Origin of the sequence: Nocardia pseudovaccinii NBRC 100343 (genome assembly GCF_001613225.1) — a bacterium.
GTDB lineage: Bacteria > Actinomycetota > Actinomycetes > Mycobacteriales > Mycobacteriaceae > Nocardia > Nocardia pseudovaccinii.
The window spans coordinates 1-51,110 of the sequence record NZ_BDBY01000029.1; the positions used below are offsets into that span (position 1 = coordinate 1).

General features: G+C 65.7%; 46 protein-coding genes. 25 read left to right on the forward strand and 21 right to left on the reverse strand.

Annotated features, from left to right (window positions below):
• The coding region (locus tag NP3_RS03345; RefSeq protein WP_245720790.1) for a 2-isopropylmalate synthase at positions 1–1,213 on the reverse strand (1,213 nt) is incomplete at its 3' end.
• 241 nt (positions 1,214–1,454) lie between these two features.
• Here NP3_RS03345 and NP3_RS03350 point away from each other — a divergent pair.
• The 4 genes from NP3_RS03350 (at position 1,455) to NP3_RS03365 (ending at position 4,674) form a co-directional block, all read left to right on the forward strand.
• Positions 1,455–2,126, forward strand: coding sequence for a FadR/GntR family transcriptional regulator (locus NP3_RS03350; protein ID WP_063037633.1), 672 nt, complete (start codon positions 1,455–1,457; stop codon positions 2,124–2,126).
• Complete coding sequence (locus NP3_RS03355; RefSeq protein ID WP_063037709.1) at positions 2,126–2,950, forward strand: ABC transporter ATP-binding protein; 825 nt, start codon at positions 2,126–2,128, stop codon at positions 2,948–2,950. The genes NP3_RS03350 and NP3_RS03355 overlap by 1 nt, the downstream gene beginning before the upstream one ends.
• A 111-nt stretch (positions 2,951–3,061) precedes the next feature.
• On the forward strand, positions 3,062–3,409 hold the full coding sequence (locus NP3_RS03360; protein WP_063037711.1) for a YciI family protein: 348 nt from the start codon (positions 3,062–3,064) through the stop codon (positions 3,407–3,409).
• An 8-nt stretch (positions 3,410–3,417) separates the two neighbouring features.
• A complete protein-coding gene (locus tag NP3_RS03365) occupies positions 3,418–4,674 on the forward strand; it encodes an RNA polymerase sigma factor (protein ID WP_063037634.1) in 1,257 nt (418 codons plus the stop codon).
• 62 nt (positions 4,675–4,736) lie between these two features.
• On the opposite strand, the gene NP3_RS03370 is transcribed toward NP3_RS03365, so the two are convergent.
• Both NP3_RS03370 and NP3_RS03375 read right to left on the reverse strand, forming a co-directional pair.
• On the reverse strand, positions 4,737–5,225 hold the full coding sequence (locus tag NP3_RS03370) for a hypothetical protein (RefSeq protein ID WP_063037635.1): 489 nt from the start codon (positions 5,223–5,225) through the stop codon (positions 4,737–4,739).
• On the reverse strand, positions 5,222–5,590 hold the full coding sequence (locus NP3_RS03375; RefSeq protein WP_063037636.1) for a hypothetical protein: 369 nt from the start codon (positions 5,588–5,590) through the stop codon (positions 5,222–5,224). The genes NP3_RS03370 and NP3_RS03375 overlap by 4 nt, the downstream gene beginning before the upstream one ends.
• Before the next feature lie 21 nt (positions 5,591–5,611).
• On the opposite strand from NP3_RS03375, the gene NP3_RS03380 reads away from it, so the two are divergent.
• On the forward strand, positions 5,612–6,205 hold the full coding sequence (locus tag NP3_RS03380) for a TetR/AcrR family transcriptional regulator (protein WP_063037637.1): 594 nt from the start codon (positions 5,612–5,614) through the stop codon (positions 6,203–6,205).
• A gap of 120 nt (positions 6,206–6,325) precedes the next feature.
• Here NP3_RS03380 and NP3_RS03385 read toward each other — a convergent pair whose 3' ends face one another.
• On the reverse strand, positions 6,326–6,979 hold the full coding sequence (locus NP3_RS03385; protein WP_063037638.1) for an HAD family hydrolase: 654 nt from the start codon (positions 6,977–6,979) through the stop codon (positions 6,326–6,328).
• Between the two features lie 246 nt (positions 6,980–7,225).
• Between NP3_RS03385 and NP3_RS03390 the strand changes: the two genes are divergently transcribed.
• The gene (locus NP3_RS03390; RefSeq protein WP_063037640.1) at positions 7,226–7,897 is read left to right on the forward strand and encodes a PaaI family thioesterase; all 672 of its coding nucleotides are present in this window, start codon (positions 7,226–7,228) and stop codon (positions 7,895–7,897) included.
• 38 nt (positions 7,898–7,935) lie between these two features.
• On the opposite strand, the gene NP3_RS03395 is transcribed toward NP3_RS03390, so the two are convergent.
• Genes NP3_RS03395 through NP3_RS03405 form a run of 3 tightly spaced genes read right to left on the reverse strand, consistent with a single transcriptional unit; the run spans position 7,936 to position 11,048 of the window.
• Positions 7,936–9,099 carry a sulfotransferase family protein gene (locus tag NP3_RS03395; protein ID WP_245720787.1) on the reverse strand — a complete coding sequence of 388 codons (1,164 nt, stop codon included), beginning with the start codon at positions 9,097–9,099 and terminating at the stop codon, positions 7,936–7,938.
• Between the two features lie 9 nt (positions 9,100–9,108).
• Positions 9,109–9,885 carry an SDR family oxidoreductase gene (locus NP3_RS03400; RefSeq protein ID WP_063037644.1) on the reverse strand — a complete coding sequence of 259 codons (777 nt, stop codon included), beginning with the start codon at positions 9,883–9,885 and terminating at the stop codon, positions 9,109–9,111.
• Complete coding sequence (locus tag NP3_RS03405; protein WP_063037713.1) at positions 9,885–11,048, reverse strand: hypothetical protein; 1,164 nt, start codon at positions 11,046–11,048, stop codon at positions 9,885–9,887. The genes NP3_RS03400 and NP3_RS03405 overlap by 1 nt, the downstream gene beginning before the upstream one ends.
• A gap of 89 nt (positions 11,049–11,137) precedes the next feature.
• Between NP3_RS03405 and NP3_RS03410 the strand changes: the two genes are divergently transcribed.
• Genes NP3_RS03410 through cysC form a run of 3 tightly spaced genes read left to right on the forward strand, consistent with a single transcriptional unit; the run spans position 11,138 to position 14,828 of the window.
• Positions 11,138–12,025, forward strand: coding sequence for a helix-turn-helix domain-containing protein (locus NP3_RS03410; RefSeq protein ID WP_063037715.1), 888 nt, complete (start codon positions 11,138–11,140; stop codon positions 12,023–12,025).
• A 32-nt stretch (positions 12,026–12,057) separates the two neighbouring features.
• The gene (cysD, locus tag NP3_RS03415) at positions 12,058–12,990 is read left to right on the forward strand and encodes a sulfate adenylyltransferase subunit CysD (RefSeq protein ID WP_063037646.1); all 933 of its coding nucleotides are present in this window, start codon (positions 12,058–12,060) and stop codon (positions 12,988–12,990) included.
• Positions 12,990–14,828 (forward strand): adenylyl-sulfate kinase, encoded by a 1,839-nt coding sequence (gene cysC / locus NP3_RS03420; RefSeq protein ID WP_063037648.1) that lies wholly within the window; start codon positions 12,990–12,992, stop codon positions 14,826–14,828. Before cysD ends, cysC begins: the two co-directional genes overlap by 1 nt.
• Here cysC and NP3_RS03425 read toward each other — a convergent pair.
• The 3 genes from NP3_RS03425 to NP3_RS03435 form a co-directional block, all read right to left on the reverse strand.
• Complete coding sequence (locus tag NP3_RS03425) at positions 14,825–15,754, reverse strand: MerR family transcriptional regulator (RefSeq protein ID WP_063037650.1); 930 nt, start codon at positions 15,752–15,754, stop codon at positions 14,825–14,827. The two genes, cysC and NP3_RS03425, sit on opposite strands and share 4 nt — an antisense overlap.
• Before the next feature lie 245 nt (positions 15,755–15,999).
• Positions 16,000–16,206 (reverse strand): DUF397 domain-containing protein, encoded by a 207-nt coding sequence (locus NP3_RS03430; RefSeq protein ID WP_063037652.1) that lies wholly within the window; start codon positions 16,204–16,206, stop codon positions 16,000–16,002.
• On the reverse strand, positions 16,203–17,081 hold the full coding sequence (locus tag NP3_RS03435; protein ID WP_063037654.1) for a helix-turn-helix domain-containing protein: 879 nt from the start codon (positions 17,079–17,081) through the stop codon (positions 16,203–16,205). The genes NP3_RS03430 and NP3_RS03435 overlap by 4 nt, the downstream gene beginning before the upstream one ends.
• 192 nt (positions 17,082–17,273) lie before the next feature.
• Here NP3_RS03435 and NP3_RS47585 point away from each other — a divergent pair, with 192 nt between their 5' ends.
• The 4 genes from NP3_RS47585 (at position 17,274) to NP3_RS03450 (ending at position 18,464) form a co-directional block, all read left to right on the forward strand.
• The gene (locus NP3_RS47585) at positions 17,274–17,432 is read left to right on the forward strand and encodes a hypothetical protein (RefSeq protein ID WP_157124046.1); all 159 of its coding nucleotides are present in this window, start codon (positions 17,274–17,276) and stop codon (positions 17,430–17,432) included.
• Between the two features lie 62 nt (positions 17,433–17,494).
• Positions 17,495–17,923 carry a DNA-directed RNA polymerase subunit beta gene (locus NP3_RS03440; RefSeq protein ID WP_245720788.1) on the forward strand — a complete coding sequence of 143 codons (429 nt, stop codon included), beginning with the start codon at positions 17,495–17,497 and terminating at the stop codon, positions 17,921–17,923.
• A gap of 74 nt (positions 17,924–17,997) precedes the next feature.
• Complete coding sequence (locus NP3_RS03445) at positions 17,998–18,249, forward strand: hypothetical protein (RefSeq protein WP_063037658.1); 252 nt, start codon at positions 17,998–18,000, stop codon at positions 18,247–18,249.
• 35 nt (positions 18,250–18,284) lie between these two features.
• Complete coding sequence (locus NP3_RS03450) at positions 18,285–18,464, forward strand: hypothetical protein (RefSeq protein WP_063037660.1); 180 nt, start codon at positions 18,285–18,287, stop codon at positions 18,462–18,464.
• Between the two features lie 140 nt (positions 18,465–18,604).
• Here the strand turns inward: NP3_RS03450 and NP3_RS03455 are convergent, their stop codons facing one another.
• Positions 18,605–19,129: a hypothetical protein gene (locus NP3_RS03455; protein ID WP_063037662.1), complete on the reverse strand. Its 525-nt coding sequence runs from the start codon at positions 19,127–19,129 to the stop codon at positions 18,605–18,607.
• Positions 19,130–19,706: 577 nt separating this feature from the next.
• Entirely contained in the window at positions 19,707–19,859 is a 153-nt protein-coding gene (locus NP3_RS47590; RefSeq protein ID WP_157124048.1) for a hypothetical protein, read from the reverse strand.
• Positions 19,860–20,286: 427 nt separating this feature from the next.
• Here NP3_RS47590 and NP3_RS46420 point away from each other — a divergent pair, with 427 nt between their 5' ends.
• On the forward strand, positions 20,287–20,412 hold the full coding sequence (locus tag NP3_RS46420) for a LuxR C-terminal-related transcriptional regulator (RefSeq protein WP_084508099.1): 126 nt from the start codon (positions 20,287–20,289) through the stop codon (positions 20,410–20,412).
• Positions 20,413–20,419: 7 nt separating this feature from the next.
• Here NP3_RS46420 and NP3_RS03465 read toward each other — a convergent pair whose 3' ends face one another.
• Entirely contained in the window at positions 20,420–21,019 is a 600-nt protein-coding gene (locus tag NP3_RS03465) for a TetR/AcrR family transcriptional regulator (protein ID WP_063037676.1), read from the reverse strand.
• A 92-nt stretch (positions 21,020–21,111) separates the two neighbouring features.
• On the opposite strand from NP3_RS03465, the gene NP3_RS03470 reads away from it, so the two are divergent.
• Genes NP3_RS03470 through NP3_RS03480 form a run of 3 tightly spaced genes read left to right on the forward strand, consistent with a single transcriptional unit; the run spans position 21,112 to position 24,279 of the window.
• Positions 21,112–22,227: an Rv3169 family protein gene (locus NP3_RS03470; RefSeq protein WP_063037678.1), complete on the forward strand. Its 1,116-nt coding sequence runs from the start codon at positions 21,112–21,114 to the stop codon at positions 22,225–22,227.
• A gap of 4 nt (positions 22,228–22,231) precedes the next feature.
• Entirely contained in the window at positions 22,232–23,266 is a 1,035-nt protein-coding gene (locus NP3_RS03475; RefSeq protein ID WP_063037681.1) for a phosphotransferase family protein, read from the forward strand.
• Positions 23,267–23,286: 20 nt separating this feature from the next.
• Positions 23,287–24,279, forward strand: coding sequence for a 1-aminocyclopropane-1-carboxylate deaminase/D-cysteine desulfhydrase (locus tag NP3_RS03480; RefSeq protein ID WP_063037683.1), 993 nt, complete (start codon positions 23,287–23,289; stop codon positions 24,277–24,279).
• On the opposite strand, the gene NP3_RS03485 is transcribed toward NP3_RS03480, so the two are convergent.
• Complete coding sequence (locus tag NP3_RS03485; RefSeq protein ID WP_063037685.1) at positions 24,264–24,872, reverse strand: TetR/AcrR family transcriptional regulator; 609 nt, start codon at positions 24,870–24,872, stop codon at positions 24,264–24,266. The genes NP3_RS03480 and NP3_RS03485 overlap by 16 nt on opposite strands.
• 110 nt (positions 24,873–24,982) lie before the next feature.
• Here NP3_RS03485 and NP3_RS03490 point away from each other — a divergent pair, with 110 nt between their 5' ends.
• A complete protein-coding gene (locus NP3_RS03490) occupies positions 24,983–26,779 on the forward strand; it encodes an acyl-CoA dehydrogenase (protein ID WP_063037687.1) in 1,797 nt (598 codons plus the stop codon).
• A 4-nt stretch (positions 26,780–26,783) separates the two neighbouring features.
• Here NP3_RS03490 and NP3_RS03495 read toward each other — a convergent pair whose 3' ends face one another.
• Genes NP3_RS03495 through NP3_RS03510 form a run of 4 tightly spaced genes read right to left on the reverse strand, consistent with a single transcriptional unit; the run spans position 26,784 to position 30,481 of the window.
• Positions 26,784–27,329 (reverse strand): hypothetical protein, encoded by a 546-nt coding sequence (locus tag NP3_RS03495; protein WP_063037689.1) that lies wholly within the window; start codon positions 27,327–27,329, stop codon positions 26,784–26,786.
• Entirely contained in the window at positions 27,329–28,447 is a 1,119-nt protein-coding gene (locus tag NP3_RS03500; protein ID WP_174566165.1) for a hypothetical protein, read from the reverse strand. Before NP3_RS03500 ends, NP3_RS03495 begins: the two co-directional genes overlap by 1 nt.
• 31 nt (positions 28,448–28,478) lie before the next feature.
• A complete protein-coding gene (locus tag NP3_RS03505; protein WP_063037693.1) occupies positions 28,479–28,892 on the reverse strand; it encodes a FixH family protein in 414 nt (137 codons plus the stop codon).
• Positions 28,889–30,481 carry a DUF8832 domain-containing protein gene (locus tag NP3_RS03510; RefSeq protein WP_245720789.1) on the reverse strand — a complete coding sequence of 531 codons (1,593 nt, stop codon included), beginning with the start codon at positions 30,479–30,481 and terminating at the stop codon, positions 28,889–28,891. The genes NP3_RS03505 and NP3_RS03510 overlap by 4 nt, the downstream gene beginning before the upstream one ends.
• A gap of 401 nt (positions 30,482–30,882) precedes the next feature.
• Between NP3_RS03510 and NP3_RS03515 the strand changes: the two genes are divergently transcribed.
• From NP3_RS03515 to NP3_RS03540, 6 genes are read left to right on the forward strand one after another with little or no spacing between them, the layout of a single operon-like run.
• A complete protein-coding gene (locus tag NP3_RS03515; protein WP_062985440.1) occupies positions 30,883–31,668 on the forward strand; it encodes a GntR family transcriptional regulator in 786 nt (261 codons plus the stop codon).
• Entirely contained in the window at positions 31,668–31,895 is a 228-nt protein-coding gene (locus NP3_RS03520; RefSeq protein WP_063037695.1) for a 4Fe-4S dicluster domain-containing protein, read from the forward strand. Before NP3_RS03515 ends, NP3_RS03520 begins: the two co-directional genes overlap by 1 nt.
• Before the next feature lie 16 nt (positions 31,896–31,911).
• Complete coding sequence (locus NP3_RS03525; RefSeq protein WP_063037697.1) at positions 31,912–33,339, forward strand: ABC transporter substrate-binding protein; 1,428 nt, start codon at positions 31,912–31,914, stop codon at positions 33,337–33,339.
• On the forward strand, positions 33,336–34,229 hold the full coding sequence (locus NP3_RS03530; RefSeq protein WP_084508101.1) for an ABC transporter permease: 894 nt from the start codon (positions 33,336–33,338) through the stop codon (positions 34,227–34,229). The genes NP3_RS03525 and NP3_RS03530 overlap by 4 nt, the downstream gene beginning before the upstream one ends.
• Positions 34,226–34,972, forward strand: coding sequence for an ABC transporter ATP-binding protein (locus tag NP3_RS03535; protein ID WP_063037700.1), 747 nt, complete (start codon positions 34,226–34,228; stop codon positions 34,970–34,972). Before NP3_RS03530 ends, NP3_RS03535 begins: the two co-directional genes overlap by 4 nt.
• A complete protein-coding gene (locus tag NP3_RS03540) occupies positions 34,969–37,650 on the forward strand; it encodes a fumarate reductase/succinate dehydrogenase flavoprotein subunit (protein ID WP_063037701.1) in 2,682 nt (893 codons plus the stop codon). The genes NP3_RS03535 and NP3_RS03540 overlap by 4 nt, the downstream gene beginning before the upstream one ends.
• Positions 37,651–37,731: 81 nt before the next feature.
• On the opposite strand, the gene NP3_RS03545 is transcribed toward NP3_RS03540, so the two are convergent.
• Both NP3_RS03545 and NP3_RS03550 read right to left on the reverse strand, forming a co-directional pair.
• Positions 37,732–38,097, reverse strand: coding sequence for a hypothetical protein (locus NP3_RS03545; RefSeq protein WP_157124050.1), 366 nt, complete (start codon positions 38,095–38,097; stop codon positions 37,732–37,734).
• A gap of 113 nt (positions 38,098–38,210) precedes the next feature.
• Positions 38,211–38,795: an NAD(P)H-binding protein gene (locus NP3_RS03550; RefSeq protein ID WP_063037703.1), complete on the reverse strand. Its 585-nt coding sequence runs from the start codon at positions 38,793–38,795 to the stop codon at positions 38,211–38,213.
• A gap of 97 nt (positions 38,796–38,892) precedes the next feature.
• Between NP3_RS03550 and NP3_RS03555 the strand changes: the two genes are divergently transcribed.
• On the forward strand, positions 38,893–39,387 hold the full coding sequence (locus NP3_RS03555) for a phosphoribosyltransferase (RefSeq protein WP_063037704.1): 495 nt from the start codon (positions 38,893–38,895) through the stop codon (positions 39,385–39,387).
• A 94-nt stretch (positions 39,388–39,481) separates the two neighbouring features.
• On the opposite strand, the gene NP3_RS03560 is transcribed toward NP3_RS03555, so the two are convergent.
• Complete coding sequence (locus tag NP3_RS03560; protein WP_063037705.1) at positions 39,482–51,058, reverse strand: helix-turn-helix domain-containing protein; 11,577 nt, start codon at positions 51,056–51,058, stop codon at positions 39,482–39,484.
• Between the last annotated feature and the right edge of the window lie 52 nt (positions 51,059–51,110).

Genomic DNA, 51,110 nt, shown 5'->3' on the forward strand with positions numbered 1-51,110 from the left:
GGCCGTATTCGGACTCCAGCAGGTACGCGATCCCGCCCTTGCCGGACTGGGAATTCACCCGGATGACCGCGTCATAGCTGCGCCCGATATCGGCCGGATCGATCGGCAGATACGGGACATGCCAATCGAGTTCGCGTTCGTCGATTCCGGTCGCGGCCGCTCGTTCGCGATGTTCGGCCATCCCCTTCTTGATCGCGTCCTGATGTGTGCCGGAGAACGCGGTGTGCACGAGATCGCCTACATACGGATGCCTTTCGTGGACCGGTATGCGCGTGCAGTATTCGACGGTCCTGCGGATCTCGTCGATATCGGAGAAGTCGATCATCGGATCGATGCCCTGCGCATGCAGGTTCAGCGCCAGGGTCGCGATGTCGACATTGCCGGTGCGTTCGCCATTGCCGAAGACGCAGCCCTCCACGCGTTGCGCTCCGGCGAGTACTGCCAGTTCCGCGCATGCGATACCGGTACCCCGGTCATTGTGCGGGTGCACGGACAGGATGACGCTGTCGCGGCGGGCCAGGTTCTTGTGCATGTATTCGATCTGGTCCGCGTACACATTCGGTGTCGCGACCTCCACCGTGGCAGGCAGATTCAGGATCACCGGCCGCTGCGTGGTGGCGTCCCACAGGGTCGTCATGCGGTCGCAGATATCGAGTACGAAATCCGGTTCGGTCAGGTTGAACACCTCGGGCGAGAATTCGAACCGCACATTCGGCAGCTCACCGGCGAATTCGAGGACGTCGCGGCCACCTGCCATGATCAGCTCGCGCAGTTCGTGCGTGTCCTTGCCCAGCACCACATTTCGCCATACCGGAGCGGTCGCGGTGTACATGTGGACGACGACCTCGTTACGGATGCCGCGCACCGATTCCACCGTGCGTTCGATGAGATCGCGGCGGGCCGGGGTGAATACCACGATCGTGACGTCCTCCGGCGCAATCTCTGTCCGCGCGATCATCCGGACGAAATCGAAATCGGTCTGCGATGCGGACGGGTAGCCGACCTCGATCTCCTTGTAGCCCATGGCAACCAGCAGTTCGAAGAACCGCTGCTTGCGCACGGGATCCATGGGTTCGGCCAGCGCCTGGTTGCCATCGCGCAGATCGACCGGCACCCACAGCGGCGCGTGGGTGAGCCGGGCATTCGGCCAACTGCGTTCGGCGAGTGGTACTTCCACGCGATCGTAGACACTGCGATAGCGATGCGACGGCATCTGTGAATGCCGCTGCCTGTTCCACGCCGAGACGGCACCGGCGGGCGTGGCAATGGTGGGGAACATGGTCATGATTGCTGCTTCCTGGCCTGCGCGGCCGTCACAGAGAACGGTGACCGGCCACGACGAAGCCCCACGGCGGGCGGCCGGTCGTCAGGCCCCGCCGTGGCGGCTAAGCAGAAGCATGGTGCGCATGATTGCTAGACTATACACAACTCCTCAGACAAGTAGAGAGGTTCGGATGATCTCGCAGGTGCGGCGGCATCCCCTCGCGGCGCAGGCGGCAGAACTGCTGCTCACCCGCATCCGCAACGGGGAATGGCCGCTGGGACATCGCCTTCCGGGTGAAACGACCCTGGCCGCGCAGCTCGGCGTCGGCCGCTCCACAGTGCGCGAGGCGATCCGCGAATTGGCGGGTAAGGGCGTGCTCGACAGCCGTCAGGGCGCGGGTGTCTTCGTGACCGCGCTGGATGTCACCGAGGACTGGGATGTGGTGCTGCGCCGCGCCACCATCGCCGCGGTCATCGAGGCCCGCATCGCGATCGAGGCCGAGGCCGCCGCTCTGGCCGCACAGCGCCGCACCCCGGCCGACCTGCGCGCGATCCGCCGCGCGCTGGCCGCGCGGGAGGCGCACGGCGAACCGATCGCCGACCATGTCGATGCCGATATGGCATTCCACCGCACAGTCATCGTCGCCGCCCACAACGACGTGCTCACCCAGCTCTTCGACAGCTTCCTGCCCCGGCTACGGGTGGCCATGATCGATATGCTCGAGATCCGCCCGGTCCTTTCCGAGCCCGCCGACCACGACGCGCATATTCGGCTCACGGATGCGATCGCACATCGAAATCCCAGTGCCGCAGCGGAATTCAGCCGAATGCATCTGACCGCTCTGAAAGACGCGTTCACGTGATGACCGAATGGAGATCTTCCGTGTCCGAAACCCCGGTGCTGCAACTGAGCGAGGTCACCTTCCGCCGCGAAGGCAAACAGATCATCGATGGCATCTCGCTGACCGTCCACGCGGGCGAACACTGGGCGCTGCTCGGACCCAACGGCGCGGGCAAGAGCACCCTGCTCGGCTTCTGCGCCGCGGTCACCTTCCCGACCTCGGGCACCGTCGATATCCTCGGCCAGCGAATGGGCCGGGTCGATCTGGCCCCACTGCGCCACTCGATCGGGCATGTGAATCCGCGCCATCCACTGCGTTATCCGCTGACCGTCCGCGAGGTCGTGCTCACCGGCATCACCGCCACCATCGACACCCCGATGCGCTGGACGCCTACACCGGAAGATCTGCGCCGGGCGGACGCCATGATCGACACCGTCGGCCTCGAGGGCAAGGCCGAGGAGATCTGGCCGACGCTGTCGCAGGGCGAACGTGGCCGCACCCTGATCGCACGTGCCCTCATCGCCGAGCCGCGCCTGCTGCTGTTCGACGAGCCCTCGACCGGACTCGATGTGGCGGCCCGCGAACAACTGCTCGAAACCATCGACGCACTCGGCGAAACCCATCCCGAGGTCGCCTCGATCTTGGTCACCCATCATCTGGAGGAGCTGCCGAGCACCACGACCCACGCGCTGCTCATCGCCGACGGCCAGACCGTTGCCGCTGGTCCCGCCGCCGAAACGGTCACGACGGATACCGTGAGCGCGGCCTTCGACCATCCGGTGGCGGTCCGCTACGACGACGGCCGCTGGACCGCGCGGGCCGCCGTGCGCGCATGGCCCGCGTAACAAATCCGGGTTTCCGGAAGAATCTTCCGGGAGAATGTCGATTCGAGCCGATGCCGTTCGATGCGTTGAGTGAGGGTCGGACAAGCCGATCACCGAACCGAGGATGGCCAGATGCGACACATGATGCTGATCCGAGTCGATCCGACGAATGCGCCGGTTCCCGACGAGGCGCTGATCGAGCAGGTCAACAAGGTGATCGAGGAGATGACCAAGGCCGGGGTGCTGTTGGATACCGCCGGTCTGCATTCGATCACCGAGGCCACGAAGATCACCCAGACCGGCGGCAAGCAGACCGTGCTCGATGGTCCGTTCACCGAGTCGAAGGAGGTCGTCGGCGGGTACTGCCTGCTGCAGACGAAGACGAAGCAGGAGGCGGTCGAATGGACCTCGCGCTTCCTGGGCGTGCACGGGCCGGAGTGGGATATCGAGATCGAGATTCGCCAGGTCGTCGAGGGCTGACCCGATAGATGAGCCGGTCGCCCGAGCAGATCCGCGATGCCGTCGAAACCGTGTGGCGAATGGAATGGCCGCGCCTGATAGCCGGGCTGACCCGGATCGTCGGCGATATCGACGCCGCCGAAGAACTCGCCCAGGACGCGCTGGTCGCCGCATTGGAGCAGTGGCCGCACGACGGTGTGCCACCGAATCCGGGCGGCTGGCTCATGCTCACCGCGAAACATCGAGCGATCGATCGGGTGCGCCGCAATCAGAACCTCGCGCGGAAGCTGACGCTGGTCGGTCATGAACTCCGGACCGGTCCGGAGCCCGAGGCGGCCGAGGACATCGAAGACGATCTGCTGCGCATGATCTTCACGGCCTGTCATCCGGTGCTGTCGCAACCGGCCCGGGTGGCCTTGACGCTGCGATTGCTCGGCGGATTGACCACCGAGGAGATCGCCCGGGCCTTCGTCGTACCGGAATCGACTGTCGCCCAACGCATTGTGCGAGCCAAACGCACCATCGCCGCCAGGCGCGTGCCCTACGCTGTGCCGCACGGCGACGAGCTGGCCAGGCGTCTGGATTCGGTACTGGAGGTCGTCTACCTGATCTTCAACGAAGGCTATTCGGCGACGGCGGGCGATGATTGGATCCGGGTCGAATTGTGCGAGGACGCCCTGCGCTTGGCGCGGATGCTGGCGAATCTGCTGCCCGACGAACCGGAAACACACGGCCTCGCCGCACTGCTGGAATTGCAGGCATCGCGCTCGGCCGCACGGACGAGTCCCACGAAAACCGTTGTCCTGCTGGCGGATCAGGAGCGTTCCCGGTGGGATCAGCTGCTGATCCGACGTGGTTTCGCCGCACTCGGCCGCTCCCACGCGACCAGCCGCAATCGTGGGATACGGCCGGGCCGCTATGCGCTGCAAGCCGCGATCGCCACCCTGCATGCCATGGCGCCGAGCACCGAGGAGACCGACTGGCGGCGCATCGCGGGACTGTATGCCGTTCTCGCCGAACGCTTTCCGTCACCGATCGTCGAATTGAATCGAGCGGTCGCGGTCAGCATGGTGCACGGCCCCGCCGCGGGTCTCGAACTCGTCGACGCGCTCGTCGCCACCGGCACATTGGACAACTATCACCTGCTTCCCGCTGTCCGCGGCGACCTGCTCGACCAGCTCGGCCGACCGGACGAAGCGCGCGCCGAATTCGCCCGCGCGGCCGAGTTGACCGGGAACAATGCTGAACAGGCGCTACTACTGGACCGCATGGCCGGGTGTGAATAGTCGCGTAGTCGCCTCGAGCCAGCGCTCACGCGCGGCGGATGGCACCTGCGCCGGGCCCGGGGCTATCGGGATACCTCGGCCTCGGCCAGTTCCTTCAGCGTCAACAACTGTTTGCGCATCATGAGCACATCGCCGAGTGCCAGCACGCGGGCGACGAACCATGGCGCGCCGCAATGCATTCGGACCGTCAGACGGGTGCCGCGTCCTTCGGGTCGTACCGCGTAGGTGACGCAGATCTTGCCGGAGGTCAGGGTGATATGGCGGCACAGCACGAAGGAGACGAGGGTGAACGCGGACATGAACCGCTGTCCCACTTCGAGTTCGGTGAGCGCCGGATCGCGGTGGCGCGGGCTGCGCCTGCCGAAGTTGTCGAGCAGGTCGTAGCTGTACGGCGCGACCCGCAGTTGGCACAGCCAGCCGTACACCACACTGGGCGGCGCGTCGATGCTGATGGCCCGATCCGCCTGCACTCCACCGGGTTGCACCTCGTCACAGGGCAGGGGGAGCTCGCATTCGGCTTCGGTGGCACCCCAGACCAACCCCGGAATCATGCCGCGGCCGCGATTCGGCGAAGCATATCGCGCACCACGATCTTGTGGCAGCCGGTGCCGATGACCAACGCGCGGTAGATCTTTCCGTGCAGACCGGGGAATTCGGCCCAGCTCTGCGCTCGGACCAATGTCCGGCTCGGCCCTTGCTCGTCGAGTTCGAAGACCAGCGCATAACGCGAGAACCAGTGCCGCCCCCGCAGTGCCAGCCGAGCGGGCTCTTCGGCGGTGTCGAGCACGAACCCGGTCGGCGCCTTCGACGGATCGTTCGGATCCTTGCAGACAACTTTCAGCAGGGCTTTCCACGCCCGATCGCGATTCGCGTCCACCGATCTGGCATGCTCATCTATGTAGGGCAATCGCTCCATATAGAAGGAACGTACTAGTACATGGCGCCTCCCCGCAAGCACGACACCGACGTGATCCTCGACGCAGCGCGCACCCTCGTGCTCACCGACGGTCCCCGCGCCGCCAGCGTCGCGGCGATCGCGGCGGCCAGTGGCGCACCCGTCGGCACGCTCTATCACCGCTTCGGCAACCGCAACGGTGTGCTGACCGCGGCCTGGCTGCGGGCACTCGAACGCTTCCAGGACCGGGTCGAGGCCGCCGCCGACGAACCGGACCCGGTCGAGTCCGGTGTCGCGATGGCCGTGGCGAGCATTCACTTCGCTCGCGAATTACCAGACGACGCAAAGCTTTTGCTGAACCTGCGCCCCAGCGATCTGCTCGACGGCGGACCGGACGCGGAATTCCGTGCCCGCCTCGACCAGATGAACGCACCGCTCATCGACCACCTGCGCCGCATCGCCGCCGCCCGCTTCGGCTGCGACGGCGACCGCGAAATCGACGCCGTCAGCCGCGCCGTCGTCGACCTCCCCTACGCCGCCCTGCGCCGCCATGCCCAGGCCCCCGCCCTTCCCGCCTGGCTAGAAGCCGACCTCACCGCCGCCGCCCGCGCCCTGCTCGAGTCATATCACCCCTGACCCCGCCCCGGGATCCGCGCATAGGAAGCGGCTTCATGCCGCAGATCTTGACGCCGCGTGATGGGGATGTGCCCATGAACTCGACACCAAGGCGTTCTGTACGCGGCTGTGGCGATGGGTTCATTCCCCGGCGACGATCTCAGGGGTGAGTTTGTCGAGGGTGTCGATCACCTCGGCGGCCAGGGCGAGGGCGTCCGGGGCGGGTGGATATTCCGGGCGCGGTGCGGCGATAACGCGCATACCCGCGGCATGTGCCGCCCGCAGTCCGTTGCTCGAATCCTCGACGGCAGCGCATTCGGTGGACTTGTGCCGCATGAAGGCGGCCGTCGCCACGTACACATCGGGTGCGGGCTTGCCCCGATCGACCTCCTCGGTCGAGAAGGTGACGCCGAAGAATTCGATCAGCCCGGTGCGGCCGAGCACCGTGTCGATCAGGCTTCGCGGCGACGAACTGGCCACGGCGAGCGGCCAGTGTTCACTGATGCGCTGCACCGCCTCGACCGCCCCCGGCAGCAGTGGCACCGATTGCTCGTACTGCCGCGCCATGCGATCGATCACATCGTTGGCCACGGTATCCGGCGGCGCACCGACTCCGAGTTCACCGCTGAGATAGTCCGACCACTCCCCCGTACTCATCCCCATCAGCCGCTGCTGCGTATCAGGTAGCCAGCGCCCGCCCCGCTCCGCCACATACGCGCGGCGCACCTGCTCCCACACCGGCTCCGAGTCGATCAGAACGCCGTCCATATCGAAGACAACAGCAGCAATGTGCATATGAGACAAAGCCTTTCGCCGGGCAGCACCATTCGGCGACGACCCGATGGCCGACCCATCGACCCGCCCCGCGGTGCGGGGTTTCGGAAGACCTGATGAGGAACGAGTACCCACACTAGGCGAGCTAACCCTGCCCTCGCATCCCACCACCAATTCGCCGCCCCCATTAGGCGGCTTCGCCCGATTCCAGCGCATCGCGCGGCCCCTCCGAACGAGCATTCGACCGGCAACCGATAACGTGTTCTTATGAACGAAGAGCAGGTCGGCAACTCGCTGCCGAGCGAGGAGCACCACGAGGGCGGGTTCCGGCCGATGTCGGAGCTGATCGCCGCCCAGCTGGACGACCTCGATATTTCGCGCGGTGGCCCGCACTACGGCGCATTCATCGAACAGGTGCGCAGCCTGATGGATCGGGCCCGGCTGGCATGTCCGACCGATGAGCTCGCGCTGGAGACGATCGGCGTCCTCAAACAGCTCAACGACAAGCTGGACGCCGCGATCGTCGACGAATGGTCCGCCCCCGCCTGGACCCGGGCCGACCTGCCGTCGCGCGGCAATATCACCCTCCCACCGTTCGTCGTCGACAAGGCGAGCCGGGACGGCGTCGATGCCCGCATCACCTTCCGCACCTTCCACCTGGGCGGCAATAAGGCCGCCCACGGCGGACAGGTCGCGGTCGCTTTCGACGATCTGCTCGGTATGGCCGCGGCAATGCACGCGGGCGAGGTGACCCGCACCGCATCCCTGACCGTCGACTACCGCTCCATCACCCCGCTCAACACCGAACTGCGGGTGCACGCCTGGACCGAACGGCAGGAGGGCCGCAAGGTCTACGTCCGGGCCACCCTGCACGACGGCGAACGCCTCTGCGCCGAGGCACAGGGGCTGTTCATCGTGCTCAGGCCCGGTCAGCAGTAATACCGAGACCAGGTGATCACACCTGGTCTCGGGCGCGCCTAGCTCGTCGGGAAGTGCATGTTGCGGTATTCGGCGAAGCGGTTATCGACCTGATCCGCAGTCAGGCCGAAGTCCGCGAGCGTGTAGCGATGCACGGGACGGGCCGCGCCCGAGGTGCTTTCCGCATGCAGTGCCGCCATCGCCGCTGCGGCCTCGGAGCTCAGCTCGATATCGAAGTGCCGATAGATCGAACCGACGGTGTCGATCGGGTCCGCGACGAAATCGTCGTAATACACATCGCAGAACTGAGCGGCATTGTGCCGCTTGCGATCCGCGAGGAACTTATCCGCTCCCCTGGCCCACAGATCCAACTGCGCGGCACCGACGACCGGACCGCGGAACTTCTCCGACCACCCCGCCGAGGCCTGCTCGTTCAGACTGCACACCGAGGCGATGATGGTGCGCGGGTCCCGGTGCATCTGGATCACCAGCGCATCCGGATACACCTCGAAGATCGCATCCAGCGCGAACAGATGGCTCGGGTTCTTCAATACCCACCGCCGGTCGGCATCGGGCATCCCGATCAACTGCAGGTTGCGCCGATGCCTGCGATAGGCAGCGGTCCAATCCTGTTCGCGCAACCACTCCGAATAGCCGGGCAGATAGCCGAGGCATTCGTAGGACACCGACATCAGCGACTGCCGTAGCAGCTGCCAGCACTCCTCCACCTGGTCCGCCGAAATATGGTGCACGCCCATGAATTCCGGATGCTCCACATGATGCTGTTCGAATGCCGCCTCGATCCGCTGATACACCGGATTGTCCGTCCAGGTCTCGCGCGGCGGCCGCGGCTGCGGCATCTCGGTGAGCCACATTTCCAGGCCCTGATGCGCCGGATCCGCATTGAGCAGCCGGTGCACCGCCGTGGTACCCGAACGCGGCAGGCCCGTCACGAAGATCGGGCGCTCGATCGCGACGTCGGCATGTTCCGGAAAGCGTTGCCACGCAGCCTCACTCAGCAACCGGGCAATCAGCGCACCGCGCAGGAAGGCCCGATTGACCTTGTTACCAAAGGGCGTCAGCTCGGCTTCCTCGGCATAGGACTCGAGCAGCACTGCCAGCCCCTCGCGGTAGCCGTCGTCGCCGAAATCGGTCAATCCGACGACCTTGGTCGCCGAGGCGTGCAGATCGTCGATGGTGCCGACGTCGTCTCTGCCGATCACAGTCATCTCCTAGTGGTGGTATTCGCCGCCGTTGACATCCAGGCACGCGCCGGTGATCGCCCGCGCCAGATGCGAGGCGAAGAAGACCACGGCGTCGGCGATCTCATCGGGTTCGGGCAGCTTGCGCAGATCGATGGTCTCGGCCGTTTCGGCGTACACCGCTTCGGGGGTGATGCCGCGCTGCTTGGCCTGATAGTTGAAGTACCACTTCAGGTTGTCGGCCCAGATATAGCCGGGCGCAACGGTATTCACCCGGATGCCCTTGGGCCCGAGTTCGGTGGCCAGGCTCTGCGCCAGCGCGAGCAGGCTCGCCTTGGCCATCTTGTACGGCCCGAAGGTGCGCCGCGAGTGCCGCAGCACCGCCGAATTGATCATGACCACCGAGCCCGTGGACTCGGTCAACGCGGGCACGAACAGACGCGTCAACCGCAGTGCGGCAAGCACATTCGTCTCGAACCCGGCGCGCACATCATCGAGGTCGACATCGGCCAGATCGGTGATCGGCGGAATCGCGAAGGCATTGTTCACCAGGGTGTCGACATGACCGAAGGCGCTCTGTGCCGTCTCGACCAGATTCGTCACGGCCGCTTCATCATTGATATCGGTAGGCACCACCACCGCGCGCCTGCCGAGTTCGGTGATCTCCTTGGCCACCTCGGTCAGCCGCGATTCGGTCCGCGAGGCCAGCACCACATCGGCGCCCGCGCGCGCACTCTGCACCGCGATGGCCCGGCCGAGCCCCGGACCGACTCCGGAGACGACAACTACTTTGTCCTGCAACAACATCAGCCGAGCATCCTTTCCGCCACGGCAACCTGACGCGCCGCGATCCGGGCCTTCCATTCTTCTGGCGTGACCCGAGCTTCCTGGTAGTACGGCAGCCGCTCAGGCAATTCGGCGACCGATACCACCTCCACCGTCGGGCCGTCCTCGGGCTTCAGCTCCCGCGACAGCTGTTGCCAGCGGAACTGCAAGTACCCGCGCGCATGGCCGGTGCGTTCGATCCAGTTGGTCAGCCCGGGGTCGCGCTCGCTGATGACCAGCCGGATCATCCCGTCCGGATCCACGCGCGCCTGGTCGGCGGTAAGGCTGGTCTGGTGGTTGATGTAGTCCAGCGACACGTACCACATGCTGCCGAGTTGGAAACCCTGGTACGGCGAATCCGATTTCGGCACGGTGAGGATCATCGCTTGATCGTCGTCGAGTTCGTAATGGCCGACGGAGGAGAACTGGGTGGTAAGCCCGCCCGGGGTGGAGCGCGGTTCGGTCATCGTGTTGACCGGCAGGTTGAGATAGAACCACTTCGGGAACGCCAGGAAGGTATTCAGCCGCGAAACCAGCATTTTCCCGGCGATGTCGTACCGCTTGCTCATCAGGTCCCTGGTCGGCGGCGGCGGTGCGTCGCCGCTCCGGTCCACCCGCTGGATGCGGATCGTGCCGGGCTTCTCGATGGCCCAGTCGCTGTGTACCTCACGGACCACGAGCATGGCGGAGTCGGGCGCGAGATGAACATAGCCGCGGCGCGCCTCGCCGGGTCCGAGACGGAGCTCGTAGGACCCGTCGGCCGCGATATCGAGGGCGCGGGCGTCGAAGGCGGTCTCGCTGTCGGGGACGTCCACCGGCGAGTAGTTGCCGTTGAGCACCTGGAAGCTGAGGTCACGAGTGGTACCGCGGGTTCCGGTCACCACGTACTCGGCGTCGGGGCGCAGATACGAATGGAAGTAGAGGGTGTCCGGGTTGTCCAGACCCATCTTCGTATACGGGCCGGTGGACATGACGAAGAACGGAAAGTCCCGCTCGAAGGCCCACGCCATCTGGATGGAGGCGCGAATACTGCCCGCGAGGTAGTCGTAGCCCTCGACGAGGTCCTGTTCGGTTCGAATATGCGGTGCGCCGGTGATGATTTCCTCGGCGGCGGCGATGGCTTCCGCGAACGGCTGTGTCAGCAAGAGGCTTCTCCGAAGTAGCTGTTCCAAATATGTACCGCTCTGGTACATTTCGATACAAGCAAGATTAGAACCTGTTCTAGGAGTTGTCTATGGTTGCCCGCAGATCCGCCCCGACCGCACGGGTGGTCCAAGTGCTGGATTTCTTCGTCGAGCGGCGCGGCAAACGCTTCGGACTCTCCGAACTGGCCCGGGAGCTCGACCTGGCCAAACCGACCTGCCTGGGCATCCTCACCGAACTGACCGCGGGCGGCTATCTCATGCGCGATCCGAACACCCGCACCTACGGGCTCGGACCTGCGCTGATCGCCGCGGGCCGGGTGGCTCAGGACAGCTTCGCCATCGCCTCCATCGCGCGCGCCGAGCTCGAGAAACTCACCGCGCTGTACCGCACGACCTGTACCGCATCGGCCGTGGTCGGCGAACAGATCATGGTGCTGGAGAGCACCGGTCCGGGCCTGGTCAAGGTGGGTGCGGCCTACCATTTCGCACCGCCGGTGGGTCTGATGTACGTGCTCTGGGATACCGACGCGGCCTTCGACGCGTGGTTGCGCAAGCCGCCGACGGTGCCGCTGCGCCAGGACGAGGCCCGGCTGCGCCGGATCGTCGCGGAGTGCCGCGAGCGCGGCTACCTGATCGAAAGCCTGACCGCGGCCGGGCGGCGGCTGTACGCTTTGCTGGCCGGGGTCGCGGCCAGCGACCTGCCCAATGAGGTGCGCGAACTCGTCGGCGAACTGGTGACCAGCCTCGGGGAGCGGGTCTATCTCGGCACCGATCTGCGCCCGCGCAAGGAACATCCGGTCAGCCTGCTCGCGGCGCCCACCTACGGCGGCGACGGCAGGCAGAACATGGTGCTGACGATGTACGTCGGAACCTCCATCACTGGTGCCGAGATCGACCGTCGCGGAACCGCACTCGTGGCGGCCGCGGATCGGGTGACCGCCGAATCCGGGGGTCACAAGCCGGATTCGAACCATTGACCAATGACCGAAACGTGTTCTAGTTTTGGGGCGTGAGCCAGTACGCGAAGTCGACGGCGAGCACCTACGAGCTGCCTCATCTGGACGCGCTCGAGGCCGAGTCGGCACATATATTCCGGGAAGTCGCCGCCACCTTCGAACGGCCGGTGCTGCTGTTCTCCGGCGGCAAGGATTCGGTGGTCATGCTGCACCTCGCGGCCAAGGCCTTCTGGCCCGCGCCGCTGCCGTTCCCGGTGCTGCATATCGATACCGGACACAATTTCGACGAGGTCATCGAATACCGCGACCGCACCGTCGAGCGGCTCGGCCTGCAACTCGTGGTCGGCAGCGTGCAGGACGATATCGACGCGGGACGGGTGAAGGAGGAGACCGGAGCGCGCGCCTCCCGAAACCGGTTGCAGACAGCCACTTTGCTTCGTTCGATCCGCGAGGGCGGATATGACGCGGTATTCGGCGGTGCGCGCCGGGACGAGGAGAAGGCGCGCGCCAAGGAGCGCGTATTCAGCTTCCGTGACGAATACGGGCAGTGGGATCCGCGCAATCAGCGACCGGAACTGTGGAATCTCTACAACGGTCGGCACAGCAAGGGCGAACACATCCGGGTGTTCCCGCTGTCCAACTGGACCGAGCTCGATATCTGGCATTACATCGCCGCCGAGGGCATCGAGCTGCCGCCGCTGTACTACGCCCATCGCCGAAAGGTGGTGCAGCGCGACGGAATGCTGTTGGCGCACACCAGATTTCTTACCCTGCTCGACGGCGAGCAGCCCTATGACAGCACGGTGCGATTCCGGACGGTCGGCGATGCCACCTGCACCGGCTGCGTCGAATCGACCGCGGCGAGCCCGGCGGACGTGGTCGCCGAAGTCGCCGCCACCCGGGTCACCGAGCGCGGCGCCACCCGCGCCGATGACCGCATCTCCGAGGCAGGCATGGAAGACCGCAAACGCGAAGGGTATTTCTGATGACGACCACCACCCTGTTGCGCCTGGCCACCGCGGGCAGCGTCGACGACGGTAAGTCGACGCTGATCGGCCGTCTGCTGTTCGACTCCAAGACGATCTTCACCGATCAGCTCGCCGCGGTGGAGCGGACCAGCAAGGCGCGCGGTGACGATTATCCGGATCTGGCACTGCTCACCGACGGCTTGCGCGCCGAACGCGAACAGGGCATCACCATCGATGTGGCGCATCGTTACTTCGCTACCCCCCGGCGCAAATTCATCATCGCCGACACCCCGGGCCATATCCAGTACACCCGCAATATGGTCACCGGCGCCTCCACCGCCGACCTCGCGCTGATCCTGGTGGACGCACGCAAGGGCATCGTGGAACAGACGCGGCGGCATGCCTTCCTGGCCAGCCTGCTCGGCATCCCGCACCTGGTGCTGTGTGTGAACAAGATGGATCTGGCCGGATGGTCGCAGGACCGGTTCGAGGAGATCCGGGAGGAATTCGTCGGCTTCGCCACGAAACTCGATGTCGCCGATCTGTCCTTCATCCCGATGTCGGCGCTGCACGGTGACAATATCGTGCACCGTGGTGCGAGCATGCCGTGGTACGAGGGCTCGCCCCTGCTGCATCACCTCGAGGAGGTGCATATCGCCTCCGACCGCAATCTCATCGATGCGCGATTCCCAGTGCAGTATGTGACCCGCAGGCACGCAGAGGATTTCCGCGGGTATGCGGGAACCATCTCCGGCGGCGTCTTCAAGCCGGGCGACGAAGTCGCCGTGCTGCCTTCGGGATTCACTACCACGGTCGAGGCGATCTGGGGTCCGGGCGGGACGCCGATCGCGGAAGCCTTTCCGCCGCAGGCCGTTACCATCCAGCTCGCCGACCAACTCGACGTTTCCCGTGGCGATCTGATCTGCCGCCCCGCGAACCGGCCGCATGTGGGACGCGATCTGGACGCGATGGTGTGCTGGTTCGCCGAGGATTCCGAACTCACCCCCGGCGCCACCTATACCATCCGGCACACCACCCGCACCGCGACCGCCGAGGTGCGCACCCTGGACTACCGGCTCGACGTGAATACCCTGCACCGCGACGAGAGCGCGAATTCGTTGTCGCTCAACGAGATCGGCCGCATCCAGCTGCACACCCGCCAGCCCCTGCTGTTCGATCCGTACCGCCGCAATCGCACCACCGGCAGCTTCATCCTCGTCGACGACACCACCAACAACACGGTCGCCGCGGGCATGATCACCGGACCGACCCTGCCCTCCTCTCGCGTCGTCTGGCATTCGACCGCCGTCGGCCGCGACGAGCGCCCGACCGCAGGCATGACCGTCTGGCTGACCGGGCTGTCCGGCTCCGGAAAGTCTTCTGTCGCAGTGGAACTGGAGCGTCGCCTGGTCGCGGCGGACCGCCCGGCCTTCCTGCTCGATGGTGACAATCTGCGCCACGGCCTCAATGCCGACCTCGGGTTCGGCGCCGCCGACCGCGTCGAGAATATCCGCCGCGTGGGCGAAGTCGCGCGGTTGTTCGCCGAAGCCGGTGTGGTCGCGGTGGTTTCCCTGATCAGTCCCTACGCCGCCGATCGCAACAAGGTCCGGGCCGTGCACGAGGCCGCTGGCATCCCCTTCGTCGAAATCTTCGTGGATACGCCACTCGAGATCTGCGAAGCCCGCGACCCCAAGGGCATGTACGCCAAGGCCCGCGCCGGTGAGATCCGCGGTTTCACCGGCATCGACGATCCCTACGAGGCACCCACCCGAGCCGAACTGGTGCTGCGTCCCGAGGACGGCGATCCGGCGGCCATGGCCGCGGCCATCCTCGCCAAGCTGGCGGATCTGGACTAATCGGCCCGCAACGCGGCACCGAACCAGTCGAACACCGGACCGAGGGTCGGCGGGACGGGCCATCCGTTGATGACCGAGAGGAGTCGCCAATAGCGTTCGGCGCGTGGGTCTCCCGCGACCTCCAGGCGGGTCAGCAGCCAGTGCCGTAACTCGGTGTCATCGGGACGGCCGAATGTCGTCGCGTATGCGGCGGTCAGCTCATCGACAATGGGTCGGGCCGCAGCCGACGACGGCGCTGTTCCAGCTGCGAGCGCCTGGCCGACTCGTTCGCGCACGAGTTCGGTCAGCTCGTGGTGCAGGCCGGTGGTATCGCCTTCGGCGCGCTGCGCGGCCTGGTATTCCGCCATGCGGCGCACCGATGCGCGGAAATCCGGATCCCGGGTGAGTTCGGCGAGTTCCACCCAGGCCTGCACCTGGGCGGGTTCGGGGTCGTCGGGCAGTTCCGGCATTGCCGAGCGGATGAGGTCGACGAATTCCGGGTCGGCATCGGTGCCACCGAAGGTGTCTTCGACGAATTCGGTGATGAGGCGGCGCTTTTCGGCGTCGGAGAGTTCGACGAGTTTGTGCATGAGTTCCATCTCCTCGGGGGTCGAGCCCCGCTCGGCTATCGCTCGTAACACCGTGCGCCGCACCCGCAGTGTGCTGATCTGGAACTCCAGCGCATCGGCATGTGCGGCCGCGACCTCGGGCACCGTCAGTGTGCGGTCGAGCACCTGTCGGATGGCGGCCAGATCTATGCCGAGTTCGCGCAGGGTTCGCACCAGTTGCAGGCGGGCGAGCGCATCGTCGTCGTAGAGCCGGTAACCGGCGGGGCTGTGAGTGGTCGGCGGCACGACACCGGTATCGGCGTAGAACCGGATGGTCTTGACCGAGAGACCGGTCCGTTCGGCCATTGTGCCGATCGGATGAAGCGTGACGCCGTCCATACCCCTACCCTCGTGTCTCCCCTTGGTGGAGACGCAAATCCCCGCGATGCTACGGGTCCGGCGGACTCAGCCGATGGTGCGGAAGAATTCGCGGAAATCGCCTGCATTCAGTCCCGGTGCCTCCGGTTCGGAGTTAGCACCACGTCTTCCTTCAGGGACTCGCACCCCAAAGCGATCACCTATGCCGGGCGTATCACGAAGACAGCCCCCAGCTTTGAGGCTGGGGGCTGTCTGCTAGCGACGTGTCATGGTCGGTCGAACTCGCCGTCGTGCACACCAGCGGTGAACGCGTTCCATTCGGCTGGGGTGAAGACGAGCGCTGGGCCGGTCGGATTCTTCGAGTCACGCACTCCGACCATGCCCCCGTCAAGGTGCGCGACCTCCACACAGTCCTGGCCGGTGTGGCTACGGCTGCTCTTGTACCACTTCGCAGCCGATAGGTCGATATTCACGCTCGGTACTCCTGTTCGATCTTCTGTAGCAGTGCCCTGGACTGCGGCTCATCCAGCGCTACCTCCTCGATAGCCGACAGCGCTGCTTGATACGACTCGATCTCCGTCGGTTTGTCCAGGTACAGAGCTCCAGCGTAGCTCTCGATGTATACGACCGGTGGCTGAGTTAGTGACGGGTTCAAATGTCTCGGGAACTCGAGCAGCACGAACGAGCCTGTTTCCAGTCCTAGATAGCCTTCGACCGTCAGGGGAACGATCCGGATCGACACGTTCGGCAGCGCGCTCAGCTCGTGGAGATGCTGTGCCTGGGCGGCCATTACCGACGCACCACCGATTCGGTGCCGTAGCGCCGCCTCGCTGAGCCATACCTCCAGCGTCAGTGGATTACTCGAATCTGTAAGGCGTGCTTGGCGTTTAGCTAGCAACTCGATGTGCCGTTCGATCTTCTCGGCACTCAATGCTGGCCTATAGTTCCGCGCCATTGCACGGCGGTAGTCGGCCGTTTGCACGAGTCCGGGCAACAGCGTCAGTTGAAACGACCTGATACGGTTCGCGGCCTGCTCCAGACTGAGGAACAGATCGGCATACCGGATCGCATCGCCGTAGGACTGCCACCAACCGTCCTTGCGGGACTCGTCTGCCAGCCACAGCAGCCCGAGCAGGTCATCCTCGCCGACCTTGTACACCCTGCACAGCGCTCGGATGATCGGCTTCTTCACCTCTGAGGTGCGCCCATTCTCCAAGCGCCACAGCGTTTGTCGGCCGATCTCGGCAAGCTTAGCCGCCTCGTCGCTCTTGAGTTGCGCGGCTTCGCGCAATTCGACCAGCCGTCGGGCCAGCAGCCTGCGCACAAGGGTCGTTGTCTCTGTCGCCATCAGAACTACCTCGCCCGTCGTTAGCTCCGCTACTTAATTCAGCTTGATTGGAACGTTTTTATCTTGCCACATATCACTGTGGATCGGTTCCAAACTGGCGCGGTTCGGTGTCTACTCAATGTGTGCAACGCGGTAAGGCAGTCAACCAGCAAGCCGCACGCACTTCAGTCGCCATCGCACCAGGGGGTCACGATGCTGAAACCACAACTACCTCAGCGGATGCCGCTCGTCGGCCCACCCGCCGCACTCGCGGTCGATGTCCCCGCCGATGTTCTCGAGCGGTACCTGAGCGCCCTATCCGAGTGGCAACCCGATCAAACCCGCGCTGAACAATCCGACAAAGAGGTCTGAAACCGATGGACCACACAGCTTTTGGCGATAGTCCGAGATCGCGCTGCCACTTCTATCGGCGAGTGTGCGATCTGCCCGCGAGCATCGATCCGCCGCACCTGGGCCGCATCATCATGAAGGCGGAACACGTATGGGCACTGATGCTTCCCGGTCACCTCGGCCAAGCCGTGAAAATACATATGCAGCACCAGGGTTCGGACATCGGTCCGATCCTGTCGCATCCACGCTCGGACCGCTGGACCTACTTGGTCAGACCGGACATCCCCGACGATGCGCGCCTGTTCGCCGAAATGTTCCGCCTGAACGTATCGGTGGTGCGAACCGGTGGCACTGTCGCGCTACCGTCGCCCGCCGACCAAGGTGAACAGTTCCGGCGCTGGATCGAACCACCCCGCTGCACCTTTCGGCCGTCCGGACTAGTGGTGGTCGACGCGATCCGCGCCTGTTCAGGGCAGTATCGGCCGGTGCGACGGAGGGCCGCTCATGCTTGAGCGGCCGTGGATCGGCGCGTGGGTCCTCGACGACCGCGCCGACTTCGCGCCCAGCGGTTTCGGAGCTGTGCGCCATGAATGAGGTTGAACGGCAGCGTAGGACCGAGATCGCGCCGTCGGTGGCGGCGTTGCTGAAGGTTTTTCATGAACACACGCCGGAGAAGTTGAAACTCGCGCCGGTCGATAGCGTCACGCTCCGCCACACCGCCGACGGGATTACCGAGGTAGACGAGGACGGTTGGTGCGTTGACCACGAGGACAACGGAAGCAACGACGACGTGATAGATGTCCTGCCGGTCAGCCTCACAGATCGCGAGAACCCATGAGCGCGAAAGCATCTCCGAAGCCGGGAGAGCCAGATGTGCATCTCAGCGTATTCCTGCACGGAGCACGGTTCGACTTCGTCGCCTGTCTCACCGCGGCACTGACTTTTATGCAGGAGCACCAAGCGCGGCACTACGCCGATGCGGTGACCATGGACCATGGCGACGCCAGCGGGTACCCACGTCTCCCGAATGAACGGTTATATCTCGAACCCTGATCGAACACGCTCTTGTTGATGATGTCGAGCGTCACCGGTGGCACCAACAGCGGACGGTCCGCAAGCGGTGCCACCTCAGTACGTCCGCAGCTCGGCGAACCAGCGAATATCCGGCCCCAGTCAGTACGGCGCGGCTAACACTACGGCTGGTACTGCTCCTCGATGGCGTCGATGTGATCGGTTGCATCAACGTGGAGTTGCAGCACGCCATGGTATTTGGGCAAGTCTGCGGTGAACTCGGCTTTCGAGCATGACTTTTCCGGCGTCAAAACCGGATCGTTCGGCGAACACAGACCGAATACGCTGGCGATCCTCACGCCTGCAGCCAGAGGCAGCCGGTATTGTTGCGGCCGGTCCGGATCTGCCTCGAAATGCCCATTGTTCGGGCCGCCCGCAACGTGCTTCCTGACATGGAATATCAGCATCTGCGTCGATGCATCGAAGCTGTCCGGAGCTGCGTAAAAGGTGGTATTGGGGAACATCAAGCGAGGCGCAGGCTCGGATGATGCAGTGACACTCGCACCCACCGGAGATGCGGTCGCGGCCGGAACGATCGCAGTCGCAGTGACAGATGCGGCTTGATGCGAATTGCCGCACGCCGCGAGCGCTGCGACGTAAATGCCCAACGAGCCGACCTCGCCGAGGCGGCCGAGTTGCCATGTCATTGCGCGAATGTAGCACGGGCGCTCGCCGCGAAACGCTAGCCCGACCAGCCACGAGACGCCGAATCATGCCCTGACACAAGAAGATATGGTGGCGCCACGAATGCGAATACAGGCTGTCCGCACCAGGGATACGGCTCTGGCACACATTCCATGATCGCCCGCCGTTGCCGTCCACCCGAGATGCACTACTGGACAAGTGATCACGTGGAACTGACGGCGGCGCTCTCTCGGCCGATGCCGCCACTAGTTCCACCTGATCGACCGACCAACAGCGCAGAATGTGGTCTGATGCGGAGGCGGACAACTGCTTGCGCGCGTCGATGAGATTGTCGTGGTGTATCCGAGTCTCGGAAGCGAGAGTCTTTGCGACAGTTCCGATCTGCTCTGCTTCGCCCCGCAGCGCGTCGATGCCTCCAAGATATCGGCCACCTCGGGCGCCTGCACCGCGCTGAAGGAATCGTGCACTCCCTTCAGCGTCGTCGGCGAAGTCGCCAACTCGTGGCTGTACGCGAAGGTGTCCCAGGCGGCGGACGCGGTGTCGAGTGCATCGGCGCGGCCGTTCGGCGCTCCTGTCCACCTACCACACGCCAGCACCGTTGTCGCCGTTCGGATCCGGGATTTCAGGGAAGCCCCTGGCGTCCAACGGATTCGTTGTCGCGCGCACGACGATATTGAGGACGCTGCCGAAGTGCCGCAGGGCGACGGCATAAGCCAGGACCGCTGTCCGCACATCGCCAGCGTGCTTGCGGTAAGCGGTATTTCAGCCCGTAACCGCTGGAAAGTTTCCACCCATTCCCGAGCTGGTGGTCAGACCGGGAACGAGGTCACGGGGTGACAGCGGTACCGATCTCATCGGCCAGTGTGGCGAGCTTCTTTCTCGCCTCGTAGTACACATTCAGGTCCACGACCAGCACAGACCCTCCAGGCGGGGCCATCAGCACCCATCATGTAAAACAGCGACCCCCATAACATCTCCCACCCGACCGAGTATCCATCCGCATTATGGTTATTGCGGGTCAGCCTCGGATTTCTTACCGTAGCACGCCGCACGGAAGCCCCCTTTCCGCTGCGCCACCTCGGCGCCGAACCGATGCGGGAACTCACCGCGCACCAACGGGTTCCGGTATTCTACGCCGAGCGCGACGAGCAATCGCCGGATGGCGGCCGAGCTGTTCATCAGCGGCAATACCGCGGGCATGCACGTATCGCGCATCCTCACCAAACTCGGTGCCGCGACGCGGACCGAAGCCGCCGCCGTGGCCCGCGAACACGGCCTCGTCTGAAGCGACCTCAGGTGGCCGTGCGGATCAGGCTCAGCAGCGCGTCCGCCGTTCGAGCGCAGAAGGTTTCGGCATCGTCCATACCGTAGGTGAGTCCGCGCATCAACGTTCTCGCGATCAAAATCTCGAAAACCAGGTCAGCCGTTGCGGTTCCGTCGCCGTCGGCCGGTATGGCCGAACGGATTCGAGCCGTGAACGCCTGACGGGCGGGGAGGTCGGCGCGCTCGTGCAGTGCTCGGTAGCGGTCAGGTTCGCGGTGGTAGGCCGAGATGAGGCCCGGAATCGCGGCGCGTGCGGACGGTTCCGCGATGCGGGCCAGGAAGACGCGCACCCACTCGATCAGGTCGGTGTGTAGATCCTCGGTTTCGGCGGGCAGCCAGAGACTTCCGGAACCGAAGACCGCGTCCTCGATCAGCGCCTCCTTACCGGGCCAGCGCCGATAGATGGGCGCGGTCCCGACACTGGCGCGGCGGGCCACCGCGGAGATCGAGGTGTCCTGGTATCCGACCTCGGCGAGCAATGCACGGGTCGCATCGAGTACGGCCCGATCGATCTGCGCGTCACGCGGCCGACCGGCCGACCTGGGGTTCGCGGAATCGGTCGACGTCATATCGCGCAGCGTACCCGGGCGATTTCGCCGAAACAATTACGTTGCGGTGTGCAACGTATTATATTCGCCGGTGTACCTACGAAGGAGCTCGGATGCTTGTACCCGAAGACGAAATGCTGTCCCACCAACTCGCGACGACGTTCGATCACGTCGGCCAGAGTGATCTGCGCTGGACCGAACGCGTGGTGATGTACGGCTTCGACAAATCCGGCGAGATCAGCGTGATGACCGGTCTCGCCCGATACCCCAACCGCAATGTCATGGACGCGTACGCCATGGTGACCGTCGGCGGCAAGCACGCGAAGGTGGTGCGGCTGTCGACCGAATACAACCACCGCGCGACGACGCTCGGCGCATGGGACGTCGGCCCGTATACCTACGAGGTGACCGAGCCGCTGCTCGGCACCCGGGCCACGCTGGCGGACAACGACCACGGCCTGCGCCTGCAACTCGACTTCCACGGCACCTTCCCCGCCTACGAACAGACACCGGCCTTCCACCGTTCCCGCGGCCGGATACGCGAGGACGCGCGCCGCTACTACCAGAACGGCACGGTCACCGGCTGGATCGAGATCGACGGCAGGCGCATCGCTATCGACCCCGACCAGTGGTGGTTCGGTCGCGATCACTCGTGGGGCGTGCGGCACGGTCCCGGCGGCGGCAGCCTCGACGAGGGTCCGGGCCTGCAGCCCACCGAGGTGCCCGACGGTGTCCTCTACTACATGGGCATCTTCCAATTCGATGACGAGCTGGTGCATTTCGCGCAGCGCGAGACCAGCACCGGCGCACGGTGGCAATTCGAAGGCGAGGTGCTGTACCCGATCGCCACCGGCCGTGATTCGACACCGATCATCGATGTCGAACACGAGCTGACCTTCGAACCGGACCTGCGCGTCGCCACCGGCGGCACCTTCACCGTGCACCGCGGCGACCACACCACATCGGTGCTCGAGGTGCGCCCGAACTGCCGCTTCTGGCCCGGATTCGCCGGATACAACGAATACCGCGGCTATGCGTCGGGCATGTGGCGTGGGACGGCGTTCAGCGATGGCTTCACCGTCGATATCACCGATCTCGATCAGGTCCGGCCGATCAGCCTGCTCAGCGAGACGCTGTGCGAAGTGCGAATGGGCGACAAGATCGGGCACGGCCTGTTGGAGATGGTGTGCATGGGCAGCTACCCGCGCTACGGCTACACCGGCTGGTGAGAATATGAGCGCCACCCGACTCACCCCGGACGACCTACCCGCCCACGTGGAACCCCTTGTGCACCAGCATCTTCCGGATGCCGAGCGGGCCACTATCGCGAACTGGAAGCGCGCCGACCAGGGATTCGCCTCCGACACCTATCTTTTCGATGTCGAGGGGCTGAATGCGGCACCCGGACACGCCGGTTTCGTATTCCGGCGACCGCCCGAGATCGCCCTGTTCCCCGACTACGACCTGCGCAGGCAGTTCCTCGTCATGAAACGCCTTGCCGGAACCGATATTCCGGTTCCGACGGTGCGTTGGATCGATATCGGGCCGAATCCGCTGGGCACCCCGTATTACGTCATGGACCGCATCGACGGCGGCCGCACACCCAGCGATGTCCCGACCTATCACGAGGCCGGGATGTATTTCGAGGCGACGCCCGAGGAGCGGGCGCGAATCTGGTGGTCCTGTGTGGACACCATGGTTCAGGTCCACCGGCTGGATCCGACCGCGCTGCGCATGGACTTCCTTGGCATGCCTCGTCTCGGCGCCGAACCGCTCGAACAGGCGGTGAACTATCTGGACTGGGCCGTGCACTGGGCGAATCCGACCCCCGAACCCATCTTCGAGCGGTCACTGGACTGGCTGCGTGGGCATCGCTACCGACCCGAGCACATCACGCTGTGCTGGGGCGACAGCCGCCTGTCGAATGTCCTCTACGCCGACGATCTTTCCGTGCTCGGCGTCCTCGATTGGGAGATCGCCTATCTCGGCGATCACGAGGCCGATCTGGCCTGGCTCCTGCTGACCGACTGGTTGTGCAGCGACTTCCAGGGCCGAGCGCGGCTGCCCGGCACACCGGCACGCGAGGAAACGATCGGCGGATACGAAGCCCGCACCGGCTGGCCGGTCCGCAACCTGCGCTTCAACGAAATCCTCTGCGCGATCCTGCTCTCCGTCCCGCTGCTGCGCATGTCCAGCCACCTCGGCATGGGTGATCTCTCCCTGGTCTGCGCGGCCCGCCTGGACCAACTGCTCACCGAAGGGAGCTGAACCCCGATAATGGTCGGACTATGACCGAATCCCTGCTCCACCAGCGCTTCCCCGAACTAGCCAGCACACTGCCGTTCGCCCGGCTCGGTATCGCGCCGACGCCGGTCCGCCCGCTGGACCTCGGCACCAACAGCACTGTGTGGTGCAAGGACGAAAGCGGGTACGGCTCCGGCGGCTGGGGTGGCAATAAGATCCGCAAGCTGGAGTGGCTATTGCCCGAGGCCCGACGGCGCGGTGCCCGCACCATTCTCACCTTTGGCGGCACCGGAACCAACTGGGGTCTGGCCACGGCGCTCTACGCCCGGGAATTCGGCATCGACACCGCGCTGGCGCTGGTCGACCAACCGGTGGACGACCACGTCCGCGCGCAGCTGCGACGACTGGAAAATTCCGGCGCCACCCTATATTTCACGCACAGCAAGTTGCGCACCGTCCTGGCCGTACCGTGGCTTGTGCTGCGGCATATGCACGGACGCACCCCACCGTATCTGCTGCCCGTCGGCGGATCGTCGCCGATCGGCGCGCTCGGCTATGTCGAGGTCGCATTGGAACTGGCGGCGCAGATCGCGGCGGGCGAACTACCGCAACCGACACATCTGGTGACCGCCGTCGGATCTGGTGGCACGGCAGCGGGTTTGGTCCTCGGCCTAAGGCTTGCCGGACTACACACCCGTGTCGTCGGTGTCGTCGTCAACGACTCGCTCCCCCTCGACGCGCGGCACATTGTCGGGCTGGCGAGCCGCGCCGCGATGGTGCTGCGCGCACGTGGCGCGGAATTCACCGCTCCCGAGCTGCGCCCGGACGACGTGACGATGGTGCGCGACTGGCTCGGCCCCGGCTACGGCCATGAAACCCCGGCCGCCGTTGCCGCGAAGAAGCTCTCCGCGACCAACGGGCTGGAATTGGAAACCGTCTACACCGCAAAGGCTTTGGCCGGACTCCTCGAGATGGATACCCGCGGCGACTTCGGCGACGGACCCGTTCTGTTCCTCGATACCTACGGGCCGCGCTGATCCGGATCCAGCCCCAGGATCACCGCCAGCACCGCGCGCAACCGCTCCACATCGCCGCGAAGGCCGGTCACCGCATCCTGATAGAGGAAGGCTTCGATGAGCCGGACCAGCGCATAGGCGAAGGTCTGGGTATCGACCCGGTTCTGGTAACCCTGCACCATCGCGGTATCCAGAATCTCGGCGACCACCCCGACCACCTTCGGCTGGACCGGCCCATCGCTGGTGGTGATGATGCGGCCCGCGGTGGCCTGTTCGGTCGCGATGAAATAGCGGTAGGCCTCGCTGCGCGTCATCCACTGCGCCACCCGGTCCAGCAGGGCGAGTACCCGCGGCGCGCCGGTGCCGTCCTCGCGCGTCTGCGCCGCGACGACCATCCGCTCGAATTCCGACACCATGACCGCGCCGAGCAGACCGTCGCGCGAACCGAACCAGCGGTAGATGGTCGCGCGCGACAATCCGAGTTCCGCCGCGATCGCCTGCACATCGACCCGCTCGCAGGCCAGGAACTGGGCGCTGGCCGCGGCGAGCACCTGGTCCTGGGAGGCGGCGGCGGGACGGCCGACAGGACGGGCGGCACCGGAGGTTGTGGTCATCCCAGCCCTGGGATCGATTCGCGACACATGCGTAGTAACGTACCAAATCGACCCGAGCGAGTACCGCGCCCGTCTGGGCCAGTGCTCCGTCACCGCGAGAGGATGTGCCCGTGCGCTCGACTCTGATCTCCCGTAGGGACCTGGACTTCCTGCTCTACGAATGGCTGGGGGTCGAGGAGCTCACGGCGCTGCCCCGGTTCACCGAACACTCCCGGGATACCTTCGACGGCTTTCTCGACCTCTGCGAGGATCTGGCCACCCGGCACTTCGCCACCCACAACAAGCGCAACGACAGCAATGAGCCGACCTTCGACGGTGAGAAGGTCACCATCATCCCGGAGGTGAAGGCCGCGATCGAGGCCTTCACCAAGGCCAATCTCATCGGCGCCGCGATGGATGAGGAGATCGGCGGGCTGCAGCTGCCCGCCACCGTGGAGGCCGCCGGATTCTGCTGGTTCCAGGCCGCCAATGTCGGCACCACCGGCTATCTATTCCTGACCGTCGGCAATGCCAATCTCCTCGCCGCGCACGGCACCCCGGAGCAGATCGACCGCTTCGTCAAGCCCATGGTCGAGGGCCGGTTCACCGGCACGATGTGCCTGTCCGAACCGCAGGCGGGCTCATCGCTGGCCGATATCGTCACCCGCGCGGAACCGCAGGCCGATGGCACCTACCGGCTGTTCGGCTCGAAAATGTGGATCTCCGGCGGTGATCACGAGCTGACCGACAATATCGTGCACCTCGTGCTGGCCAAGATTCCGGGCGGACCGGCCGGAACCAAGGGCATCTCGCTGTTCGTCGTGCCGAAATTCCTGGTGGCCGAGGACGGTTCGCTCGGCGCGCGCAACGATGTGGTGCTGGCCGGGTTGAACCACAAGATGGGATATCGGGGCACCACGAATACGGTGCTGAATTTCGGCGAGGGCAAGCACAATCCGGACGGCGCGCCCGGCGCGGTGGGTTACCTCGTCGGCGAACCGCATCGCGGCCTGTCCTACATGTTCCACATGATGAACGAGGCGCGCCTGGGCGTCGGTCTGGGCGCGACGGCGTTGGGCTACACCGGATATCTGAAGTCACTCGATTACGCCCGGGAACGCCGACAGGGCCGCGCGGTCACCGCCAAAGACCCGTCCGCACCGCAGGCGCCGATCATCGAGCATGCCGATGTGCGGCGAATGCTGTTGGCGCAGAAAGCTTATGTCGAGGGTGCGCTCGCTCTGCTGCTCTACTGCAACCGCCTCGTCGATCTGGAACGCACCACCACGGACCCGGCGGCCGAACGCGAGCACACGCTGCTGCTGGAAATCCTCACCGGCGTGGCGAAGAGCTGGCCCTCGCAATGGTGCCTGGAGGCCAACAGCCTCGCCATCCAGGTGCACGGCGGCTACGGATATACCCGCGAATACGACGTCGAACAGCACTACCGGGACAACCGCCTCAACCCCATCCACGAAGGCACGCACGGCATCCAGGGTCTGGATCTGTTGGGCCGCAAGGTGATCCAGCACGACGGCGCGAGCCTGCGGCTACTGGCCGCACAGATCGAGCGGACCGTACTCGCGGCCACCGAGGCGGGCGGCGAGTGGACCGAGTTCGGTGGCCAGCTCGACGCGGTCTGGCAGCGGCTGCTCACCGTCACCGGCTGGATGTTCGCCTCCGGCGATATCGCCGCCGCCATGGCCAATTCCAGCGTCTACCTCGAGGCCTTCGGGCACGTCGTGGTCGCGTGGATCTGGCTGGAGCAGGCTCTCGCCGCGCACGGCAAGGAAGGCGACTTCTACGACGGCAAGCGCGCGGCGGCCCGCTACTTCTTCCGCTACGAATTGCCCAAGACCACACCGCAATTGGATCTGCTGGAGCTGATGGACCGCACCACGCTGGAAATGCGCGACGCCTGGTTCTGACCCGTCAGACGACCAGTGGTCGCCGCCCCGGGCGGGTGCGGCGCCACGCCACCACCAGGAAGACCAGCAGGCCGATCAGCGGCAGCGTGCCGATCGTCCAGCTCAGCGGCAACGGCGGTCCGGGCTGGTCGAGCACGGTGACATCGCCGAGGGTCCCTTCGCCGTGTCCGAGCGGGCCGTCGATCGCGAAGGTGAAGGTGTAGGTGCCGGGTGCGTCGAAGGCCCTGACATCCAAGCCCCAGGAGTCGCGTTTGCGGGGATGGCGGACCAGGGGCGTGGCGCGGCGACCGGGCCTGATGGCTGGTCCGGTCAAGCGCAGCGTCCCGGATTTGTCGGCGATGCCGCCATCGGGCATGAAGGTGAAGTCCAGCGATTTCATCGCGCGGATGGGCCAAGTGGAGAAGCCGACGGTCACGCCGTACGGCCCCACCTGGACGCGCTCGGTGTGCACGATTTCGACCGGCGCATAGGCGGAGGCGGGGGCGACGGCGACGAGCGACAGGGTGATCACGGCCAGCACGGTCACGGCGAGCCTGCGGAGTACGGACATCACGCATCCTTCGTTGCGGGCAGCATGGTGGTGAACCGGCCGCCGAGGAATCCGGCGAACAGGCCGAGCGGAATGCCGAGCAGCGCGATCGTCACGATATCGGCGACGGCGATATGCGACGTGGCGCGGACGAGGTTCAATTGCAGCGGGAACGTCACGCCGATGATCACGCCGGTTACGGCACCGGCCACCAACACGATCTTGCGCGCATCGAGACCACGAGTACGGGAAAGCCAGAACAACCCCTCGACCGCGATCGCCGCGACAATCAGGAACATCGGCATCATGACGGGCAGGTCCGGCGGCCGTCCGGTGAGACCGTCACGCAACGGCAGCCCGATCGCCGACGCATAGACTTCCGCGGCCCAGGGCGAGAACCACCAGAGGAACGCCTGCATCGCACCGAGCGAAACCGCGATGGCAATGGCCGCGCCCGCACGAGCCAACAGTGCGGCCCCGAGGATGAGCAGCATCGGCCCGAACACGACGATACCCAGAATGGTCGGGTCCACGGGCAGATGCAGGTTGTTCAACGCATTGGTGGGAATCGGGGCGAAGGTGATCAGGATCGGAATCGCGACGGCGATGCCGATCCGGCCCCAGCGGTGATCGCGGTGGGCGGCGAAAACAATGATGCTGCCGATCATGGTGAGCGCGTTGGACAGGAACAGCGCCACATGCGACGGGGTATTGAGCACCGCGTCGAAGCCGTAGATCGAATGCCACTCCAGATCGAGCAGGCCGTAGAGCAGGAAGAGCGCCGCACCGGCTCCGGCGATCATATAGCCGAGCGGTGCGGTCAGGTTGCTGCCGAAGACACGAATGGGGGTGCCGCCGAGGCGAGGCACGGGCCTGCCAGCCCGTTGGGCGGAGGTCGCGATGAGAACCATGGCCAGGCTGGCGAATCCGGAGATCGCGCTGCCGGAGTACAGGAACAGATGCGGCAGGGTGAAGAAGGTGTCCGGACCGACTTCGTTGTGCCACTGGATATCCCAGCTCAGTCCGACCAATGTCACTGCGGTGCCGAGCAATACGCCCCAGGCGCCGACGCGGGCCGCGATAGTGTCATCGGAGATCTCGGGTCCGGTGTCGGCCTCGACCGGCGCTGTCGTGGTCATGGTGATCATTCCTCCTGATCTGTGCATGTTTTCAACCGCCGACCCAGATCGGCACCGCGAGTTCGTCGAGGCTGTCGTGTTCGTCGATCGATAGTCGGAGTTCCCACTGTCCGGTCATCATCAGTGGTACCGATGCGGCATGGAAGTGGCCCGCTCCGGTGGCCGTCGCCGTGATGGGCTGTCCCGCGTGGCCCATGAGCGGCTGATTGGCCTGAATACGCACTGCGGCATGGTCTTTCGTTGCGCCCATGCGATCGGTGACGGTGATATCGATAGCGGTGGTGCCGATTCGGAGGCTGTCGATGGAGACCGTTACCAGGTGCTGCGCGGTGCCGGTTCGCAGTACGAGGGGACCGGATGGGCGCGGCCAGACGAACCAGGCGAGGGCGGCAACGACGATCAGCGCTCCCCCGGTAAGGAGAATGCTTTTCCGTGTAGCGCTCATGGCCGCGCTCCCGCCGCGACATCGAGAACGACCGGCACCGTGAGCACGGTGTAGCGCCGTTCGACCTGGATCCAGAGGCGATATCGGCCCGCGAGCGGGAAGGTGTAGGTGAACGGCACGTCGGGTCCGTATGCGGCGACCGTCTCGTCGGGCGCGCTTTCGCCGTTGGCGGGTGGCATGAGCATGGTGCCGCGGCTCGCGGCGGGCTCGGTCATATCCATGCCGGGCATATCCATCCCCGGCATACCGGACATCCCCTGCATCGACGTCACACCCATCGAATGGCCGTGACCCCAGACGGGTGAGTTCTGCACGGCCGCCGCGATATCCGGGTCGCTCGGCAGTGGGCCCGCCATGATCAGGTGGCCGACCATGCCGAGCCACGGTTGCAGATCGGCGGCATCGCCGAATTCGGCGGTGATGGTGGTCGGTGCCCCTGCTACCGGAGTAGTCGTCCTGACGGTGACCGGGTTACCGTCGATGACAGTCGACGCGGCCTTATCCGTACCCCCGAGATGCACTGTGGTGCTGGAAGATTCCGCTGCGGCAGCACCGGTGACCGTGAAACCGGTTGGCACGCGTACCATTTGCACACCACCACCGCGCCGCGCCAACTCCGCGGACAGCGCATACCGCCCGGCCTCGGGCGCGGCAAGATGGACCTGAAACCGGCCGGGCCCGATCCGGATCGGATGCAGATGCGACAGGCGGCCGGTCGGGCCCACGATCAGCAAATGCATGAGCGCACTGTCGTGCACGACCAGATCGTCGACGGGTGCACCGGTGGCGGCATCGATCAGAACGAGGTCGAGATCGCCTGGCTGACCGGCGTTCACGGGCCCACCCGCGACCGTGAGCAGTACCGGCGGCCGCGAAAAGTCCGAAATCAACGGCTGATGCACCGCATAGGGATCGGTGACATTGTCGAGCGTGGGATCGAGCTGACCACCGGGTTGCGGCGGCAGCGGCAACGATGCCGAAAGTAGTGCGGCGGTCACCGAGACCGCCACCCCGGCCACCATCCCGGCGGCCGGAACCAGCGCCCATGCGCTGCGTCGAGCACGCATCGCGATCACCACCGCGACGGGCAAAAGTACGCCCGCCACCAAGAAACCGCCGTAGACCAGGCGCTCGGGCGGCGAGGTCACCTGCGCGGGCACGATGAACGGAATCCGCGCCACCCGCGTACCGTCGCCGACCGCCAGTTCCCATGGCCCGGCACGGTCCATTCGGACGGTCGCCGAGTACATCCCCGCAGTGCCGCCGAGTTCGACAACCGCCTCGGCGGTGGGCGCGCCCGGTCCGGGCCGCATCGGCGTAGTCGACACCCCTGTCGGCGCCGCCGCGAGCGTGAGTTGCCCGGGCGCGGTACCGGAATGGGTGACCACATCCACCCGCAACGGCCCCGGCACGCTGGTCACCCGGCGCAAGATGATCGTGAGCTCTCGATCACCGAGCGACTGCGCGACCGAAATATCCGACCCGGAGGAAGCCGAATCCGCCGATACCGAACCCACCCCGATCGACACCAACAACGCACACACCCCTGCGACCAGCAGAGCGCGACCAACACCGGCGACAACAGCCACGCCCGTCATGCTAGGGATGCGTGCCCGCCAGAACATCACCCCCAGTGGGGATTTCGCCTCCCCCGCCGGAGTGATGCCGCCCTGGATCGGCTTCCGGATAATCCCCCAGCTCACGGCGGCGTTGGCTCGCTCGGTCAGCGCAACCGTCGTGGCCGGATCACCGCGCGGAACCTGGTCTTGCGGGCCCGGCGGAGTGCGACATTGTTCCGAACCCCCACCCGCCCGGCATTCGAATCTGTGTGATCGAAACTGATCGGCCGTGAACAGGGTGGCGCAATGGCCACTCCGTGACTCATCCGCCCAGGTCAGAGCCGGTAGCAGGCGGCGCAATAACATCCGCTGATTTCTGGCGCTCGCTTGCGGGCATTCGAGCGTCTCCGCGGCAACTATCGTCGCTGTCCATGCAGGTCAGCGAGAGAAAGGTGGCGGAGGTGGGAGCCGAGGCGACGCCCGTGCGACGGTTGCGGGCCGACCAGGCGCGCCGGATAGCCGACGTGCTTCGCCATCAGATACATGCGGGCGCGTTCGACGACGTGCTGCCGAGCGAGCAGGAATTGGTCGCGGAATACGACGCGTCGCGCAATACCGTGCGCGACGCACTCGCGCTGCTCAAGGACGAAGGGCTGATCGATCGGGTGCCGAAGGTGGGCACCCGGGTCGCCCGGCGCAAATACGATCACGGGCTCGATGCGCTGCTCGGGCTGCAGGAAACCCTCAAGGGCCACGGCACGGTGCGCAACGAGGTCCGCGCGGCAATGCATATCACCGCTCCACCCGCCGTCGCACGCAAGCTCGGGCTGAATCCCGGTGAGCGCGTGGTCTATATCGAACGACTGCGCTATCTCGCCGACCTACCGTTGAGCCTGGATCTGACCTATCTCGCACCCGATATCGGCACCGAGGTCCTCGGCCACGATCTCGAGACCAACGACATCTTCGTACTCATCGAACAGATCAGCGGCGGACCGCTCGGCTCGGCCGACCTCGCGCTGGAAGCGATCACCGCCGACGCGCACACCGCCGCCACCTTGGAAGCACCCGAGGGCGCGGCGCTGCTGATGCTCGAACGGCTGACCCGCCTCGATGACGGCCGACCGGTGGATCTGGAGTACATCCGGATGCGCGGGGACCGAATCACCATGCGCGGCAGCCTGATCCGCAGCACATCCGAATGGAAGGTCATCTGATGGCACTTGCGAACCAACGCACCGATATTCCGGTGACCATCGACGAATCACTATGCATCCAGGGTTGCACGCTGTGCGTGGAAATCTGCCCGCTCGACTCGCTGGCCATCAATCCGGAAAACGGCAAGGCCTTCATGCACGTCGACGAGTGCTGGTACTGCGGCCCCTGTGCCGCCCGGTGTCCCACGGGCGCCGTCACTGTCAATATGCCCTTTCTGTTGCGCTGAACGATCCGGAAGTCCCATGAAGAAACGCCTCGCTCCCCTGCTCCTCGCCGTCGCACTCGCCGCGGCGGGCTGCTCCCTGCAGAGTTCGGACAACACACCCGAAGGCACTGTCAAGGTCGTCGTCGGCTACCAGTCCAAGACCATCAATACCGTCACCGCGGGCACCCTGCTGCGCGCCCAGGGCTATCTGGAGCAGCGGCTACAGAAGATCACCGACAGCGGCGGCGCCAAGTACCAGGTGGAGTGGCAGGACTACGACACCGGCGCGCCGATCACCGCGCAGATGCTCGCCGAGAAGATCGATATCGGGTCGATGGGCGACTATCCGTTGCTGATCAACGGATCTCGCACCCAGTCCAACGAGCGCGCGAAGACGGCGCTGGTATCGGTGACCGGCTACAACCCCAAGGGGGCGCTCAATATGGTTGTGGTGCCCCAGGATTCGACGGTGACCGGGATCGGTGACCTGACCGGGCAGAAGATTTCGGCCAGCGTCGGCTCGGCCGGGCACGGCACCCTGGTGCAGGCGCTCTCGCGGGCGGGTGTCGATCCGGCCAAGGGCGTCGAGGTGCTCAACCAGCAGCCGCAGGTCGGGGCGACCGCATTGGAATCGCATCAGGTCGGCGCACTCGCGCAGTTCGTGGCCTGGCCCGGACTGCTGGTCTTCCAGAACAAGGCGAAATTGCTCTACGACGGTGCGGAATTGGGTGTGCCCACCTTCCACGGCGTGGTCGCGCGACGCTCCTATACCGCCGATCATCCCGAGGTGCTGCAGGCCTTCCTCGCGGCCCAGCTCGATGCCACGAAGTTCCTGAACGAGAAGCCCTTCGAAGCCGCCAAGATCGTCGCCGACGGTTCCGGATTGCCGCAGGAGGTCGTGTACCTCTACAACGGGCCCGGCGGAACGTCTTTCGATACCACACTCAAGCCCGGACTGATCGACGCGTTCAAAGGCGATGTGCAATACCTGAAGTCGATCGGCGACTTCGCCGAACTCGATATCGATAAGTTCGTCGATCCAGCGCCGCTGCGCAAGGCCTTCGCCGACAACGGCGCAGGCGACTACGACCAAGCGGTGGCGGCCACCGTCAACCCCAGCCGTGTCACCGGCACCGACCCGGTCTGCGCGCGTCCCGTGAGCAATGCCGCACAGGCCGGTGAGCTGTGGCTCGACGGCACGGATCGACCGCAGCCCGCCGCCGATCCGACCTGCCTGTTGCGCGCTGTTCAGGCGGCCAAGGCGCAGGGCAAGGTGATCCGCGCCGCATATGTGCCCGATGCCGAACTCGGTACGCGCTGGTTCGCCGATAAGGCGGTGTGGTTGCGCGACGGCGACAGCTTCCTGCCGTTCACGACACCCGCGGCCGCGCAGCGCTATCGGCAGGCGCACCCGGGTGCCGCCGCGATCTCCTACGACCAGGCCGTCACGGAAGTCCGACCATGACAGCATCACAGAGCGCTTCGTTGTTGCGGGATGGCGCAGCGACGGGCGAGCTCACCGCGCCCCCGGTCGGCCCGATCGCGGCCGACGGCAATGAAACCGCCGAAGTACGTGGGAGTTCCGCATGGCGCACCCGGCTGCTCCAGGTGGCGTCGGTCGCGACCGCGATCGGACTGTGGCAGCTGCTCACCGCCAATAATGTGCGGTGGTGGTTGCGCTTCGACACGCTTCCGACGGTCACCGAGATCATCGGTGAATTCGGCAAGCAGCTCCAGTCGGACCAGTTCTATGTCGATGTCGCGCAATCGCTGATCCGTATTCTCACCGGATTCGGGCTCGCGGCCGTGGCCGGGGTGGTCGCGGGTATCGGTCTCGGCCGCTCCGGGCTCTTCGCCGCGGTGCTCGGACCGCTCACCGAGTTGGCGCGGCCGATTCCGGCCATCGCGCTGGTGCCGGTGGCGATCCTGCTGTTCCCGAGCGACGAATCGGGCATCGTCTTCATCACCTTCATGGCATCGCTGTTCCCGGTGCTGGTCAGCACCCGGCACGCGGTACGCGCGCTGCCGACCATCTGGGAGGACGCGCTGCGCACCCTGGGCGCATCGCGCGCCGATGTCCTTGTGCGAGTGGTATTTCCAGGCATCCTGCCCGGCGTGTTCAGCGGTCTGTCGGTCGGCATGGGTGTGGCATGGATCTGCCTGATCTCGGCCGAGATGATCTCCGGGCGGCTCGGCATCGGCTACCGGACCTGGCAGGCCTACACCATCGTCGATTACCCGGCGGTATTCGTCGGCATGATCACCATCGGCATCCTCGGCTTCGGCACCTCCGGAATCGTGGAATTGGCCGGACGCCGGATCACTCGCTGGCTGCCGAGGGAGGTCGCCGAATGACCACGACAACCGCACCCGCCACCCCGACCACAACCGGAATGCGGTTGAGCCTGGACGGAATTCGCATCGCCTATGGCGGCAAAACGGTGCTCGAGAACCTCGATCTGGCCATCACGCCCGGCGAAATCCTGGTCGTGGTCGGCAAATCCGGCTGCGGCAAGTCGACGCTGCTACGGGCGATCGCCGGACTGCGCAAGCCGGACCACGGCGTGATCCGCGCCGACGGCATTGCGGTGACCGGACCATCCGCCGACCGCGCCCTGGTCTTCCAGGACGACGCGCTGCTGCCGTGGCGCACCGTACGCCAGAACATCGAGCTCGCACTGCAATTGCGCAAAGTGTCGCGGGCCGAACGCAAGGCGAGCGCCCGGCATTGGGTGGAGGAGGTCGGACTCACCGGCTACGCCGATTATCTGCCGCGCGATCTGTCCGGCGGCATGCGGCAGCGAGTCCAGTTGGCGCGCAGTCTCGCCGGATCGCCGCGCGTGGTGCTGATGGACGAACCATTCGGCGCACTCGACACCCAGACCCGGACAACCATGCAGCGCTTGCTGATCGACACCTGGCGCGCGCACCCCACCACCGTCGTATTCGTCACCCATGACCTGGACGAGGCGCTGCTGCTCGGCGACCGCATCGCGGTACTGGGCGGCGGCGCGCTGCACACCCTGGTCGATGTGCCCGAGCCCCGCACACCGGCGGATCGCCGGTCGGTGAAGGCCGAAATCCTGGAGAAGTTGTGAATATTCCCGAGCTATCCGATCGGATCCGGCTCGACTGCGATGTGCTCGTCATCGGCGGCGGCACCGCGGGGACCATGGCCGCACTGACCGCCGCCGAGGCAGGCGCCGATGTGCTGCTGCTGGAGAAGGCGCATGTGCGGCACTCCGGCGCCTTGGCCATGGGTATGGACGGGGTCAACAATGCGGTGATTCCCGGCAAGGCCGAGCCCGAGGACTATGTCGCCGAAATCACCAGGGCCAATGACGGAATCGTCAACCAGCGCACCGTCTATCAAACCGCCACCCGCGGCTTCGCAATGGTGCAGCGACTCGAACGCTACGGCGTGAAGTTCGAGAAGGACGAGTACGGCGAGTACGCGGTACGCCGGGTGCACCGGTCCGGGTCGTATGTGCTGCCCATGCCCGAGGGCAAGGACGTCAAGAAGGCGCTGTATCGCGTACTGCGCCAACGCAAGATGCGCGAGAAGATCCGCATCGAGAACCGGCTCATGCCGGTGCGGGTACTCACCGATGCGGGCCGCGCGGTGGGTGCCGCCGCATTGAATACGCGCACCGGCGAATTCGTGGCGGTGGCTGCCAAGGCGGTGATCCTGGCGACCGGTCCGTCCGGCCGCTTGGGGCTGCCCGCATCAGGTTATCTGTATGGCACTTACGAGAATCCCACCAATGCGGGCGACGGGTATTCGATGGCCTATCACGCGGGCGCGGAGCTCAGTGGTATCGAGTGCTTCCAGATCAATCCGCTCATCAAGGATTACAACGGTCCGGCCTGCGCCTATGTGGCCAATCCGTTCGGCGGGTACCAGGTGAACGCCAAGGGCGAACGCTTCGTCGACTCCGATTACTGGTCCGGGCAGATGATGTCGGAGGTCAAGCGCGAGATCGAATCCGCGCGCGGGCCCATCTATCTCAAAGTGTCACATCTGCCCGACGAGACCCTCACGACGCTCGAAGGAATCCTGCACACCACCGAACGCCCGACCCGTGGCACCTTCCACGCCAATCGCGGCCATGACTATCGCACCCACGATATCGAGATGCATATCTCCGAAATCGGCTTGTGCGGTGGGCATTCCGCATCCGGCGTATGGGTCGACGAACACGCCCGCACAACCGTGCCCGGACTCTACGCCGCCGGTGATCTCGCGTGCGTGCCGCACAACTACATGATCGGCGCTTTCGTCTTCGGTGATCTGGCGGGAGGTCACGCCGCATCGACACTGCCCGAAGTCGCTGCGCCCGTTGAACTTCCGCAAGACCAACTGACCGAGGCACACGAACTGATCTACCGGCCGCTGCGGCAGCCGGACGGCCCGCCGCAGCCGCAGGTCGAGTACAAGCTGCGCCGATTCGTGAACGACTATGTGGCGCCGCCGAAGACGGCCGCGAAACTGTCGATCGCGGTCGAGACCTTCGAGCGGATGCGCGGCGAAATCGTCGAAATCGGCGCCCGCACACCACATGAGCTCATGCGCGCGGTCGAGGTCTCCTTCATCCGCGACTGCGCCGAAATGGCGGCGCGCAGTTCACTGACCCGCACCGAATCACGGTGGGGGCTCTATCACGAACGCGCCGATCTGCCGCAGCGCGACGACGACGAGTGGCGCTATCACCTGAACCTGCGCAAGAACTCCGATGGCGCGATGGAATTCCTGAAGCGGCCGGTCGCGCCGTATCTGGTACCGGTGCCCGGTCTGGATGACCTGCCGTCGACCGACCCCACTGTGGTCCCGGTCGCGCAACCGGAACTCGTCGCTGGGCGCGCACCGGCCGACGCGCCGCGCACCGTCCGCACATCGACGACACCACCGTCGCCACGATTGGTCAGCCTGCTGGCCCTGGATTCGCCTACGGTGCAGGATCTTTCGACCTATCTGTCCGATGCCGATGCCGGTGTTCGAGTGGCGGCACTGTCGGTGCTGACCGAGAACACCCCCGAGGGATTCACATCGGTATTGATCGGCGCGCTCGACGATGACGCGGCATCCGTTCGTGCGGCGGCCGCCGCGAGTTTGCGCGAACTCGTGGAGGTGCTTCCCGATTCGACCGGCCTCGCCGATCGACTGCACTCCCCCGACCCGGTCGTCCGGGCGACCGTCGTGGATCTGCTGCGTGCGCTGCGGGCCGGAACAGCGGCGCAATTCGTTGCAGCGCTGGCTGATTCGGACCATCGGGTGCGCATCGAGGCGGTGCGGGCTCTGGTATCGCTCGACGACTGGCAGGCCGTCTCGTCGGCGGCGACCGATGAGAACCGCGAGGTGCGCATTGCCGTCGCGCACGGGTTGTCGGCGATCGGCGGGCATGGCACCGAAACGGCGCGCTCTCTTGCCGAGGATCCGGATCCGCTCGTGCGTGCCGCCGCGCTGGCTTCCTTCGCGAATCTCGGTGTCGCGCAAGATGACACGGTGCTCCTTGTCGGCGCGCTCGCACACTCTGCCTGGCAGGTGCGAGTGGGTGCCGCGCGGGGTCTCGCGGGCGCGGACCCCGAATTCGGCGTCACCCCGCTTTCCGAAGCTCTGCACGATCCACACCTCGATGTGCGCAAAGCAGCGGTATTGTCGCTGTCCACCTGGCCGCACAGCGGGGCGGCGCACGATGCACTGAAGCTGGCGATCGATGACGGCGATGCGGATGTGCGCGCCTATGCGCGCCGCGCGTTGGACAGCGTGCATTCCTAGCCGTACGTTCGGCGATCCGCATCAGAACCATCCGCGTCGACACCGGGGCCTGGTGCGACCCCGCCTCGAGTCGAAACCGAGTCATGCGCAGCGGAATTGGAAGCCCGCCACCGGTGTCGTGCCGGGTGCCACGTCGACCTGAACATAGGCGATGCTCGCCAGCTCGCAGCCGGACGGAACGGAGGTGACCTGCGCCTGGTAGCAGCCGTTCGGGAACGTCTGCGCCACGGTTCCATCGCCCCCGGTCGTCAGGGTGGCCAGTACCGGACCGGCGGCGCACGTCGTAATGCCGACTCCGACACCGGTCACCGGTAGTTGATCTGTGCCCGTGGTCGCCTGCACCTTCAGCGGACCATCGCCCGGTGGCTGCGCACCGGCCGCGCCAGTGGGCAGCATCGCCACCAGTGCGGCACCGAGTACGGATGCGACGAGCAGCGTGTTGCGCAAACGGGTCTCCTTCGGTGGATGTGAGCTGATCCGGGCGATCGCCCCTGCCACCGTATTCCAAACCGACCGGCACGGCCACGACCCGAGGCCGCCAGCGTCCATCGCGCCGAGGCTCAGGCGGGATCCGCGACAACCACCACACCGCTCGGCGCATCGACCAGCGAAACCGTCCGCGCGGCAGCATCATCCACGTGCACGCGCGGATGATCGGGCAGCTCGGATTCGTAGTACGTACCCGGACCGTAGAATTGGCCGTACTTCACGACCACGCCGCCGATATCGAGCACCGCGGCCTCGTGTTCCTGGATGACGGCACCGCGCCCGGCTGGCGGCTCCCACGCAATGCTCTGGGCGACAAAGCGTTTCGCGCCCGCAGCCTGCGCGGCGGCGATCAGATTGCGAGTGCCCTCGGAACGGATGCGCGCATTCGCACCGGCGAGTTCCGGGAGCAGCGCGGCGTCGTCGGGGAGATCGGTGAGCTGATGCATCACCAGATCGGGCCGGAAGGCGGCGGCCGCCGCGGTCAGCGCGTCGAGGTCGTACACATCGCAGACCACCGGTTCCGCACCGGCGGACCGCACCTGGTCGACCTTGGTCGCGGACCGGGTCATCCCCGCAACCTCGTGTCCGGCCTCGATCAGCAAGGGCAACAACCGGGTTCCGACAACGCCGGTCGCACCGGCCAGATAGATCCGCACCCGATCCAGCCTAATTCCCGGACAGATAACGGGGAACGCCGCCGCGTAGCTGGTCGTATGCTCTATGCCCAGCGGTATCGAGGGAGATGGAGGATCCATGGCGGATCGGGAAGTGCTGACCTGGGAGCTGTTCGGGACGGCGAGCCGCGAGCTCGCCACCGAAATCGCCAAGGACGGGTTCGAACCGGATCTGATTCTCTCGATCGCACGCGGCGGCCTATTCGTCGCGGGGGCGCTCGGTTACGCGCTGGACGTGAAGAACCTGCACGTGATGAATGTCGAGTTCTACACCGGTATCGATCAGCGCCTCGACCTACCCGTCATGCTGCCGCCGGTCCCGCAGGCGGTCGATCTGGCCGGTTCGACAGTCCTGATCGCCGACGATGTGGCCGATACCGGCGCCACCCTCAAACTCGTGCGCGACTTCTGCATCGACCATGTCGCCGAGGTGCGCTGCGCGGTCGTCTACCAGAAACCGCATTCCGAGGTCGATTGCGAATACGTCTGGCGCCGCACCGACCGCTGGATCAACTTCCCCTGGTCCACCGAACCACCTGTCGTCGACCGGCAGACCCGAGTGCTCGACGCCTGAGCCGCGCGACTCGGCGCGCCCGGTGTCACGGGTGCACCCACCGACCGTGCGGAAACTCGAAGCGGCCGGATTCCGCGCCGGGACCAGGCAGCCGTTATCCGCCCGATTTGGATCCGGACCCGTCATCGAACCGGGACCCGGACCACGGCGTGGCCCTCGGTGGACCGCCCGATCGTTTCGACGGTGCGAACGCCTCGGGTATCCGGGATCCGCTTTCGGCGACCTCCGCGCGCAGGAGTGCGAGATCTTTCGTCTTCTTTCCCGTCCATATCTCGCCTACGCCCCTCCTCAGCATTTCGCGTATCCGGTTGGAACCGGTTGCGCCCCAGACCGCGAGGCGCATTCCGGCCTCGGCGGTCTGCCGCGCGAAATCCTCGGACAGCAGGGCGTAAGGGATCGCGACACCGTCAGCCCCCGCGCGGCGCGCATCGTCGATGATGGAATCGATCTTCTCGGCCTCCGGCCGCAGGGCGCTGGCCATCCATCCGGCGGCGCCACGCATGCCCTTGGCGACTACGGTCAGCGTGTTGACCATTGCCACGCGCTGCCGGTCCGGTGCCAGCTCCGCGGCTGCCGTCAATACCCGAAGGTCGAACGCGTGCAGCTCTCCTCGGATGCCGTTCCGCTCCAGCGTTGCCGCGATCTGCGCCACCTTCGCCCGGACCTTCGACTCGGACCAGGTAGGCCCCGCGAGCACCTCCACCGACAGTGCCACATCCTTGAAGGCTGCCGACCGGCAGATCACGTCGAGGGCAGCCACATCCCCGGCAGCCTGGCCCACCTCCACGATGATCGCATTCACCCCGATCATCAGGGCGTCGGCACACGCCTGCCCGGCATCCGTGTGCCCGCCTTTCCCGAGTTGCACTGCGAGCCTCGGCCCCACCCGTGCTACATCGGTCGAACCCACTGCCGCTCCGGCAGCCTCGACCGGCCCCGACCACAGGCTGCCGACCCCTTCGGTCGTCACTCCCGCGGCAGGTCCCGGCAGGTCGCGACGGGACCGGTGATCGCCCGGTGCCGCGAGCGCCGCGTCCAATTGCGGCGCACGGCGATCACCGGCCGCGTCGACCACACTCGCGCGGATGCGGTGCATCACGCCTGGATTGTCGACAGTAGGCCGGTGCTGCTCCGTGGGCACCTCATTACCCCGCCCGGCGAGGCACCATGCCGCGTGCCGCAACGACTCCGTGGGCTGTGCGGCGCCGACCAGCGAATACTGCAGATACTCGCCATGCCCGTCGAAGGGAGCCAGCGAATATGGGAAACCGCGTTCGGCATGTACTCGCGTCGCATCGGTGTCGGTGGCCGGATCGGTCCCCAGCCCGAATGGCCCGTCACCGAGCACGCGGCCACGCGCATCGGGCGCATCCCCGCCGAAACCGGTGACGGGGTCGTCGGACTGGGCCAGCACCCAGGAGCGGCGACAGCTGGCGTCCATGGCACTGTCGAACCGGAGACCGCGCCCGGGCGAGCCCATGACCACACCGTGTTCGAAGACACCGTCCAACCGGCCGCCGACGCCGCCTTCGGCAACGACCGGGGTCCCATAGCTGTAACCGAGCTTCGAGAACCTCGCGCCGGTCACCGCACGCAACGCCAGCACGTCGCGTGCGAACAGCCTGCCGCCGGCCTCTGCCAATCCCGGCCTGGAGGCCCATGCTTCCTTGTTGTTGGCGGGCGCTTCGTAGCCGATCCAGCACACCACGGCGACCTTGGTAGAACGATCGGCCCGCACCAACTCCTCGTACAGATTCCGCGCACTCGCCAGGCGGGCAGGCGCCGACTGCAACCTCGTATTGACGCCGTCCACGTACCAGATCACGTGGTCGGCGTCCTCGAGCCGGCAGTTGCCGATGACGAACGTGCCGGATCCGTTGCCTCCGAACGCCTGCGGATCCAACGCCACCGTCGCGACGACCGGCGCCGGGATGTCGCGGTGCACAGTGACCGAGCGGGTGAGTGCCTCGCCGACGGCGTACAGGTTTCGGAAAACCTGGCGCTCGGTCCGACTGGCGTTCTTGCTGCCCTTCGCATGGATGGCGGAGGCGGTGGCATATCGCCAATAATCGTTCGCGTAATTCGCTACCTCGGTCGGAAGTCCGGGGGCGTTGCCCACGATCTCAGGGCAGTACGCCACGATCGCGCGCTGCTGGTCGCGGTGCAGCGAATTCCACCACCGCTTGTTGTCGGCAGCGAGCCGACCGGCCCTCGTGAAGTCGTCCGGTAAACCTCGATGCAGCAGGACTTCGGGCCCCGCGCCGAGGCCACCGCGCTTCTCGATCGCGCTCCGGGCGAGGGCGGCGGCGCCGCTGGCCTCGCTCAATGTGGGCGTGCCACTGTGCGGGTCACGCGGCAGGATGCCGGAATAGACGGACTCGGACTGCTCATCGACCGCGCGTTCGATGCATTCGGCGAAGCGGACCCTTCCGTCCTGCGCGGGGTCATGGCGGGTAACCCGATCCGGACAACCGGCCAGGATGTGGCCGATATTTTCCAGCGCCTCCGACGGCGCCTTGGTGCGATCGTCGATATACAGAAGGAATTCGTCATCGATCGGCTTGCCCGCCTCGAACGGCTCCTTCTCGTATCTCTGCGCCTTATCGCGCATATCCTTCAGCACCGCATTCGTACGTCCCGCATCGCCGGTAGGAAACCGGCACGCGTATTGCACGCCTGGCGAATCCTTTGCCTTTCCGGGGGCGCTCGCCCGGGATACGACTCCGTAGTACATGTCGCAGGACGATGCGATGCCCGCAAGTGCATCGCTCATCGTCCTCAGATTCGGTTCGCCACAGACCACCACCGTGTCGAGGGTGCGGGCGGCCCACTCATGCGCCAGAGCCTTCTTTGCGGGTCGGCCGCCGTTGCCGTGGACAATCAGCTGGCGTTCCGGCCGTACCGCCGGATGCGGCGATGAGCCGGTGTCCACATCAGCAGACAGCACCGCCATGTCGCCAGCTAGGCGGTGACCGTCGGTCCCGGACCACACCACCACCCTGACCGGGCGCTCCGGGTTCTCCCGCACCGCGACCTCATAATGGTTGCACGCCAACTGCATTCGCTGATCGAAGCGGCGCAGATCGCGGTCGGTGCCGTCCACGTGCCACGCCTCCGCGACGGGATTTCCGCTGCCGAACGAAATCATGATCGAGCCGGTACCCGGGTCGTCGGCATCGAAACGCTCGAGCAGCACGGTCGGCACCGGCACTCCAGGTGTCACGACCGTCGCGGCCCGTTGGCCCGCCCGGATCAACAGGTCCTCGACATTCAGTAGATACTCCCGCAGCGCCCGCTCCCGGCCGCTCAGCTTGGTCGTCGCTGTCGCGATCTCGAGTGCGGCCCGCGTTTTCGCGAAAGCCCAGCGATTGGCCTGGTCGCGCACACCGCTCGGGAATCCGCCTGCCTTGCCGACGAATTCGGGCCACACCCGCGCCAGCGCTCGCAGCTCGTCCACATTCAGATTCCGCATCCGGCGCACGTTCCGGGCCGCGTGCTCGGCACATTCCTGAACGGCGGGCAATGGCCGTTTCGCGGTAGATCGCCGCCACCGGTACACCAGATCGTCCGGGCTGGCCCCGGCTCCCCAGTGCGCACGTAACACCCGATCGGCCCGCCTGCGCATCTCGGCATCGGGCGGAATGTAGGTGGGCAGCCCGGCATGCGCGTCGACCGGCCCGATGAGATCGGCGGAGGTGTCCGCTCCGGCACGCCCCGGCTCCGCCTGCGTGTCATCCTCGGGCCGGGTGCCGATGAATCCGCCAGGCCCGGTGCTCGGTCGCTCGTCGGCCGACACTTCGGCTTCCCAGCCGGGATAGAAGCGACTCATGAACGCCGCGGCGATATCAGCCGGGGCATCCAGTCCGGCGAGTAGGCGCAGCGCGTAATCCGGGCTGATGCCGAATTCACCCCGGGGGTTCTCCGCGCGCTCTTTCTGACTCAAACCGCTCAGGCTGACACCCGCGCGCGCGGCCAGCTCTGCGCGTGACAGTCCCTTACTCGTGCGAGCGGCGATGACCCAGTCCTTGGGATGACGCAGCCGGTCGGACCGGGGATCGGGTAACTCGCCGTCTTCGTCCGGGAAGTACTCCCGGATAACTGCCTCGGCCACCTCGTCGGGAGCCCCCAGACCCGCCAGCAGCCGTACCGCCATATCCCGCGTGATCGTCACACCACGCTCCAGCGAACCGATATATTTCGCCGAATTCGGCACGCCCATGCGAGCGGCCAATCGGGCCTGAGTCAATCCGCGAGCCAGGCGAGCAGCCCGCAACCACCGCCGGAACGGCTGGGTGCCGTCCGGGGTCGGCCACGCTGCCGGTGACGCCGACCCGCCGGGCGGATCAGCGGCGAACTCCTCGACCCGCGACGGCTGCGGGGCCGTCTCGGCCGCTTCTCCTCCGCCGCCGACACCAGCATGTGCAGCACTGTCCGAGAGCCTTGACCATGGCGTCGTCTGCGACGGCGTCTTGCGTGAAGACGCCCCCGGTTCGGGTGGTCTGCTCCCGATGAATCCGCCCGGCTTGGTTGTGCCCTCCTCTGGCGCCGAATCGGAGTGCGACGCCGATGGAATCGGCGGCTGATCCGGCTCCGACCTCGCCTTGCTCCACGGCGTCGGCCGGTTCTGCTCGTTTGCGGTGGCGTCGGCGGGTTCACGATGATCGAACGCAGCGCGCAATCGGGCGATCGTATCGGCGAGAATGTCAGTCGCGGCAGCGGCCTGCAATCCCAGCCGCTCGGCGGTGCGCGCCAAGGACATACCCTCGACCAGGTGCAGCATGACCAGCTGCTCCGCAATGGCAGGGTCGGCCATGTCAGCTAGTGCGGCGCGCACTGTCAGTGTGAAGTCGGTGTCGGAGAACCCGGCGGGAGCCGGATCGGCGGTGTCGCGCTGCCGGGACCCGTCTTTGCCGTTGATCGGTGCATTCAGCGACAGGGTTGGGTGGGCAAGGATTTCCCGAGCCAGCGCGACATCGACCACCTTCAATCCCGTTTCCCGCGCGATCTCGGTGTCCTCGACCGCTGCACCGGCGGAAACCATCCTGCCGATCTGCGCTTCTACTGTGCTCACGATCTTCCGTGTGCGGTTGTCGAGATCGGGGAATCGGAGCGCGAGGCGGTACCGCAATATTGCCCCGCGGCAGCTGGCCCAAGCATGAGCCGCGAACGACGCGGAAGGAACATGGCTGTGGATCGCGCTCAGCATTCCGATCGAAGCGGCCTGTACCGCGTCGTCACGGATATCCGGACGTTCGCGGCGCGCCACGGCATTCGGGACCCACGCAAACCTTTCGAAGATCTCGTCCCGGATCTCTTGTTCTTCGGGTGAACCCACCCGAGTCAGGACATACCGCTTGAACAGCTCTTCTTCGTCTCGATAGCCGGAGCGCTCGTACCGATCCGCATAGAATCGCTCGACAATCTCCAACAACAACTCGCCACGGATTCCCAGCGCCCGACACAGTTGCCGCAATTTCATCAAACGCGGAAGATACTCATTGTTCTCGATACTGGATACGGTGCGAGGAGGCATCCGAGCTTGGCGCGCGAGATCGGCCGCGGACATGCCTTCGTCGTGGCGTAGCGCCTTGATCCAGCGCCCCAGCAATTCGTGTGAAGCGGGATCGATATCGGCGGTGATATCCGAGTAGAAGTCACGCACCGCCTCGATCAGCATCCCACCCGAAACTCCCAGCACCCGGCAGATTCGCCGGAACGTACCGAACCGCGGGCGTCGATTCTCGGTCTCGACCTGTGCCAAGTACTTCGTGGACAGACCGGTCACACGGGCGAGTTCGGCGCGGCTCATGTCCCGGTCGTGACGCAGCGCGGTGATCCACTTGCCGAGGTCGTTTGCGGTCGGCTCGAGGTCGAGATCGATGTGCGGATAGAAGTGCCGGGTTGCGATCTGCAGCAGTTCGTCGTCAATCCCCAACACCTCGCAGATTCGCCGGAAAACCGCGAATCTCGGCACATAATTTCCGGTCTCGATATGGGCGAGATGACCCCACCCGGGCCCGACTGCTTTCGCGAGCTCGATTCTGGTCATATCCCGGTCGTGACGCAGAGCCACGATCCAGCTGCCGGGTGACGCGGGACTGTGCGTGTCCGGATCGAGACCGAGTTCGAGATCCGGATAAAAATGGTGTGTGGCCGTGCTGAGAAGCTCCGGCGCGACTTCCAGTGCCCGGCAAATCCGCCGGAAGATGATCGAGCCCGGTGTGTAGTCTCCGCCCTCGATTCCAGCGACGTATCCCGCCGACGTGCCCGCCGTGCGAGCCAGCTCGGCCTGGGTCGTATCCCGGTCATGGCGCAGTGCCGATATCCAGTTTCCGGGTGACGCCGGATCGTGCGCGGACGGATCGAGATCGAGCACGAGATCCGGATAGAGGCTACGCGTAGCCTCCGCCAGTGCCTGCGGTCCAACGCCTAATGCTCGAGCAATCCGGAAGAAGAGGTTCGGCGGCGGGCGATCCCCGTTCTCGATTTCCCCGATCCGCGTCGGCGTCACCCCGACCGCGCGTGCGAGGTCCGCCTTGGTCATGCCTTGGTTGTTGCGGTGCGCGGCAACCCAGCCACCCGGCGAATCATGCACGGCCGCATCGGTTTCGAGCTCGACATCCGGATAGAACCGCCGAGTAGCCTCGGCCAGCGCCTCGCCCCCGACTCCCAGCACACGGCAAACCTGCTGAAAAGTGCCGAGCGCCGTCCGTCGCCCGTTCTCGATATTGGACAGTGCGGCATTGGTCAGGCCCGCCGCTTGCGCAACGTCCTTCTGCTTCAGCCCCTGTTCGAGCCGCAACGCCTTGAGCCACGCGCCCCGCGCGGCGTCCAACGACGGATCGGACTGCTCCCGGGGACGGCTGCCGATGAACCCGCGAGGGCGGTTCCCGTCGCCTGGCCGGTCTTCCTCGGTATCTGCGCGAGTCGCCATACCGTGTTCTTCTGTCACACCGCGACGGTTTTCGGGTGGAGTGACGGGTGAACCATCGCCCAGCCGACCCGGCGACCCCTGCTCGGGCTCGGCGTTGTGAGATATGTCGGGTAAGGGTATCGATTGTTCGGACCCGTCCGCATCACTGACCGGCGAGTACCGGTCGATCAGGACCAAGTGCTCGACCGCTTGCGAAGACGCCGAGAAGAAGCCGAGCCGCGTAGTACCGTGAAAATCCATGAGCTCGAACTGCCGCTCATGCTGACTGACCAATGGGACGCAATACCGGCCGTTGTACACGCCGTCCTCGGCCATTCGACGCCTGATCTCGTCTTGGGCTTGCCGGATCAGCTCCCGATTGTGGTCGTAATTCAGCACGCGTGTTTCGGGGTCGGTCGCTAATCTCGCCGGTAGATCGACGATGTGTCGTTCGATCCATGCCTCTTTGTATCCGGTTCGGCGAAAGGCGTCACGGACGGGCTCGGCAACCGGCACATTAATTCGTTCACCCGTTACCGGGTCGGCAACGATGCGTTCCTCCGAAGACACTTGCCGACCGCTATAGCAAGGAATTATGTAGGCGTTGTCCAGCGAGTAGCTGTAAATGTTCTCCTCATCCGGCGGACGAAATGTCGCGTCGCACGACAGATGACTCTCTTGCTCGTCGGTTGTCTTGACTTCGTTGCGCAAAGGTGTTGTCTCGATGATCGCACCCAAGGGCATGACAACTATGGCACCGAGCGGATCCGGCAAACGCGACCGATCACCGAGGGAGTGCGACAATCCCGCATATCCGACGTACATGTTGAAATCCTCGGTGCCCGTCAAGTCGCCGGATTTGATGAAATGCACTCCGGAGGAATGGGCGCCGGTGGTATTGATGATTTCCTCATGCGCGGCCGAGCGGATCATTCCATCGGTGGCGATGGCACGGATGTTTGGTGTGAAGTGCAGATACAGCGTGTCGGCGGGGTCGACGAACCGAGCGAAGTCGGAACGGCGTCGAGCTGCCGCGTCCGCCACCCTGTCCGCCACCGCGTGGCTGGTCTCGGGCAGACCCATCATGCTGCATATGCGGGAGGTCACGTCGTCGAATCCGGCAATATGCCGAGCGTCCCGCTCCCGCATCACGAACCCGCGCAGTGATGTTTCGGCATAGATGCGCTCGAAGGACTTTTCGGATATCACCAATGCCTGGTTGACGCGGTGGGAGATGTGCAAAGGCTCACCGACTCGAGTGATCTTGTCGATGACGTCGTCGCGAGTACTTTCACCGCGAGCGAGTGCTGTGAGCAATGGCCGCAGTTGATCATCCGACAGGGTGCGCCATTGCGATGTGATGTGTTCACGCGCGGTCGAGACGGCAGAGCGCAGCGTAGCGATGCCGCCAAGTAATTCCTGCACGGTCCGTGTGGAGCCATCTCCGTGCAACAAGGTCCGCTTCAAGCCGTCGATCTGTTCCCGAACGCTGTCGTTCAGGGCACGGACAAGCTTGTCCACTTGCCCCGTCGTAGGTTCATCGGTCTGGAGCTCTGCAAGTTTGTCTCGGGCCGCCGCATGCAGTGCCTGGGCGTGACGATCCTTCGCCCAGGGAATCAACGCGGAGATCCCACTGTGCTCGATCGGGACCAACTCGGCAAGCACTCGTATATCGCTGTCATCGAGACGCGACCGCGCGGTGACGTCACGGAGGGTCGCGAACATACGATCGCGCCGTCCCTGTGGAGTTTCGGCGTATGCGTTCAGTTGCTGGTCCAAAAATGTCTTCAGCTCATCGGCGATACCGGTGAGCGACACCAGGTCCACCGCGCCCGATTCACTGATCAATGAGGCGAGAGCGTGCCCCAACTCGCGCACCTGATCGGTGATCCGGTCGGCTGCCTGATCGCGCTCGGTCAGTGCCACCGACAGGGCGACGGCGTGCTCCTCGGTGAGCAGAAGCTGCTGGGGAGAGCCAATAGGCCCTGCCACCCGATCGTCGGCGAAATCCCCCGTGCGGACGAACGGTATCTCGTTCGGCGATATGCGCTGGTGCTGCCGAGGTGACCGCGACCAGGGCATTGATGTCCGACGAGTACCGGCTTCCGATGCCGAGTGGCCGTCATCAGCGGCTTGGTCGACATCCTCCGGTGGACGGCTGCCGATGCGCCCGGACGGTCCGATATTTCCCGGGTCGCCGGTGCTCAGCCCTGCGATCACTCCGGCCACGTACCCCGGGGGCGGCAGTTGGGGTTCCGGTACGTGGTCCGGCGCCTGCCGGGTCGGGGCAGTAGCGTCCGAGACCCCATCGGCCGGGTCGCGCCCGGCAGCGATGGCGCTGTTTGCGGTTTCGGGTCGAGTGAACGTCACGACGACGTTGTGATAGTGGCCCCGGACGCCCTGGAGGAGATCACAACGGATGTCGGTGAATCCGCGGCGGGCCGCCATCCGCCCCGTGAACGTGCGACCGGCCGCCGCCTCCGGCGACAGATCCGGATTCTCGCGGAGCAAGGTGTTGAACTTGTCGATGTTGGTGGTCAGGCCGTCGTAGGTGTCGGTCCAGAAATCCTGGATCCCGGTGACCAGATGACCGATCTCGGCTTCCATCTGTGCGACCATCGCGAACCCCCGGGGTGTGCGTTCACTCGCCCGCACCTGCAGGCGGAGGATGCCGTCTTTGTCGACAGAGGCGAGCACGCCCTCCGGCGGGAGCGGCCGGCCGTCGTCGTCGACCAGGGGCGTCAAGCCGTAGTCGTTGTCGTACCGCCGGACGGCATGCTGGACGCCAGCGTTGTACTCGGCTATCGGATCGCCGCGGCGAGCGCCGTCGGGCGGACCATCCGACGGCCTGCTGCCGATCAAATCCTCGGGACTGGATCCGTTGGCAGGCCTGGTGAAGTCGAGCCGGAGACGATGCCAGACCTGGCCCTGAGGCAACGGATCGGCGGTCTCGACGTCGATGCGGCAATCCACGTCGGACAGGTCTCGGCGCAGTTGCTCAGCCGTCACACCCGCAGCGGGATCGGCGGGGTCCGGGCGGGTGTAGTCCAGCTGTGCGACCAATCGCGGTCGGCCTTCGGCGTCCTGCGACGAGGTCACGACGATTACGGGGGCATCCCCTGCCCGGGTGCGAGCGATGTCCGCGACCCGCAGTATCGCCTCGATGACGTCCAGGGACATTCCCAAAGGATCAGATTCGGGCAGTCGAGCCGCGACCGTGTCGGCGAGGGTGTCGGGGTCCGAGGCGTCAGCGCCGGGCCGGACGACCAGCTGCCAGCGGAACCCGCTGTACCCCTCCCGCATTTCGGCCGCGTGCGAGCGGGCGTCGCGATAGGCGTCCAGCGCCGTATAACCAGGGTCGTATGCCAACCGGTCGGCGATCTCCCCGAGCTTCGCGGAGTGGTCGCGGCGCATGTCCCGGTTGGCCAGCAACCACCCGTCCGGCGGCCGGTATCCCGTGTCGGGATGAACGAAGGTGGCACTGCCACGCAGGCGGTTGACGAGGGCCTGACGTACGGTGACATGGTCGTCTTCCGGTGTCAGACGTCCGAACCTGTCCGCGAGCCGCAGCGCCTCGCCGATGTCGCTGACCCGTGCACCCCATTCGGACAGGACTCGCCCGAAAACGCGTGCCGGGTCGAAGCGCCGTGACATCAGGTCTTCGAGGGCCAGTTCGATGCTCCGCACCACCGCGTCGGGCTCCGACAAACCCTGCAGGTCCGCGGCGGCGACCCACCGGGCAACCCGCATTGCGACGTCGAATTCACCGTCGGTCAGCTCCCCCCAGCGCTGCCGCATCTCCCCCACGGCCGCAGCGGACGCGATCATCTGGGTTCCGGTCCGCTCGTCGAATCCTGTGCCGTTCACCGCGAATGCCAGGATCCGCGCGGCGCTCGGGTCGAACCCGTGCGACAGGGCGCGGTCATGGAGCAACTCCGCGGAGCGCAACTCGTCGTAGCCCTCAGGGTTGTCGCTGCGCCGCCCGCCACCGTAGACGAGGTCGCTCCAGGCGTCGGCGGCCATCGCCCAAATGATCTCGCGCAGGCCGACGCCCTTCAGCACACCGTTATCCACGATGTGGCGCAGGTCCTCGGCCACGTCCATGCCGTTGTGATACAGCGCCGCCACCCCGAACTCACGCAGTTCGAAGGCCTCGTCGTGGATCTGGTTGACGCGACCGACGTCGGGGTGGCCGTACAGCGTCCGGTTGGCGAACAGTCCCTCGGCCGCCAGCCGGATCCCGCGCCGGAGCAACGGATCGCCGAGCTCTTCCCTCGGTATCCGCGCGCGCAGGATCTCGGTCACCTCGTCGATCTCGCGCTCGATGACTTCCGCGGGCAACGGCGGACGCGCCGGATGCAGCAGGTGATCCTTGATCCGGTCCGCTGTCGCACGGTCCTGCGTCTCCTGCATCCAGGCATAGACGTCGGCCAGCAGAGCGACCTTCATCCCACCCGCGGTCGGTCGCCACGACCGACCAGCCAGATCCTCGTGCGACACCCTGTCGGTCCCGACACCGGGCCACCCCACCGACACCCGGAACCGGCCATGCGCCAACACCGAGCGCTGTGCGCCGACCGGCGCCCAGCCTTCCGCCTCGCACTGCCGGTACAGCCACTCCGGAACCGACAGCTCGACGACATCATGCCCACCCGCAGGGTCCGAACCCGATATCTGCGCCGCCGCCGCACGTCCCACCACAACGCCGTGCTCGGCGAGCACCCCACCGAGCTCACCGACGTCGATCGGCCCGGCCACTCCCGGTATCCCGGCCTCCGCCGTTCCTCGTTCGGCGCGGCCTGCTGGATCC

What these genes read in the sequence shown, in the direction of transcription:
- NP3_RS03525 (WP_063037697.1), top strand. Translation starts at nt 31,912, where the DNA reads ATGAAGAAACGCCTCGCTCCCCTGCTCCTCGCCGTCGCACTCGCCGCG.
- NP3_RS03520 (WP_063037695.1), top strand. Translation starts at nt 31,668, where the DNA reads ATGGCACTTGCGAACCAACGCACCGATATTCCGGTGACCATCGACGAA.
- NP3_RS03425 (WP_063037650.1), bottom strand. Translation starts at nt 15,754, where the DNA reads ATGGACGGCGTCACGCTTCATCCGATCGGCACAATGGCCGAACGGACC.
- NP3_RS03390 (WP_063037640.1), top strand. Translation starts at nt 7,226, where the DNA reads ATGAACGAAGAGCAGGTCGGCAACTCGCTGCCGAGCGAGGAGCACCAC.
- NP3_RS03350 (WP_063037633.1), top strand. Translation starts at nt 1,455, where the DNA reads ATGATCTCGCAGGTGCGGCGGCATCCCCTCGCGGCGCAGGCGGCAGAA.
- NP3_RS03380 (WP_063037637.1), top strand. Translation starts at nt 5,612, where the DNA reads ATGGCGCCTCCCCGCAAGCACGACACCGACGTGATCCTCGACGCAGCG.
- NP3_RS03455 (WP_063037662.1), bottom strand. Translation starts at nt 19,129, where the DNA reads ATGACATGGCAACTCGGCCGCCTCGGCGAGGTCGGCTCGTTGGGCATT.
- NP3_RS03400 (WP_063037644.1), bottom strand. Translation starts at nt 9,885, where the DNA reads ATGTTGTTGCAGGACAAAGTAGTTGTCGTCTCCGGAGTCGGTCCGGGG.
- NP3_RS03410 (WP_063037715.1), top strand. Translation starts at nt 11,138, where the DNA reads ATGGTTGCCCGCAGATCCGCCCCGACCGCACGGGTGGTCCAAGTGCTG.
- NP3_RS03530 (WP_084508101.1), top strand. Translation starts at nt 33,336, where the DNA reads ATGACAGCATCACAGAGCGCTTCGTTGTTGCGGGATGGCGCAGCGACG.
- NP3_RS03470 (WP_063037678.1), top strand. Translation starts at nt 21,112, where the DNA reads ATGCTTGTACCCGAAGACGAAATGCTGTCCCACCAACTCGCGACGACG.
- NP3_RS03385 (WP_063037638.1), bottom strand. Translation starts at nt 6,979, where the DNA reads ATGCACATTGCTGCTGTTGTCTTCGATATGGACGGCGTTCTGATCGAC.
- NP3_RS03435 (WP_063037654.1), bottom strand. Translation starts at nt 17,081, where the DNA reads ATGGCGACAGAGACAACGACCCTTGTGCGCAGGCTGCTGGCCCGACGG.
- NP3_RS03480 (WP_063037683.1), top strand. Translation starts at nt 23,287, where the DNA reads ATGACCGAATCCCTGCTCCACCAGCGCTTCCCCGAACTAGCCAGCACA.
- NP3_RS03445 (WP_063037658.1), top strand. Translation starts at nt 17,998, where the DNA reads ATGAATGAGGTTGAACGGCAGCGTAGGACCGAGATCGCGCCGTCGGTG.
- NP3_RS03495 (WP_063037689.1), bottom strand. Translation starts at nt 27,329, where the DNA reads ATGTCCGTACTCCGCAGGCTCGCCGTGACCGTGCTGGCCGTGATCACC.
- cysC (WP_063037648.1), top strand. Translation starts at nt 12,990, where the DNA reads ATGACGACCACCACCCTGTTGCGCCTGGCCACCGCGGGCAGCGTCGAC.
- NP3_RS03535 (WP_063037700.1), top strand. Translation starts at nt 34,226, where the DNA reads ATGACCACGACAACCGCACCCGCCACCCCGACCACAACCGGAATGCGG.
- NP3_RS03375 (WP_063037636.1), bottom strand. Translation starts at nt 5,590, where the DNA reads ATGGAGCGATTGCCCTACATAGATGAGCATGCCAGATCGGTGGACGCG.
- NP3_RS03355 (WP_063037709.1), top strand. Translation starts at nt 2,126, where the DNA reads ATGACCGAATGGAGATCTTCCGTGTCCGAAACCCCGGTGCTGCAACTG.
- NP3_RS03555 (WP_063037704.1), top strand. Translation starts at nt 38,893, where the DNA reads ATGGCGGATCGGGAAGTGCTGACCTGGGAGCTGTTCGGGACGGCGAGC.
- NP3_RS03475 (WP_063037681.1), top strand. Translation starts at nt 22,232, where the DNA reads ATGAGCGCCACCCGACTCACCCCGGACGACCTACCCGCCCACGTGGAA.
- NP3_RS03515 (WP_062985440.1), top strand. Translation starts at nt 30,883, where the DNA reads ATGCAGGTCAGCGAGAGAAAGGTGGCGGAGGTGGGAGCCGAGGCGACG.
- NP3_RS03500 (WP_174566165.1), bottom strand. Translation starts at nt 28,447, where the DNA reads ATGACCACGACAGCGCCGGTCGAGGCCGACACCGGACCCGAGATCTCC.
- NP3_RS03485 (WP_063037685.1), bottom strand. Translation starts at nt 24,872, where the DNA reads ATGACCACAACCTCCGGTGCCGCCCGTCCTGTCGGCCGTCCCGCCGCC.
- NP3_RS03365 (WP_063037634.1), top strand. Translation starts at nt 3,418, where the DNA reads ATGAGCCGGTCGCCCGAGCAGATCCGCGATGCCGTCGAAACCGTGTGG.
- NP3_RS03360 (WP_063037711.1), top strand. Translation starts at nt 3,062, where the DNA reads ATGCGACACATGATGCTGATCCGAGTCGATCCGACGAATGCGCCGGTT.
- NP3_RS47585 (WP_157124046.1), top strand. Translation starts at nt 17,274, where the DNA reads ATGCTGAAACCACAACTACCTCAGCGGATGCCGCTCGTCGGCCCACCC.
- NP3_RS03370 (WP_063037635.1), bottom strand. Translation starts at nt 5,225, where the DNA reads ATGATTCCGGGGTTGGTCTGGGGTGCCACCGAAGCCGAATGCGAGCTC.
- NP3_RS46420 (WP_084508099.1), top strand. Translation starts at nt 20,287, where the DNA reads ATGGCGGCCGAGCTGTTCATCAGCGGCAATACCGCGGGCATGCACGTA.
- NP3_RS03505 (WP_063037693.1), bottom strand. Translation starts at nt 28,892, where the DNA reads ATGAGCGCTACACGGAAAAGCATTCTCCTTACCGGGGGAGCGCTGATC.
- NP3_RS03465 (WP_063037676.1), bottom strand. Translation starts at nt 21,019, where the DNA reads ATGACGTCGACCGATTCCGCGAACCCCAGGTCGGCCGGTCGGCCGCGT.